The sequence below is a fragment of the Runella sp. CRIBMP genome, from assembly GCF_009905605.1.
In the GTDB taxonomy this organism is placed as follows: Bacteria; Bacteroidota; Bacteroidia; order Cytophagales; family Spirosomataceae; genus Runella.
This window is the reverse complement of the sequence record NZ_JAAAKZ010000010.1, coordinates 1-57,671: the sequence shown is the minus strand read 5'-3', so window position 1 is coordinate 57,671 and position 57,671 is coordinate 1. Positions and strand designations below refer to the sequence as shown.

Genomic DNA, 57,671 nt, shown 5'->3' with positions numbered 1-57,671 from the left:
ACAACTACCAGCCGAACAGGCGCAACGTGGTAAACTGCTCCAAATCAACCTCTATGGCTCATTGAGTGCCACGGGCAAAGGCCACGGTACCGACCGCGCCATTGTGGGGGGGCTATTGGGCTGGCAACCCCATACTTGCGACCCGAAAGAGCTGACGGGGCTCATGAAAAAGAAAGAAGACACTTACGAAATTCAGTTTCAGGGAATGAAGGTGCCTGTTTCGGAAAGCAGTATTGTTTATCACAAAGGAAAAACTTCATTTCCACACCCCAATACCATGATTTTGAGACTCTTGGATGAAGATGGGCAAACGGTCGTCGAAGGAGAGTTTTATTCCGTAGGTGGAGGGTTTATTCAACAAAAGGGCCATGAACCCGAAGGAACAACGCATCGTTTGCCAGCGTATCCTTATTCAACGATGGAGGAATTGCAGGCGCATTTAGGCGCGGGCAACCTCACCCTATCGCAGCTCATGATTGAAAATGAAAAGGCGTTGACGGGCCTTTCGGAAAAAGAAATTGTTCGGAAAATCGACCAAATTTTGGATTTTATGCACAAAGCCGTCAAGCGGGGAGTACGGGCCAAGGGTATTTTGCCTGGTTCGATTCGTCTTCAGCGAAAAGCGCCTTTGCTTTATGAGCGGGCGAAACAACACGCATCAACGACCGACAGTTTTTTGATTTTTCTGAATTCCTATTGTTTGGCAGCCTCCGAAGAAAATGCGGCGGGCAGTATTGTCGTCACGGCTCCTACTTCGGGGGCGTCGGGGGTTTTTCCGGGGCTTACTTACCTGATGAAATACCACTTTCACTACTCTCCCCAAAAAATGCGTGATGGAATGTTGGCGGCTGGAGCCATTGGATTTTTGGTAAAACACAACGCTAGTATTTCAGGGGCTGAAATGGGCTGTATGGGCGAAATCGGAACGGCCTCGGCCATGGGCGCAGCCATGCTCACGTACGCTGCTGGTGGGAGCATTGAGCAGGTAGAAGCGGCGGCTGAAATAGGCATCGAGCACCACCTCGGCATGACCTGCGACCCCATCGGTGGCTATGTGCAGATTCCGTGCATTGAGCGCAATGCCATGGGGGCGGCCAAGGCCTACAATGCCTACCTTTTGGCCATGACCATCGACCCTGGGATGCAAAAAATCTCTTTCGATAGCGTCATAAAAGTAATGCGAGCCACTGGCCGTGATATGTCCAAGAAATACAAAGAAACTTCAGAAGCGGGCTTGGCCTTGAGCGTGACCGAGTGCTGATTCAGGGGGCAGTTGCAGTCAATTAATGGGAAGCGATGTTAATCTACGGTTGAATAATCCTGAGTTGGAGAGAATTAATTTACTTTTTCTTACTGCCTACTGAACATTAAGTTGATAAATCCCCTTCCACTGGGTAGAATGGTATCGCTTGCCGAGTTCGGGAAGACGCTTAAAGAGGCGTGGCATTAGATTTTCTTTGTCGATGACGTAGGTTGGAGGGTCAGCGGTAAAATTGTCAAAGATACTGATAACACTTTCGTAGCTGTCCAAATTTTCAAAGTCATTGCGAGCCAATTCCCAATTAATATAGGCTGTAGCGGGGTAATTGTCGCGGTATTCTCCTTCGTCTTCCCCGATGACAAGCACTTTCTGCTGACGAATCGAGGCGGGCAACAGGGCACTTTTGATTTTCAGATTATCTAGGCGTGCCGAACTGGTCAGGGTAATGGGGTCGGTGAGGAAAGAGGCCTGATACCGAAAAAACAAAGTAGTCAGAAATACAACCATAAAAAGAACTTCGGCCAGCCAGCGGCGCTTCATCAGCATAAAAAAATTGACGGCAAAAAATGCCACGGGAGGGATGAAAATAATGAATTGCATGGGGGCAATAAACGGCATCAACCCGATAGAAAGTAAAGCGGTAATTACCCACAAACCCATTATTTGCTGGCATCGACCCTGATAATTGATAAAACGAGGATACCCAATGGTTTGAAAAAAGCCTAACCCACCTACCAAAAAAGCGCCCCCCATAGTGCCGATGACCCCCAAAAAATCCTGTAAATTATACCGTCGCGCCTCAAAGGCCGACGTGAGCAGGTTTTGACTTAAATCGTCGAGCGCACCACGAAAGAAGAAGAAAAGTGCCGAAAGTGCAATCGGGAAAATATACCCGAAAAGCGCCAAGGTATGTTGTCTGAAATTAGCCCCTGTGTACAGAAGCATTGAGAAAAAAGCCCACAGTAGAAATAGGCCCATGGGCAAATAAAACAGCGTAGCTACGCTCAGGTAAAAACCCAGTTCAAATACTTCGTCAGTGACTCCTTCACGTTGCATTTGACGGATAAGCGTGCCAAAGGCCAATAAAATAAACGTGGTGGCCATCAATACGGGCGACAATATACTGCAATCAAACGAGACGTTGATAAAAAGCAGGTACAGTACCCCAGGAACGTAATTGCGCTCCGTGAAAAGCTGACGTTGATTGGAGATATAATTGAAGTAAATGGCCTGCAAAAGAATCAGAATATTGGCAATGCTGCGGTGAGCAGCGGGAGAGCGACCAAAAAGCTCGTCGATGCCCCAATAGGCCGCCGCCGAGAGAGGACTGAGATTGTCCCATACGTCGCGGTAAAGCATAAATCCCTGCCCCATTTTTTCACCTACTAGCATCCATTGGAGTTCAGAAACCAACAGGTCAGGGGCATTGATATAAAACGGAAATTGAAACATCACCAAAACGATGATGAGGCTCAAAATCTGATAAGGAGCATTAACTCTGAAAAAACTTAGCATCGCAGTAGGCAGTTTACAGTCTACAGTAGGCAGTTTGCAGTCTACTATAATACACTCATACCTAAGTGCGTGTTTGCAGACTGCCTACTGTGAACTGCTTACTTTTTATTCCCATTCAATCGTAGCGGGAGGTTTTGACGAAATATCATACACCACGCGGTTAACACCTTTAACTCGGTTAATGATTTCGTTGGAAACATCTGCCAAAAAATCGTAAGGTAAGTGTGCCCAGTCGGCAGTCATCCCATCGATCGATGTCACGGCCCGTAGTGCCACTACGCGCTCATACGTGCGCTCATCACCCATTACTCCTACGCTTTGTATAGGAAGCAACATAGCGCCCGCCTGCCATACTTGATCGTATAAGCCGCGGGTTTTGAGACCGTTGATAAATATAGCGTCAACTTCCTGTAAAATGGCCACTTTTTCGGCGGTAATATCACCCAAAATCCGAATAGCAAGCCCCGGACCTGGAAAAGGATGGCGTTTCAAAATGGTTTCTGGAAGCTCTAAAGTACGTCCTACGGCCCTTACTTCGTCTTTAAAAAGCGTATTGAGTGGCTCCACGATTTTTAGCTTCATATAATCGGGCAAACCTCCTACATTGTGGTGTGATTTGATGGTTGCCGAAGGCCCTTTGACCGAAACCGACTCAATCACATCGGGGTAAATGGTGCCTTGACCGAGCCATTTTACATCTTCAATCAAATGGGCTTCTTGGTCAAAAATATCAATGAAGGCCTTACCTATGGCCTTGCGCTTGGCTTCGGGGTCGGTGAGGCCCGCTAGTACGCCATAAAAATGCGCTTTGGCATCTACCCCTTTGATATTCAGCCCCATATCTAAGTAGGAGTGCAGTACGCTTTCGTATTCGTCTTTGCGTAACAGACCGTTATCTACAAAAATACAGTACAGATTTTTGCCAATCGCGTGGTGGACCAACGATGCCGCCACCGTCGAGTCAACACCGCCTGAGAGGGCCATCACCACTTTGTCATTGCCAAGCCGGGCTTTGAGGTCGGCGATGGTACTTTCCACAAACGAGGCCGCTGTCCAATCTTGCGCACAGCCGCAAATGTCTACCACAAAGTTTTTGAGAATATTTTTTCCTTCTACTGAGTGTGTCACTTCGGGGTGGAACTGAATTCCGTAGGTTTGCTCGCCCTCGATATGAAAAGCTGCCACCTTGACGGAGTCGGTTTCGCCGATGATTTTGAACGATTCAGGAACCGAAACGATGGTATCACCATGTGACATCCACACTTGGGTAATCGGGGAGACCGTATCCAACAGCGCTGAATGTGAATGGTGCGTGAGCATGGCCCGGCCATACTCGCGGTGTTTTGAGGCTTTGACTTCGCCGCCCAGCGTGTGGGCGAGCAGTTGCGCTCCGTAGCACACCCCCAATAAGGGTACTTTGCCCCTGAATAAGCTCATATCTACCCGTGGCGAGCCTTCGTCTCGCACAGAATAGGGGCTTCCCGAAAGGATAACTCCCTTAATATCAGGCGTAATTTCGGGGATTTTATTGAAGGGATGGATTTCGCAGTAAATATTAAGTTCGCGGACGCGTCGAGCGATGAGTTGGGTAAATTGCGAACCGAAATCAAGAATCAGAATTTGTTCGGACATAGACGTGTTTCTAAGGTGCAAAGGTAAAAAAAAGGATGTACAATGCCTTATGGGTTGAAATTTCTTTGTCTTTTCGCTTAAAATAGATCCGTTATAGTGCCTGCAATCTCATCTTTTTTTACCGCTGATGAATACCTCGCCTTCGAACGAGCAAGTCAGCATCGGCATGAATTTATTTACAATACCCTCATTGAAAGGGCTGGAGCTACCAAAATTCACAATTACATTACTATAGCGTTATTCGGTTTACTTTATAATCTACTGAGAGGAACTGATTTTGAAGTCTTAGGCAGTGATATGCGCGTTTTTAATCCTCAGAACGGTAGCTATTTTTACCCAGATATTATGATAAGCGACGGCGAAGCAAAAACAATAGAAAATGATAATCTGATTAATCCGGTTTTGGTGATTGAAGTGGCTTCGCCTTCCACGGCGGTGTTTGACAAAACCGATAAATTCATTGCGTATCGCAGCATTGAAACACTGAAAGAATATGTACTGATCTCTACAGAACTGCCTCAAATGGAAGTGTTTCGCAAAAATGACAAAGGGGAATGGAGCGTAGAAACCGTGCATGGATTAGACAAAACGGCCCAATTTCAGTCGGTTGATGTATCAGTTTTACTGAAAGATGTTTTTGAAAAAGTATTTTAAACTCCGCCCCTGCCCGGCACATTAAACTGCTCCACCAGCCAATCGCGCTTTTGCTTCGTAACGGGCACCTGAGCCCCGTCAGACATCAACAGATAGCCGCCTTCCTGTTTCACGATTTTTCGTAAAAAATGCGGATTGATGAGGTGTGAATGATGCACCCGCACAAACCCGTTGGGCTCCAATGCCTGTTCGATTTCTTTGAGCGTACGACAAATAACGAGTTTTCGACCGTCGGTCAGGTGAAAGTGCGTGTAGCTTGTGTCGGCCATGCAGCGTACAATCTGACTTATTTCGATGATTTCGTGGCCTTCGTTGGTCGGAAGCGCCATGCGCTGTGGCGGTGTCTTGGGGGCTAAATGTTCGTGAAAGGTTTGTATTTGAGGGATTTGTAACTGCTTGATTTTCTTCTGTTGCCAGCTGACAAGCGCATCTTTCAGTTCACTTTCTTCGATGGGTTTGAGCAGATAATTCAACGCGCTGACTCGAAATGCCCGCAGGGCGTATTGGTCGTAAGCCGTGGTGAAAATAACGTCAAAGTGAAATTCATCAAACTGTTGTAACAAATCAAAGCCATTGAGGCGTGGCATTTCAATGTCCAAAAACAAAATGTCAAATGACGTAACGCGCATAAACTCCACTGCCGCTTCGGGTTGGTTAAACTTCGCCAAAATCTGTACGCCCATATTGAGGCGTTTGAGTTTCATTTCCAGCACTTCGGTGGCGGGTTTTTCGTCGTCAATTAAAATGGCGCGTATCATGGCTTAGGTTTCATTAGTAGGTTCATCCAATAAATTGTATACAATTCGAACCAACGTTCCCGTTTCTTTTTCGCGCTGTAAATCATTGATTTCGATGGAAAGTTGATTCGGATAATTTCGGTTAAAGAGCGCAATGCGCTGCTGCGTAATGTCCATACCGTACGATTTTCGTTTTACTGAGGAGCGGCTCCGCATCTCCGCCGATTTTTTTCGGCCAATTCCGTTGTCTTCGATTTCAAACTCAACCCGATGCCCATCGACCAGTCGAACGCGTATTTGTAAATTTTTAGTGGGTTTATCAGAAGGCATTAGGCCGTGCCAGATGGCATTCTCGACAAACGGTTGCAATAACAACGGCGGTATGATGAGGCGTTGGGTATCAACGGTTTCGGCTACTTCGATGGAATACGTAAAGCCCTCGCCCAAGCGCGTAGCTTCAATGTCTAGATAATACCGCAGTGCGGTCAGTTCTTCTTCCAATAAAATAGATTCTTCACGCGAGTGGTTGAGAATCATCCGCAATAATTTGGAAAATTTGGCCAAGTAGCTCGTCGCTTTATGTTCGTCGTTGGATAAAATCAAATATTCCAAGGAATTGAGGCTATTGAACAAAAAATGCGGATTCATTTGGCTGCGCAAGGCCAGCATTTCGGTTTCGGCCATGCGCTTTTCATAAAATGATTTATGCTGAAGTTCTTCATAATAAGCTAGTTGGCTTTCGGTTTTTTCTTTTTCCAACAAACGGTAACGGTGAGCAAGGGCCAACGAAAGTACGATGATTTCGGCCACCACGGCAAACGACAGCGTTAATAAATCATCCACATTAGCGGGAAGTTTGACGCCTTTCAGAATCACTTCTCCTGCCCTTAGCCATGCTAATACTCCAAACAATCCCAACATAGAGTTGGCCCAAATCACGTACGGAACCATCGGCGAGCGCACACTTCGACTCATCCAAATCAGCGTAAAGATATAAATCGGTAAAGCAATGAACCGACCACCCCAAAACGAAAATTGCTGGAAGCCACCGTCGTTTGTCAATAACATAACTGTGATGTAGACAAACCCATAGCCCGTCAGCAAAAGCGCCAAGCGGCGAAACCACCGCTGCATGAGTGGATGGGTTTTGGCGAGGTCGAGTAGTTCGGTCATAAATAACAAATACGCCCCGATGCCCCACCATAGAAGCGATTCCATCAGATGACTTTTGAGCAGGGGCCATTGGCCAAGGCTGTGACCAATTGGCGTATAGGCGCGGGTTTTGAGCAACGAAAACAAAAAACCGCACAAGATATAGGCCCAATAATAGGCGTAAATTCGTTGGCGATATTTGAGATACAACAATCCTACAAACAACACAGCAAGCGCCAACGCGCCCTGAATCCAGCTTCGGTATTGAAATTCGGGCATATTGCGGCGGTATTCATGTAGGGTCTTTTTCAGGTAAAAGGACTCTTTTTCGAGCTGTAAGCGAAACGAAGGCTTCTGGGATTGGGTGCCCGTCCAAAAAGGCAAAATACCAGTATAGTTAGAAAGTTGAGCCAGTAGGTCAAAGGTCGCGCCCTTGGGGAAAATCACGGGAATGTAGCGGTCGTCTTCGGGAAGCGCCCATTGGGAGGAAGGCGTCATGTAGCCACTCCTATGCGCGCTTATTTGGCCATTGTAGGCTACGTAAAAAACAACGATTTGGTTGGCTGAATGTACATTGATATAGATGGTTTGGGCAGTATCGGTATCGTTATGGACCCGAAAATGCAGCCAATGGATTTGGTCGGTGTAGGTGGGGGATTGGGGCGTGAGGCGTTGCCAGTTGGAAAACTGATTGGTAAAAAATTGCGATGAAATTTGTCGTTTTTCGTGCAGGGGAGTAGTGGTAAACACGGCCTTTTCAAAGAGCATTCGATGCTCTTTGAATTCACTCAAACGTAGGGTGTCGGGTTGGGCTTTGGCATAAAACGCAATCAAAATGCCAACCAGAAATAAAAGGCGGCCAACCATTAGCAGGCGGTGTTTTAGTTTTTTTCAAAGAAAACAAATTTTTTGTCAATTCTGGCGCTTCATCTGACGGCTTGGGCATTTGAGTGTATCAAAAACGAATCTGACTTTATAGGCTTGTCTTTGCGGTTTCAGCGGTAGGTTATTGACTCAAATCACCGCTTCATTGACCCAAATCCCGCATGGGTGAAATGAAGCGCCCATGTTTTGGTTAAAAGTGGCAAGTTTGGACGTTTAAATTAAGTCATTTTTACTTATTCAACGGTCAAAATAAAGATGATTACTAACGCACTCCACCACTTCTATTTTAAGTGTATCTGCTTCACCATCATGGTTGCGATTTTCTTTGATGCTTCTGCTTTTGCCCAAATACGGGTCGAAAACCCCAAACGCACCACCGAACGCAGCGTTGAAGGCCGCGTCAATAGCCGCATTGACCAAGGTATCAACAAAGGATTGGATAAGGTGGAAGAAGGAATCGGCAATATTTTTAAAAAGAAAGACAAGAAACAGAAATCAGAATCTGGAAATGAGGAGCGGGAGAACAGCGAAAACCAGCAGGAGGCGTCGGAGGGAAATCAAACTTCAACAAACAGCTCAAAATCGAATATACCCCTTTCAAAGACAACCGAACCCAAAAACCTAAAAGCCTATTCTAAATTTGATTTTGTAGCGGGCGAAAAAGTCGTCGCCATCGAAGATTTTAGTCAGGATGCCGTGGGTGATTTTCCCGCCAAGTGGAATACCAACGCCAGCGGTGAAGTGGTAACGCTTGACGGTCAAAGCGCCAAATTTTTACAATTTGCCAATAATGGTATTTTCTATCCCGAATTCGTCAAAGAGCTTCCCGAAAACTTCACAATAGAGTTTGATATGGTGGTATCAGAAGATATGAGCACCAACATGACGGGGCTGAAAGTGGTTTTTCCCGAAATAAAAGAACGCAAGTTGACCTTCGACCAGGATTTTGGTACCGTACCTCAGGCAGGCGTTGATATTCATCCTACTTCAACGCAGGAAGGAGGCAGCACCAGCGTATGGGTGTTTGACAAAACCAACGAGAAAATTTTAGAAAATACCAATCCACTTGCGTGGAAAGCCAATGAAGTCAACCGAGTTTCAATTTGGAAACAAAAGACGCGCTTGCGGATTTACGTCAACGAAAACAAGATTTGGGATATTCCGAAAGCATTTGATAATACGCTCAAATACTCAATGCTTTTTGCTACCCATATTTTTGAAGGTACGGCCTACTTAGCCAACCTCCGCGTGGCCGTCGGTACGCCCGACACCCGCTCCAAGCTCATCACCGAAGGCAAATTCAGTACCACGGGTATTTTGTTTGATATCAATTCCGACAAAATAAAGCCTGAATCGTACGGCGTTTTGAAGGAACTGGGCACGGTATTGAAAGAAAACGCGACGGTGAAAGTGCGTATCATCGGTCATACCGATTCCGACGGTGAGGAGGCCAAAAACCTCGATTTGTCGAAACGCCGTGCGGCCTCTGTTAAAAATGCACTTCAATCAGAATTTGGCATTGAAGCTACCCGTATGGAAACCGACGGCAAGGGCGAAAGCCAGCCAGCCGCGCCCAACACAACATCAGAAGGAAAAGCCAATAACCGTCGCGTAGAATTTATTAAACTTTAAACAATGAGTGTTATGAAAAAAATAATCGTTTTCGTTTGCCTTTTGGCCACGCTCTCGTGCCGAAAAAGCAACGTATTGGACCCCGCCCAGAATTGCGGCAAAGAATTGGAGCAATACACAACAGCCCTTGAAGAATTTTCAAAAGACCCCACCAACAAAGCCAAGTGCGAAGCGGTAAAAAAATCGCTGACTGGTATCATTAACTCTTGCAGTATTTATACGGCTGCCCAACGAAAAATTTACGAAGATCAGCTCAAAGACACTACCTGCGATTAATGCTTTTCAAGAATAATGATGAAAAACCAAGAGACTGTTTTTAAACCAAAAATGATGCTTGTGCTGTTTTTTGCCTTTTTTTCGAAGGTGTGCATCGCCCAAGTGACGTTGGCCTATTGTACGCTCAACGGAGGCTGTAAGTTTTATCAGACGCCGTTGAGTTATAAGCAAGTAGATCTCATGATGAACTATCTCGGGGTCTTTGAAGAAAAAAAAGGAATCGTTGTGTTTTTTAAAAATAAATCGGGTGAAAATATATACTACGCTGATAATAAACGCTCCGTGAGGGAGTTGCACACTTATTTTGGCGGGAAAGGAGAGCCATTCATTGCGAAAGGCGCGGTCTCGTCTCCGTTTGGAGATGCAACCATTCAACCCAACGACGGCGATTGGAAGGTGAGTGCCAAGCCCCCTGTTGTGAAGAATTGCCCTGCAGGCCTAGACGAACAAGCGAGCAAGTTAAACCTTGTCAAAAGCGGCAAAAAAGTGTTCAAAAGGCCTTTTCAAATGCAAGAATTGCTTCCGCCGGGCTCGGTTGGACTAAATACGGAGCCAAATGCGTACCGTGGATTGATTCTTGTAGAAAACCAGCCGACTTTTAAAACCATTTATGAGGTTAAAGTCAAAAATCCGAACTTCATGGAAGGGGAATTAAATTATTCGATTGCTATCCCTAGCCAGCCTACATGTATTGTTAAAATAGACTTTACTTATACCCGGCAATAGGTTGATATTGATAGGGTTGAAGAGGTAAAAATTGTTATTGTAAATCAAAAAAAAATGAGATTTTACTCAATTATCAGCTTATTGATGTTTTTTTCTGCCCATATACAAGCTCAAAACTGCTTGTTGACCCATCAAGACAAATACGACCAATTGCTGCCTTTGGCCACGATTCAAAAGCACTACAAAGGCGATATGAGCAAAGCCAAAAAAGAATACAGGGTCAATAAAACCCCAAAATACCGCAACCACGACACCTATGCGTACAGCTGGTCCAGCGACCGCACCCGCACCATGAAACTCATGGGAAAAGACATGACCGTGCCCGTCAGCAACCGCATCGGCCTGACGTGGGTGGGTGATGATATGTTTAAGATTGCAAAAAAGAAATCTGAACTCGAAAGTTTTCGCCATTTCTACCGCAATCTTACCCAAAAGGAACTCGACGAGGCATTTGGCCAAGCGGAAAAACAGGTGCAAAACAAAACCAACGCCACTAAAGAACAAAAAGCCGCCGGTATGGGCATAGCCAAAGACATGGCCGCCGCCACCAAGTTTGAAAACGTAGCGGGCGTGGGAGAGGCAGCCGTTTGGGAATTGGGCGACAATGAGTTGATTGTACTTTTCAAAGGTTACACGTTTCAAGTCATTGCAGATGTGAGCAAAGACAAAGACACCAACCTTGAACTAGCCAAAAAATTGGCCGCCGAAGTATTGGCAAAATGCAAGTGAATTTCCTTAAAACGTTATCCAAAACCCATACATAATGAAAACGAATCCCAAATTTATTCTTTTGCTGTTGGCAATTGTATCCTTGTTTAGTGCTTGTAAATCAGACTCTTCAAGTGAAGATGAGCCGACGCCGTCAGGTACGAATTCTTTTACGGCGACCGTCGATGGTAAAAGTTGGAAAGCGACAAAAGCAAGCGGAGGCGTGGCTGTGGTTGGGGGCTTGCTGACCATCGTTGGAAAAATAGACGATGCTACCGAAATTTCCATTCAGATGATTGGAAAAGATATTCAGACAGGTGTGGATTATCGGTTTGAGATTCCGGCCAATGAAACAAATAAAAATGCCAATTTGATTTATAAACGGCAGAATAGCCCGCTGTTAGCCAAAAGTGGAAAAATACGTTTTACGACCTTTACGAATAAGAAAATTGAAGGACAATTTGAGGCCCAAGTAAGCGATTTTATTAATGCAACCGCAGAAATACAATCGGGGATGTTCACTGTCAATTTGTAGCTTAAGTCCATGAAAAAGTGTCCATGCTGCTGATAATGATTACTTTTTTCCTGTTTAAAGTACGTATTTATCATGTTTTATACCTTCTATCTCTGTAAAACCTGTTAATTTTGGGGTTTTAAGGACTTTAAATCATGAAAAAAGATATTTCTTTTACGCCCGTAACGGGTATTTATGTAACCATTGCTCGCCGCATCAATGAGCTTAATCAGCCAGAGTGGAATGTGTACCTCATCAACCGGAATCCAACGCTGATAACCAACGTGTTTGTCACTTCTCGGGGCTATTCTGGAGATGATGTAAAAAAGAAAGAAGAGCAGCAGAAGACCTCCACCCTAAGGCATTATTTTACCGAAATTGAAGCGGGTCAATCCGTGGTCGTTGAGCCGATTATGCCCGATGTGTTTCACCTCAACAATGAGTACTGGGTGAGTTATTACGTTGATAATCAGATTTTTGATAAAAAATTTATTTTCGTTCCTGAGAGCATTGTGGAAGAAAATTTAGTACCCATTGAAGAGTTAGGTTTAGACGGAGTATTGCACGAGTAATAAAATATTTTCTGCCGCCCCGACATCCTGTCGGCGGCGGCATTGTCAAACTAACCATTGCCCAACCAAGGCGCTGAGTCTTTCAATTTCAGATAAAACGTGCTCCCCGCACCGAGGGACGATTGAACGCTGATGGTTCCCCCCAATTCTTCAGCGATGCGTTTCACAATACTCAATCCTAAGCCGTTTGAGGTTTCTACGCCCGTTGGTTTTGTGCTTAATTCGTTATAACGTTCAAATAATCTGCTTTGGTCATGTTCAGAAATTCCAACCCCAAAATCTTTGACTTCAAAGATCATTTCTTGGTGGTGTTGGTAGGTGCTGATGTAGACCTCAGAATCAGCGTGTGAGAATTTAATGGCATTTGATACGAGATTTTGTAAAGCTCTTTCTAGCAGATTTTTGTCCGATAAAATTGTCTCTTTTTCTTGTAAAGCTCTGATTTTTAGGGTAATGTTTTTTTGTTCTGCTTCGGCCTTAAATCGTTCGTGAAGGTTTTTTAGGAGGTCGGCGATGTCAACATCCTGAAGATTTAAAACGTCGATTTCCCCTTTGTCGATGGTTAGAATCTTTTGAATCGTGCTTAGACCAAACGTTGATATTTTCAGAATCATTTCTTTGACTTCGGTCAAATCTGTATTTTTAGAGTTTTCGTTGAGGGTGTTTGCCCACATCCTGATGGCAGTAAAAGGGCTGCTCAAATCGTGCGAAACGATGGCCATCAACTGATTTTTTTTGGTATTCAGCTCGTTAAGTTTTTGATTCTGAGCAATAATCAGTTTGTTTTTGCGGAGATTTTTTAGGTAAGCAGTCAGTGATACTCCGGCTACAATCAATAAGGCGGCCAAGCCGATTCCGTACGCAGCTTGTTTATTTTTCTGGGCTTCCAATTGTGAATTGAGTAGCTGATTTTGTCTTTCTCTTTCTTCGGCATTATGTTGTTCTTGCAGTTCAGCTATTTTTTCATTGGTCTGTTTATTAATCAGTTGGGCTTTCAGGTCGTTGCTTTTGCGGAGGTACTCATAGGCTTTTACAAATTGTTTTTGATTGGCATACGTACCTGAAATCTGCTCGATGGTTTGTTGTTCAAAAGTTTCTGATTTTAAGCTTTGGGCCAGTGCCAATGCCTCATTCAAATAAAAAATACATTCATCGTAGCGTTTCAGCCCGTCGAGGGAGCCAGCCTTATTCACCAAATTGTACCACAAATCTGTTTTATTTTCTTTCTTTTGGAGGTATTGCAGGTTTTGTTCAGTCAGCTTCAGAGCTTCGGTGTATTTTTGTTGATTGACCAGCAACGAACTCAGGTTGATTCTCAAATTTATCAGTCCTTTTTCGTCTTTGAGTTTTTCTTTGATGGTGAGCGATGCCTGATACGCCAAAATAGCACTGTCTTTTTTATCTTCTTTTCGGTAGATAATCCCTAAATTATTATAGAAAGAGCTCAGTTTTTTTTGGTCGAGCGCGCTTTTGTCAGCCAGAGTCGTAAAACTCAGTAGCAATGGTTTGGCTTTGTCCAATTGATTGGTAAGCATATAAATATAGACCAGATCAGACGTCGCCGACATTTGATCCGAAACGTTTTCATACACTTTTGTTTTTTTTAAAAATTCAAAATAGTACTTGATGGCTTCGCTAGGGTTGTTGTCATAATCATGGTACAAGCCTTTGAATCTTAGGGCATAAGCTTCGGCTCTTGGATAGTTAAGTGTCTTTGAGGCTTCCAGAAGTTGATTGGACCATACCAACATGGAGTCTTTTTTCTCAGCATCCGTGTAGGGCCAGCTCAGAATCCACTCATCTACTCGCGACGTGGTCAATTGAGCCGAAGCCTCAAAATAAATTAGTCCTAAAAAAATGATAATGAGGTAGTTATATTTCATTCAATAGTCCGTTTTGAATTGCAAATTTTACCAAACCTACGGTATTATTGACGCCCAGCTTGACGAGGATATTTCGGCGATGCGTATCGACGGTGCCGGTACTGAGAAACAGTTTTTCGCCGATTTCGGCGCTGCTGTATTCTTGGCATATCAAGGTTAAAATTTCAATTTCTCGTTTGCTCAATAGCTCAACTACCCGGACGGAAGGCTGCGTAACGGTGTTTTTATCTTCGTCTTTTGGGAGACTTTCTTCCAAGAAATACGTGTCGCCCGCCGCCACGCACTGGATGGCAGTGAGCAACTGCGCCACCGAGGCATCTTTGAGGATATAACCACTGGCCCCTAATTTTTCAATACGGCGCATGATGCGGCTCCCACGCATCATGGTCAGATACAATACGGGTACTTTTGGGTATATTTTTTTGATTTGAGCCAGCAGTTCTTCAGCAGTAATGTCGGGTACTTGGAGGTCGAGCAGCAGTACATCGGCTTGTAATTGTGGTAGCGTTTCTATCAGCATTTTGCCCGTTGAAAACGAGGCTTCTAACCGCAGAATAGGCTGTTGACCGAGGAGCTTTTCTAAGCCTTTCAGAAATATCTCGTGGTCGTCGAGCAATACAACGCGGATAGGTTGTGCCTGAATGTCCATCAAGTTTTCTTGTTTAAATGCGATTTTAGGCTAAACATAGGCAAAAAATACTCATTTACAGTATGTTTTAGCAAAAAAAAGCAGCGGAACTTTGCCTCCATAAAACCCTTGGTCTATAACCTCTCAAAACCCTAAAAAAGGCATTTTTAAGGTGTCATGATTGCTTTAGTGATGGCCAAGCTACCCAATGCCCGCTGATTTGACTGTATAAAAACAAGTGTAGGCAAGGCGTTAGAGCACTTTAGGGCCCAGCCATCAAAATAAAAATATTAGTAAACCTAAAATAAGCAATCTATGAAAACAATAGCTCAATTTTGGTTGATTCCCTTGGTATTTGGAATGATGCACATTGCAAATGCCCAATCCATCACCCTCGACCCAACCAGTACGAGCACGGTGAAATCTACGAGAAATAGCAACTATTTTGATATTGACAAAACGGGTAGTAATAGCCTGTCGGGTTTGCGGTTTTCTCAAAATCAAATGCAGCAAGGTGGACTGTTTTTTAGCGATGATTATAACGTGTTCAATCTTTCAAACAATAGCAACATAGCAGGGATTATTTGGAACCGAACAAGCAGTAGGGCGGGTATTGGTACTTTTAGCCCAGATGGAAAACTTCACGTCTTAACCAACAGCACCGCTGAAATACCGCACCTCACACTGCAAGAGAATAGCAATACCGACGGGGCAAGAATACAATTTGCCAATTTTGGTCTTACTGCCCGCTGGACTTTGTACGGCTCTAATGCCAACACGCCTACTTTCAACATCTTTCATTCTGATTTTGGTAACGTGGCAGAATTTAAAAATAATGGCAATACCGAACTCAATGGATTCACAAAATTGGGTATTGAGGCCCCAAAAATCAAGATGAAAAAGTTTACGGGTACGACCCCCGACGCCAACACGCACACAATTGCTTTGGACGGCATAGACTTCAGCAAAATCCTTTCGTATGAAGTACTGGTAGAAGCCGACGATTTGGCAGGAACTATCCCACTTAAATTTAAGTACAAACCCAGCAATGACCACCCCGCAGGCTACAATTATCGAGCGGTTTTAAGATTGACTAACCTTGGCACTAATCCAACGCCTTTTATCTTTTTCTCAGATTTAGGGGGGCAAATTAAGCAAAAGCCGTTTAGCATCTTGGTTACTTTTGAAGAATAATCATTTACTTTTTAACATCTTATAAACATGATAAATCGCACAAACAATTGCCGAATCCAACTATTGATGTTTGCTATCCTCGCGTTGCTGTCGGTGGCTTGTCAAAAAAATGAACCTGAGCCACCTTTAGCAGATCAGATACTGGGGAGTTATACCGTAACTTCGTATAAATCAGGAAATGCATCTGTTAATTTACCTGCTACCACTACCACAGGTATCACGGTTACGGCCAAAATAACCAGCACCAAAGTAAGTGATGATGTGGCTTCCTTTACGTTTATTTTTACCCAAACCAAATCGGGCATAGCGTCGAGCTCAAATAGCAAACTCAATGATGTTTCTCTGAAAAAAGGCAGCAACGGAGCCATTGAAGGGAGTATTGGCATGGATGGTATTTCTTGGCAAAACAACCAACTGACGCTCACCTTTGGCGATGCTGACCCTGCCGAGGTACTGACCATTTACGGAAAGAAAGACTAAACTTGGGTGGTAGAATACTTTTTGTTGGTAACCAAAAATCACTTTTTTAATTGATTAAAGGCATGAAAACACTATACAAAATTCTGCTATTGAGCGTATTGTCGGTGAGCTCCTTTGCCCAATCGGTGATTCAAAACAATACCACAAGCATCTCAATCACTCCTGATGGGGTACGCACCAACCACCCGCCCAGCAATGACCCCACCAATACAGCATTGGGGTTAGATGCGCTCAAGCTAAACGTGAGCAAGTCAAACAATACGGCGTTTGGCGCGAATACGCTAAAAAACAATTCGGTAGGGTCTGATCAATCTTTTTATAGTGTTGGCAATTCGGCTTTCGGAACTGACGCTTTAATGAATAATACTACCGGATTTCAGAATTCCGCATTTGGCAGTTTTACTATGAGAAATAATATTTCAGGAGGGTATAATTCTGCTTTTGGCACCGGTAGTTTGTTCGCTAATACCGGTGGATCTAATAATACAGCCATGGGTTGGGAAGCATTGAGTGGCAACAGTAATGGTTCTGCGAATACAGCTATTGGTTTTGCCGCTTTAAATTCTAATTCTACAGGCCAATCTAATGTTGCCGTAGGAAACGAAGCCATGAGAAACCATTTTTTGGGAAATGATAACGTAGCTATTGGCGATAAAGCCCTGTACCACAACAGAGCAGGTTCAAGATCTACGGCGGTGGGTTCGGGAGCACTTTACTTTGCCCACAATAACGTTCTGCCGGCTGATAATGACAATGTGGCCGTGGGATACAGAGCCATGTATGGCAGCAATGCTCCCGTCAATAATACGGGTAAATTCAACACGGCGATTGGCGACTTAACTTTAGAAGATTTTACATCTGGGTCGAACAATGCTGCATTGGGATACAATGCCCTGACCAATACTACGGCAGGCAATTTTAATTCGGCCCTCGGCAACAATACCTTATTGAATAACGTCGCCAACAGTCGCAGCACAGCCGTAGGCTATGGAGCTATGGAACGGGCTGACAACCGTAGCACGGGCCGCGATACCTACAATACCGCCGTGGGCGTGTTTGCACTGCGCGGAAGCGGCACCACTGCCAACAACACGGGTATCAACAACACCGCCGTAGGGGATTTGGCCTTATCTGACAATACGAGTGGCTCTGGCAATGTGGTCGTAGGGAAAGATGCATTGAAAAATAATACAGGAGGAAGTAATAATACCATCATCGGCTTCGAAGCGGGGTTGACCAATACATCGGGCAATAACAATATATACATTGGCTACCGGGCAAATTCTACCAATAGTAGTAATAAGCTTGTCATCGAAAACTCTAATTCTGATCAACCCCTCATAATAGGAGATTTTACCAATGATAAATTAGGTATCAATCGTACTTATTCGGACTTGATCGGTCGAGGGGAAGTCTTTCAGGTAACCGGCGAAGCCTTCAAAACGTTGGGAACGGGCAACTGGATTATCCCTTCCGACAGACGACTTAAAGAGAATATTAGTTATCTTGACAGTCAGGAAATATTGGATAAAGTGTTGAAAATGAAAGGTGTTACTTTTTATTGGAAAGATAAAAGCAAAGGAAAAGAAGAGGTGTACGGTTTTATTGCGCAAGAACTTCAAACGGTCTTTCCGAGCAATGTAAAAACCGACAACGCTGGTTATTTGTCGGCGTCGTATGGTAGTTATGACCCTATGTTGGTAGAATCTATTAAAGCTCTAAAACAACTCATTGATGTGCAAAAAGAACTAGCAGAACAGCAAAGCCAACAGATACGGCGATTGGAGCAGGAGCTTAGTTCTCTCAAAAAAAACATAGAAATAGTCACTGCTGACGAAAAAAGTCGAAAATAATCAGCTTGAAACGGTTGTGTCTAGCATGGCCTAATTTCGCGCAATTTTCTCAAATTCTTTCGACAAATTGGTGGCTACTATCTCTATATCGTATAAAGTTTCCACCATTTTTCGGGCATTTTGGCGGAGCGTATCTGCGTATTGGGGCTGTTGCAGCAATTTTATTAACCCTTCAAAAACGCCCTCAACGGTCAGCGGCACTTCGTGGGCGGCTTGGTACTGCACCACGGTGCCGTCAAAACCAATCCGGTCAGAAACTAAGGCTGGAACCCCCGCCGTCATGGCTTCTAAAGCGGCAATCGAAAAGCCCTCAGAATAAGAAGGAAGCGCAAAAATGGTGGCATCGGCCAAAGCCGCTTTTTTAGTTTCTCCCGTCAGCATTCCCACCATGACCATTTTGTTTTGCAGTTGATGTGTCTCAATGAACCGCTCGGTTTCAGCTTGGTAGCCATCGTCTGGACCAGCTAAAATGAGCAGCGTATCGTCGTGGTGTTGGGTGTATTTTTGGAAGGCAGGGAGCAATAAATCCAGGCCTTTTTTGATGTTGAGCCGCCCCATAAACAATACAAGCTTCTTATCGACAGGCAGGTTGTATTTTGCCCGAAATGTGCCTTTAGAGGGTAAATCAGCCAGTTCTGCCAACTGCATCCCGTTGGGAATGATGGCCACGTTGGGATGTTGAAATCCCAAATATTGTTTGAGGTCGTTGAGTTCGTCGTGGTTGTTGATTTGAATGAGGTTGGCCCTTTTCAGAAAGCGTTTTTGGAACAAGACGGAGAAAATTTTCTTTTTCCAAAAACCGTGATTGAGCGCCCATTTGTCGAGCAAACCATGAATCGTAATGGCTTTAGGGGTGTTGTTTTTAAACAGAAAAGGTGCTACACTGCCAAAATGCCAAATTCCGTGGCAATGCACCACGTCGTACTCATGGATGTGTGCTTTGAGAAAATCCCACAGCTCCAACGAAAATTCAGGAAAAAAACGACTGATGGGCGGTGTGCGCTTACAAACAATGACCCGGGCGCCTTCGGGAGCGGGGTAAATTTTGTCGCCTGGTGAGGCTGGACTCAGAATATCTACTTGGTGCCCCTGCTTCAAAACGACGGAGGTATGGTCATAAATAATGCGGGCCGGACCGCCGATTGCCCAAGTGTAAGCGCAAATATTTAAAATTCTCATGGCGCAAAGATACAAAACCAATGATTTTATGGCATAGTCTTTGAACAAGCAATTAGCGAACCCGCATTTATATCTGATTTCCTGCAATGAGACATATTCTTTTGTTTTTCACGGCTTTGCTTACGTTTTCTTGTATTGCCCAAAACGTAACGCTTTATGGCGTAGCCCCGAGCTACTCTCAAATGGGCAAAATTTCAGGTAAATGGAGCTATAATTTGAATGCAACGTCGGCAGTCAATATGATGAGTCAGACCGTTGAAAACAAGCATTTCCCCGCGGGGCACACTCACTTTATCCTTCAAGCCACGTCGGTTTATCAACTTAACAAAAAATGGTCGTTGGGAGGAGGATATGCGTTTGGACGTCATAATATTTTTGGGTTACGGGAAAATGAAAATCGGCTCATTGCTCAGATTTCCTACCAACATAAACTAGGTAATTTTATTATTACCCATCGTGGGCGTTATGAGTGGAGGCAACCCATTAATTTACAGACACATATTAGGTCTCAGGCGGATATTGGACGCTACCAATTTTGGGTAACTTATCCACTTTATGATGCTAGCAAAACCAAAAAAGGCTTTTATTTAACGGCCTCCAATGAAGCCTTTTTATACTTTAAAGGAGCGACCAATGGGCCTGTGAGTTCGCGTAACGGTTCGTTGCTTTCTGAAAACTGGATGCATCTGGGGGGTGGGTATAATGCTGGCAAAACCCGCGCAGAATTAGGATATTGTTTTCAGGCGCTGGTTCGTAACAAAGTACAGGACTATCGACTCTTTAATTTATTGCAAATCAATATCTACCATACCATCAATTGGGACGACGTGCAGTATTGGTGGTATCTGTAAGTTTTTTGTTCTCATTTTGAGAACTGTATTTCGCAAAATGAGGATTTTCGGTACGAAACTTATCCTATATTTCGTATATTTTTTTACATTTGCAGTATCTTTGGATACAATATAATTTTTCTGATTGAAAAAACTAACCGCCATCGGCTTACTTTTACTGCTGCTCTACAATATGTTTGGGCTGACGGTTGCGGTATTGTTTTTTGAGGACGACTACCAGACGGCGTCGCCAGTGATGAAAAATGACCAATGGCAAACGGTTAAAATGCATTTGCCAACCCTTCCTTATAATAATTCGTGGGAGAACGCTGAAGGTCAGGAAGGCTTGATTCGTAAAGGGGATGATTTTTATAACGTAACCCACCAGCGCCACGAAAACGATACGCTGTACGTAACCCTAAAATCAAACCAACACGCCCGTGACCGCTTTTTTGAACTAGCGGAGATGATTCAGGAAATTACGGACCAAACTACCGAATCGCCCGAAAGCCCGCTGAGCAAAGCTGTTAAATTATTGAGTGATTTAGTAAAAGTATATCTTCCTAATACATCCATGCAATGGCCAGACGCGCTGATGGCAAATTTGTCAATGCGTTCTTCGTTTGCCACTCCCAACCAAGCACTTCTGCAATCAGTTCAATTGCTCCATTCACCACCACCCGAGCGAGGTTAGTTTTCATGTCGGTATTTTGTGGGTCAATCCTTCGGAGAAACTGCATCCTGCCAAAGAATGAATTACTAATCCAATGGAGAGAAACCAATGAAAATGGTGTTGTTTGCGGTGTTGTTATCAACCACCGCGATGTTTACCTGCAGTGATACCTCTGCTCAATCAGAAAGACCTGCCGCACTTTGTTGTTCCAACGAATGTCGCATGTCAGAAACTGTGAATTGTGCCAAACGTCCAACCGAGGTGTCGGTCAACGACCTTCCTTCGGTAGGCTGTGCCATTCCGCTTGGGCAATTGGAAAAACTGATTGAAGCTGACCAAACGGCAGCGAAGTAAACAAATAGATTGCATTTTTGTAATCATACAACCACCAGTCATCGCTTCTCGAAATGGGTTAACTACGGAATCTCTCCGTAGATAAATGAATCTATTTATAACCTATTATCGCATTTAGAATATGAAACGTATATTATACACGTTAGCTTCTTTGTTGTTTGTTACCGAAAGTTTTTCTCAAGGCTGTGTCGCTGTTCGGCACATGAGCTGTACCGCTGCCAACTCACTGTCGTCGGCTGAATATTTCAAACAAAAAAACGGCCAATGGCAAATCAGCACGGGCTACCGCTATTTTCGTTCATTCCGTCACTATAAAGGAGACGTTGAGCAACATGAGCGTTTGGAACAAAATACCGAAGTAATCAACCTGTCGCACGCCCTCGATTTGGGGATTAGTTATCAACCCAACGCGCGGCTGTCATTTGCGGTAAATTTACCCATTCAATACAACGACCGCTCGTCTTTGTACGAGCATTATGGCAATTCCGTTAGTGCCAATCCTGACCAAAAACGCTTTCATACCTATTCAAAAGGTATTGGAGACATGCGCATATCGGCTACGTATTGGATGAGAAACCCGTATAAATTACCCAAATTCAATTTTGCATTAGGCGCGGGAGTTAAACTTCCAACGGGTAATTCGGGCGTAACGGGTGATTTTCATAAGCTTAACAAAGAAAAGCAGGATTATGTAATCAATAAACCTGTCGACCAGTCGATTCAGTTGGGAGATGGCGGTGTGGGCTACAGTCTTGAATTACAGGGTTATGGCCAGATTACTAAATCACTGACGGCGTATTTTAATGGTTATTATCTGTTCAATCCCAAAGAAACCAACAACGTACTGCGCAGCCCAGAGGCAACCACCATTGATTTAGTAACGGGGTATTTTTCCGTTGCTGACCAGTTTGCGGGACGTATCGGCCTGAGCCAAAGCCTCGGAAGAGGGCTTTCGGTGATGCTCGGCGGGCGCGTAGAAGGGGTGCCTTCGTCGGATGTGTTTGGAGGGAGTAAAGGCTTCCGTCGCCCTGGGTATATTGTTTCCGTCGAGCCGGGTGTAGCGTACATGAAAGGCAAGTTTTCGGCGGCGGTGACCGTCCCTTACGCTCTTTATCGTAATCGTATCAAAAGCTATTCCGACAAACTTGACCCGCTGGGTGTACGTCATGGTGATGCCGCCTTCGCAGATTATTCGGTATCAGTGAACATAAGCCGTTGGTTTTAAATAAATAATCTATCGACGGGTCGCTCGTTAAGGGCGGGATTTTAATAAAACTAACTTGTAACACAAGATGAAAAAAAGAACTTTACTTAACGTTCTTTTGGCCGCAACTCTCACTGCTCTGTGGAGCGGAGAGTTGCGCGCTCAAATGCCGAACGATGCCATTTATATGCCGAAAGGAACTGCCTGCATCGGGACAATGTATACCCACACCAGTTGGAACCAATACTGGGAAAATACCCTCAAACGTGAAAACCTCAACATCGGTACGCACACCACCCAGAGCGTAATGGTAATGCCGGCCATTGGCATCACCGACCGCTTTAATGTTATTTTGAGCCTGCCTTACGTATGGACCAAAACGAGCGCGGGCAACTTGATGGGGCAGAAAGGGATTCAAGATTTGGGCGCATGGCTGAAAGTGAAAGCAGTGGATGTAAAAGGTTTCTCTATCAATGGATTAGCGGGTCTGATGATTCCTTTAGGTAACTATGTTCCTGACTTTCTGCCGATGTCGATTGGCTTGCAATGCCGGGTGGTATCGGGCCGAATTTTGGCTAATTATACCCATCCTAAAACGGGGATTTACGTTACTGCCCACGGAACTTACATGTGGCGTAGCAATATCAACGTAGACCGCGATGCCTATCAGGCCGACGACCGGGTGTATAATACCAACGAAGTAAAAGTGCCCAACGCATACGACATGGGCGCGAGGATTGGGATATTAAAACAAAAATGGCAGACAGAAATCTGGGCTGAGCGAAATTCTTGCGTCAACGGCGATAATATCCGTCGTAACGACATGCCTTTCCCGACCAATAACATGCAGGCAACGATGGTGGGGTGGTACGGTAAATTTCAACCGAAAGCGCTGGGAGTTAATGCCCGCGTAGGGTACGTAACCAATGGCCTCAATATGGGTCAAAGCACAAGCTACATGGTAGGAGTACTTTATCAGTTTGGGGTAAAGAAATCATAATTGAATTTAATCAAGAGAATGAAAAAGTTTTCAAATATTCTAAAATACAGCGGTTTAGCTTTTGCCATGGTCGTAGGAATGGTCGCGTGTGATAAAACACTTGAAGAGCCGCAACGCGTAGGGTATTTGCCCGCAAACGTGGATGATAAAGCGGGTACGTGGAAAACATACCTCCTTACTTCAGCCGAAGAAATCAATGTACCAGCTCCTACTTCCGTTACCTCTCCAGAGTACGTAGCAGAATTGGCAGCGTTGAAAGGACTATCGAACACCCTCACCAAAGAGCAACAGGAAGCCGTGGTCTATTGGGGGGCAGGTGCGGTGTATCGTTGGAACGAAATTGCGCGGGAATTGGCCGCGCGCTACAACATTCCACCGGCTTCCAACGCCGATGGAAAATATCCCGTTCCTGACGCGGCCAACCCCTTGGCGGATCCTAAATTTCCGTTTGCCAATCCCCCTTATACGGCGCGGGCGTTGGCTTATCTGTCGGTGGCTCAATACGATGCGCTGGTTTCGGCTTGGAATTACAAATACAAGTACAAACGGGCGGCACCGTCAAAAGTAGATGCTACGCTTCGGGTGGCGTTGCCAGTTTCGGCGTTGCCTTCGTATCCATCCGAAGATGCGGTGGTTGCAGCAGCTTCGGTGACGATACTGAAAGCGATGTTTCCGGGTGAAGTGCCTTATTTGGAAGCAAAAATGAAAGAGCATTTGGAAGCCCGCCAATGGGCGGGAATGAATGTACAAAGTGACCTGACAGCAGGTACTGCTTTGGGTGGTGCCGTGGCCGCAAAGGTAATGGGCCGCGCCCGAACCGACGGAATGAGTGCCGCCAACAACCAAGCGCTCACGGCAGGAATGATTGAGGCCGCCAAAAGTCGCGGTATCAAAGAAACGTGGCTGAGCCAAGAAGTTCCGATTCGTCCGCCGATGTTGCCCAACTACGGAGCCGTACAAACCTGGAATTTTGACAAAGCAACGTTAGCTCAAATTCGCCCCGCCATTCCTTACGTAGTGGGTTCGGCCGAGTGGCAGAAAGATTTCGATGAATTGAGCAAAATCAACAAAACCCAAACCCGCGAGCAGGCCCGCATTGCTAACTACTGGGCCGACGGGGCGGGAAGCTATACGCCTCCGGGCCACTGGCACCGCGCTGCGGCCAATGCCGCGCACGAAGCACGCTTCAGTGAAGTGCGGATGGCACGTACGCTGGCGCTGTTGGGAACCGCCGAAATGGACGCTGGAATTGCTTGTTGGGAGGCGAAATTTTACTACTATACTCCTCGCCCTCAGCAGTTTGGTTTGAAGACTTCGGTCGGATTGCCCAATTTCCCATCGTATACCTCTGGTCACTCTACGTTTTCGGCGGCGGCCGCTACGGTTTTGGGGTATATCTTTCCCGAACAGGCTGAGAAATTCAAAGCGCAGGCCGACGAAGCCTCTGTGTCGCGGATTTATGGCTTGATTCACTTCCGAGTAGACTGTGAAATGGGCTTAAAACATGGCAATACCATTGGAAATTACGCCATCGCGCGCGGCAAGGCCGATGGGTCGGGATTGTGATATATACAACAGAAGGCTCATTTCTGAGCACCTGACGGGTCTGAAAACGACTTTGAAAGACCCGTCAGGTTAAAAATTAATTCATTTGAAAAGACTCGTTTCCATACTGCTCGTCAGCCTTTTGGTCTACAACATGGTCGGCTATTCTGTCGTCTATTGGTTGGGGGGCAATGTGGCATTGGATGCACCCCAGAATGAGTCAGAAATGCCATTACTCCAGGAGTACATTACCGTACAAGTGCCCGTTTCGTTGCCGTATCAAACCAGCTGGACGGCTCCGCAGCCAGTACAAGGAAAATTGCAGGTAGGCAATGAGTTTTATGAAATGGTCGAGCAAATTATGCTCAACGATACCCTCTATATCACCTGCAAACCCGACCGCGATGCCCGCGCCAATTTTTTCGCGCTGGCCGAACACATCAACAAACACATCCACGACCATGCGACCAACGGTCCACAACCTTCCAAAAGCATGGCAAATCAGCTGTTGAAAGAGTATATTTCGTTTCAACATCTGCACGTCTATTATGTAGTAGAATGGCTATCCGATGCCGCACCATTGCAGAAAAATACCTTATCCCTTCTTTTTCGGGCCCATTGCGTGGTTTCACCGCCTCCCGAATTAGCTTGATTTTTTACGGTTAAAAAACAATGATTTATTCCTGTTTAACGGTGGGAGTGTAAATCGTGTATTTTTTATTGTCTTAAAAATCAATGCTTTAATTATGCCACATATTCCACTTCCCGAGCATTTGCCTGGTATTACTGGCTTGCTCGAATACCGCCTAGACACGGCGTTGCCGATTCGTGATTTGACGCAGATTTTATTGCGTGGCGAATCTACGCTGACCCAGGGAGAACGCGAACTGATTGCGACGATTGTGTCTTCACGCAACTGTACCAATTTTTGCGAAGCAGCCCACACCAAAGCTGCCGATATGCTTTTGGGTGAGACAGAAACGGCCCGATTGGTCAAATTGAATTTTGAAACAGCCCCCGTTAGTGACAAAATGAAGGCGTTGCTCAACATTGCCGCGCTTACCCAAAAAAGTGGTAAATCCGTTACACCTGAGGCCATCGAACGCGCTCACCATGCGGGAGCCACTGACCTTGAAATCCATGATACGGTGTTGATTGCGGCTTTGTTTTGCCTGTACAACAAGTACGTGGATGGACTCGCTACGGTAGCCCCGACCGACCCCGCTTATTATGAAACTTTGGGCGAACGAATCGTTGGGCGAGGATATATGCGTCCTCCAGGCGGGCATCAGCCCCCTAAATCCACTAATGAGGTGTAGGAAAAGAGCCAGCCAATACAATTTCCAAGATTACTCGTATTAAATTTTATACAACCAGTTTGTGTATAAGGAAACGCCCTGTACATGAACGAATTAACCCCTTTTTGGTAAAAGGGCACCCATTCCTGAAATGAAAAAACAACTCTACCTTTTTATATTCTTTACCTATATTTTAGCCGTGAATTCTCCCGTTCAGGCGCAGCAAACGCGCTTGACGGGAACCATTACTGACCCCGAGACCCACCAACCTTTGGTGGGTGCTTCGGTGGCGGTGAAAGGGAAAATTACGGGTACGGTAACCAATGGAAACGGGAAATTTGAGCTTAACACAAGCGTTCCGTCCACGTTGGTGATTTCAATGATTGGCTACGAACGCCAAGAAATAAACGTGCAGTCTGCGGAACCGCTCACTATTGGGTTGAAAGAAAGTACGGCTGACCTAAATCAGGTAGTGGTTTCGGCCTCGCGGATTGAAGAGAGTAGCTTGCGTACCCCCGTTACCATTGAAAAAATGGATGCCCGCGCCATTCAACAAGCTCCCGCGGCAACCATGTTTGAATCACTCAATAGCCTCAAAGGAGTAGACATGGTAACGAGTGGACTGACGCTACGACAAGTAAATACGCGCGGATTTAACAGCATTGGCAACAGTCGTTTTTTGCAACTGACGGATGGTGTCGATAACCAATCGGCGGGATTGGGGTTTCCAGCGGGTAGCTTTTTCGGCGTGTCAGATTTGGATGTGGAGTCTATTGAATTGATTCCGGGGGCGGCATCTGCGTTGTACGGCCCCGCCGCTTTTAATGGGTTGCTCATGACCAAAACCAAAAGCCCGTTTGATTATCAGGGATTGATTGTACAACAAAAAGTAGGTATTAATCACGTCAATGATCCTAATGGTGGCGGAGCTAAGCCCTTTTCTGAAACCGCCGTTCGTTACGCAAAAGCCTTCAATAATCGTTTTGCGTTTAAACTAAACGCATCCTATATCAAAGGAACGGATTGGTACGCCACGGATTATACTGACATTGACCCCAATACTCCTTCTGAAAAACGAGGAGCAGCCAACCCGGGTAAAAATAGCCTGAATATCTATGGCGACGAGGTAGCTTCCACGTTGCCAGGCATTGGCCGGGTATCGCGTACGGGTTATTACGAAAAAGACGTAACCACTTATGATGTATACAGTTTTAAGGCCAATGCAGCGGCACATTACCGCATTTCTGACAAATTGGAGGCTATTTATCAAATCAATTTTAATCAGGGAACAGCCAACTATACCAGCAGCAGCCGCAACATGTTGCGGGATTTTCGGTTTACGCAGCAGCGTGTGGAACTGAAAGGAGCTAACTTTTTTGTACGGGCCTACGCGGTCGCTGAAAATTCGCAAAATGCCTATAATACGCGCTCTTTGGGACAATTCATTAATCGTACTTGGGTGAAGGATTTGAGCGGGAATGTGGTGCCTATCGGTAAAGCAGATGCCACTTGGTTTGAGCGCTACGGTGCGGCTTACAACGGAAAAATAAACGGAATAGCGCCTCAAAACCATGACGTAGCGCGGACGTTTGCCGACGATGGTAGGGTGTTGCCAGGTACAGCTGCTTTTGAAGCCGCCAAAGACAAATACAGTCATTTGTACGGCCTCGAAGGGGCTGGTGTGTTGAGTTTGTGCAAAATGTACCACGTCGAAGGTCTCTACGATTTTACGCCTCATTTATCGTGGTTAAGCGTGCAGGCGGGCGGCAATATTCGCTATTATGATATGAATACAAACGGTACTTTGTTTGACGACAAAATCAATAAAGTACGGGTTAAAGAATACGGTGCTTTTGTGCAGGCCTCCAAAACGTTGTTTGAGGAGAAATTGAAACTGATGGTATCGGGTCGTTTTGACAAAAACCAAAATTTTACGGGCAATTTCACCCCCCGGGCCTCAGCGGTTTATTCCCCGACCAACAATCACCACATTCGGGTAAGCTACCAAACGGGTTTTCGCAATCCGACCGTGGTGGATCAATACATTAAGTTGAATGTTGGGCCGTTGATTTTATTGGGCGGTGCACCTTCTAATTCCGTAGGGCTCAACGCCTACGAAAATTCGTTCACGGCGGCTTCCGTAGGCGCATTCGGCGCGGCGTTTGGTCAGGAGACTGCCGCTGGAACGCCTTTCCCTCAGGCGGTTGCGAAGCACAAAGACAAGTTAGTCAAATCAAATGTGCCTTACATTCGCCCGGAGCAATTGCAGGCGTTCGAAATTGGGTATAAAGGCGTGTTGAACAACAAATTGTTGTTTGATATAAGTTATTACCACGGCAAATACACCAACTTTTTAATCAATCAAGTGGTGATTCGTCCCAATACCGCCAACGTCCTTTTGGCTGATGGTACGGTCAATCCTGCGGCTGCGCAGGACATTTTGAGCACCACAACGCGCCAAACATTCCAGCTTTATACCAACGCCGCCGACAAGGTTTCGACCAACGGAGCAAGTGGTGGCATAACGGCTTTGTTGGCCAAAGGCTACCGTCTGGGGGCCAACGCTACGTGGGCGCAGTTCAATATTTTGGACGCCAATCCCAACAATGTACCTGCGTTCAACACACCGAAATGGAAAACCAACGTGACATTTAGCAACGCCCGTTTGACCGATAAAGTGGGTTTCAGCATCGCGTGGCATTGGCAGGACGCCTTTCAGTGGTACGGAACATTTACCGAAAACCGCCCAGGGTTGGTGCCTGCTTATAGTTTGATTGATGCTCAGGTGTCTTACAAGCTCCCCAAACTGAAATCGATCGTGAAAGTAGGAGCGTCGAATCTGGGCAACAACTACGTAGTACAGGCCTTTGGCTCGCCAGCGGTGGGCGGATTATATTATGTGAGTTTGACTTTTGACGAGTTGCTGAGATGATGAAAGTCGATAAAATAAATCCGTTGGCCGGGCAACTAACAGCTGGGCCTTCGGTTTCGCAAAATTTAGCGTTTGCGTTGTGCATGATTAGCTATTTATTTGGCGGAACGGTGGCAACACTCATGTCGGTGTACTTGCCCGTGGCCGTGCCTGAATTGCTCGGCGGTACTGTATCTGAAGCGCATTTGGGCGAAGTGGGTGCTTACATTGGCGCGGCCTTTCTGTACGGTTGGGGCGTTGGCGGGCTTACCTTTGGAGTAGTCAGTGACCGCATTGGGCGCGTAAAATCATTGGCGCTCGTTACTGGATTGTACGGAATAGCTACACTGCTGACGGTGTTTGTCCCCAATTGGTATGCGCTCATTGCCTGCCGATTTGCCGCTGGGATGGGCATTGGTGGGGTATTGCTGATTTCGACGGTGTATTTGTCCGAAATCTGGCCCGTCCGTACACGTCCTATTGCGCTGGGGATTTTGGCTGTTGCATTTCCAATCGGTATCGTGACCACAGGCGGATTAAATGTTTTTTTTGCGAATTGGAGAGACGCTTTTTGGTTGGGAATAATACCCATTGGCACCGCTTTGGCCATGATACGATGCCTCCCTGAGTCTGCCGCGTGGGCGAGTAGTCGCCAAACCTATCGTAAACAAACCTCCGAATTGTGGGACGCTGACAATCGGCCCAATCTCATCATCGGTACCCTCATATTTGGCTCGGTACTTATTGGGTTGTGGGGTATTTTTTCGTGGATACCTACGTGGGTTCAATCACTCCTTCCGGTGGGTCAAAACGGCCAACAAGAACGTGGTATTACGATGATGCTCCTTGGTTCGGGTGGGATTGTGGGTGGCGTACTTTCGGGTTTTTTGATAAAGAGTCTTGGTGTTCGCAAAACGCTCATTGTCACGTTTTTGGGTTGCGCGTCGGTTTCGTTCATATTGTTTTTGACCAACAGAAGTTTCAGCCCGATTGTCTACATCGAAATGGCGTGCCTGTCGTTGTTTTTTGGCATTAGTCAAGGGGCACTTTCTGGCTACATTCCCCAATTGTTTCCGACCGTCATTCGGGCAACGGCCGCAGGTTTCTGCTTCAACATCGGGCGTTTTTTTACGGCTACTTCGGTGTTTTTTGTGGGGGCTATGGTGGCTTTTTTCGGCGGACTCAGCAACGCGCTACTGACTTTTTCAGTCGCTTTTTTGGTGTCGTTGGCGGGGGCTTTTTTCAGTAGAGAGACAAAAATCAATGAATAAGCGATGCATTCGAAATGTACCGTGAAAGTAGGAAGTGATTGGGGAGTGTCGTTGTTTGTTGGTTATAAATTGTTGATAATAAGAGTATTCATAAATAATAGGTTAATAATTGTACAAACAGGCTTGTTGCTTAATGGGCCTGTTTTTCTTCCACCTAATCTACAAAACTTGTATAATCATGCCACATATTTCATTACCTGAAGGTTTTCCGGGCATCCGCAGTTTGGCGGTCTATCGCCCCGATACTGGCGCGGCGCTGTACGCATTGGCCGAGGCACTTTTGCGTGGCGATTCGTCACTGAGTCAAGCGGATGCCGAACTAATTGCGGCCTTTACATCTTCGCAAAATGACTGTACTTTTTGTACATGTAGCCACGCGGCGGCGGCCCGTTATTTGTTTGGTACCGATAAAGAAATCGTGGATGCGGTCATTGCAGACTATCAAACGGCTCCCATTTCTGAAAAAATGAAGACGCTCTTGGCCATTGCCCAGTGTGTACAGCAGGATGCACGAACGGTTTCGGATGAAATTGTAGCCAATGCCCGTTTGGCAGGAGCAACCGACCGCGAAATTCACGATACGGTGCTGATTGCGGCTACTTTTTGCATGTTCAATCGCTACGTGGATGGTTTGGCCACACTGACACCCACCAACCCAGGCGCGTATGAACCCATGGGCGAGCGCATGGCTACGTTGGGTTATGTTCCTCCCAAATATCCCTAGCCCTTTAACCAAAACGATAACCATAAATCAATTATGCCACATATTCAAGTACCCGAAAATGCGCCGGGAATCCTCGGCCCGATGAAATTCAGCCCCCAGACGGCGGAGCCTATGAATGCACTGGCTAATGCCCTTTTGCAAACCGACGAGGGCCTGAGTCGGGGGGAGCGCGAACTGATTGCGACTTATGTATCGTCGCAAAATGAATGTGTATTTTGTCAAACAATACACGGTGCGGTGGCGAGTGCTTACCTCGGTGATGAAGATTGGTCGTTTGTAAACGCCGTAAAGGAGGATTATGAACAAACGCCCTTGACCAATAAAATGAAGGCGCTTTTGGCCATTGCGGGGAGTGTGCAGAAAGGCGGTAAAAATGTAACAAGTGAGCAGGTAGAAGCAGCCCGTCATGAGGGTGCTACCGATAAAGATATTCATGATACGGTGCTGATTGCGGCGGCTTTTTGCATGTTCAATCGCTACGTGGATGGTTTGGCGACGGTTGCCCCGTCTGACCCCAACATTTACCGCTACCGTGCCGCAAGAATTACGCAAAAAGGATACTCGGCAGAAGGGGAGTATACCCCCCAAGCCACTTAGTAAGCATAGGTTGAAGTGAACATGAATCCTCCGACAATTTTGTCGGAGGATTTTACAAAAACTATGGCATAACAATTTGTTAATGAGTTGATTATTTATAAAATGTATTTTGTCAAACACATGAAAAATTTATTTTATATCGGCATAGCCGGTCTCCTTTTGTTTGAAATCGCCAACGTGTATTTCATCATGCCTATGCCGGGGAGTCAACGTTTGAACAGCATTGAGGTGGCCTATTTTTTGCATTCGTGGAAGTGGGTTTTTCGTAGTTTATTAGGGTGCTTGATACTCCTTGGGGGGCTGCCAGCCTTTCGGGCGGGGCGATGGGGCGCGTTTTGGGCGGGCTTGGCCTTATTGGCTGTCTCAGTCGTGGCCTACGCTGCCAATTTTGAAATGGCCGCCGATTCCATGTTTTATCAACCGTCCGTTTTGACTTTTAAAAATGCCGCTGCAAATAAGGTCGATAAGGAACGTATAGTAATTGGCGTTGAAATCAACGGTCAGGCGCGGGCCTATCCGATTCAGTTTATTGGTTACCATCATCAGGTACGGGATACTTTGGGCGGGAAGTCCATCATTGTTACTTATTGCACGGTTTGTCGCACGGGGCGGGTTTTTGAGCCTGTGATAAATGGCCAGCCCGAAACCTTTCGACTTGTAGGAATGGATCATTTTAATGCCATGTTTGAGGATAAAACCACTGGGAGTTGGTGGCGGCAAGCCAACGGCGAAGCCATTGCGGGGAAATTGAAAGGCCAAACGCTGCCAGAATTGGAGATTACGCAAATTTCGCTTGCCAAATGGCTGGCATTGTACCCCAACAGTTTGGTCATGCAGCCAGATACGAAGTTTCGGGAAGAATATGATTCATTGAGCAATTATGAATCGGGCAAGCGGAAAGGAAAACTTACGAAGCGAGATTCGGCTTCTTGGCAGGAAAAATCGTGGGTGGTGGGCGTTGAGGTGAGCAGCGGGGTAAAAGCCTACGATTGGAATCAGTTGCTAAAGAAACGAATCATCAACGACATGGTCGGTTATTTGCCCATCACCGTTGTGTTGGCCTCTGATAATAAGAGCTTTACGGCTTTACGCCGCGCTACCCCTGGACAAGTACTGTCGGTCAAAAATGATTCTTTGTTTGATAATGGAGGCAGTGCATACAACTTGCTCGGCAAATCATACATCCCCGACAGACCTGATTTATTAAAAGTCAACGCATATCAAGAATATTGGCACAGTTGGCAGACTTTTCATCCTGATACCAAGCAGTTTAAATAAGCTAATGCAGTAAGTTAGTTTATGCCATAACACACTATTTATTAATCTGTTATTGAAATTTTAATCATGAGAAAAATTTATTTTTTTCCTCTTTTTAATGTTATCCAGTGAGCTATTAATTGCCCCAAATTAAAATCTGACACAAAGCAATATTCGAATGAAATGGGTTAGTCAAAATGGGATATAATTTATGTGCCATTGGCTGAACTCGACCCTGCTTTACAGCTACCTAAGTAGAAGATTTGCCGATGCCTTCAACACCGTGAATGCCACGGCCAACGGTACCAAGTTACCGTTTGGTTGACCTGAATAAGACTTTTTATTTGATAAATAAATATACTTTTCGGCTGTTGGACAATAACTTAATAAACAAAAGCCGTTTTGCGAAATGCCCTACATTTTACCTTGGCCTGTGGATTGGGCCACTGGATGGAAGGAGTATTGTTGCAACGGTTGGGGTAAATATTTGAAAAGACAAGAACTGCTGGAATATGACTAAAAACGCTTGTTATTATGGTATATAAAATAAGCTAAGGATATATTTTGGCATAGTAATTGAAGTGTATACGTTAAATGGGCATTGTGTGCTTGCTCAAACAGTCATTTAAGTCTAACTCTTATGAAGAAGCTTTTTTACTTTATTGTCAGCCTTGTTTTTTTTGCGGGGTGTACGGGTACGGAAATAGAGCCGTCTAAACCCAATAATGTGTCCAATTATTCGGCAGATTTTCTGCGCGAGTGGTTTAAGTTAGAATGCCGAATCGTGAAAGAAACGCCTGGGTTTTTACCTCCGCAAGCCTCACGAGCTTTTGGCTACGTGGGCATTACGGCCTACGAAGCGGCGTACAGTGGCATCCCGAATGCCAAGCCATTGGCGGGTCAACTCAACCGGTTGATTCCAGCAGATATGCCCGTAGCGATACCGCTCAATGTGCGCTACCACTGGGGAATTGTGGTCAATTCCGCCGTGGCCGACATGATGCGGTTTATGTTTGACAAAAACATAAGCCCCGCCAATCTCGCCAAAATCAATGAGTTGGAAGGGCAATACTTGTCGATTTTTGCCGAAACCACTTCTGAAATATTGCGAGAGGAATCGGTGAAACATGGGAAAGCCGTGGCTAAGGCCATTTATGAATATTCCAAATCGGATGGTGGCCATGATTCGTATCTCAATCCTTTTTCGAGGCCTTTTACTCCCGTGAGGGGCATTGATAAGTGGGAACCAACCGATGCCAAAAACCTCACCCCGTTGAGTCCTTATTGGTACAAATGCCGCCCCGTTTTGGCTTCAAATATGACGTATGGCACTCCGCCCAAGCCGATTCCATTTTCATTTGATACCCAATCGGATTTTTTCAAACAGGCATTTCACGTTTATACGCAGGTGAACAAAAATACGCCCGATCAAATCGAAATCGCCAAATTTTGGGCCGATGATCCATTTGCCACCTGTACCCCTACTGGGCACACGTTCAATATCATGACACAGCTATTGGAAGAAACCAACTCAACCCTTGAACGGGCCGTTGTGGGCTATGCCATGCTGGGCATTGGTGAAATTGATGCTTTTATTGCCTGTTGGAAAGCCAAATACGACTATTCACTGATACGTCCAGTTACGTATATTCAGCGGTATATTGACCCCAATTTCAAAACCGTGATCGGAACACCCCCTTTTCCTGCTTATACCTCTGGGCACGCCACCGAAATCGGTGTGGGAGAGCGCATTTTTACGAAACTTTTTACCAGCGGCGATGGGACATACGCGCTGACAGACCGCTCACAAGTACAGCACGGTTTTGCACCCCGGAAATTCTCAAACTTTGCCGAAATGGCCGAAGAATGTGCTAATTCGCGCCTTTATGGAGGTATCCACTATGATATGGACAACATAAACGGCTTGAAAATGGGCCGGGGAATTGGGGATAATGTCGTTAAATCCATCCAATGGCCTTCCGTAATTAAGTAACGCTCAATACTACCTGTCACTATGAAATTTAAACTTTTTTATTGGGTAATAATCGGTTGTATAGGCCTATTGAGTTGTGAAAAAAATGATGATGCTCAATTTGAAAAGGACGTACAATTAATGGCGAATTTGGAGTGTGAAGCTCGCCAATTGAAGGAAGAACGCTTCAACGCCGCCAACGATATTCGGTTCATGGAAGATTCATTGGCCAAGCATCACTTGCCGCTTTCGCCCGCACAAAGCCAGCACATTGATTCGGTCAAGACGGTCTACACACTGCGGACGGGTCAATTGGCCGAAAAAATTACCAAAACCATGGATAGCCTCTTTGCCGTAAGTTATAAAACAACTGAGCAGCGGCAGGCGTTTGACGTAGCCACCGAAAAAAAGCTCCAAGAAGTGTGCAAATAGGTTGCGTGAGAAGGAAACAACGGACAGGAAACTTGTTGTCGATAGCAATTTTGTGCCAAGTAACGCGTTAATAGGTCATTTTTAGAATGATTTTATGAACAAGTTACAGATGAAAAAAATTAGTCTTTTTATCCTCGGAATTGCGTTGACGGGGCTTTTTCAACAATGCGCCGTTAGTCGACAAATATCGGAAGCAAAAACCCTGGGCGATTGTAAATACGCCATTGCTTCGGCCGACAACATCACGTTGGCGGGCATCGATGTTCGTCAATTCAGAAATATGCAGGATTTTGATTTGGCCAAGTCGCCAAGGCTGGCCTTAGCGTTGTTGAGTCAGGATGTGCCGCTTAATCTTCGGTTGAATTTGGATGTGACCAATCCGACCAAACAGCAGGCAGGAATCAATCAATTTGAATACAAAGTGTTTCTTTCTGAAAATGAGGTGTTTACTGGTTTCTGGGACCAGCGAATTGATGTTCAGCCCAACGGCGGCACCACCCGTGTGCCCATGCAGCTCAGCACCAACGCCTACCGCCTCTTGACCGACTCCAAAGCGCGGGATGCGTTTGTGAACATGGTCGAAAATTTATCAGGCAAGGCGGGTTCACAGCCTTCAAAGCTGACCATCAAGCTCCGGCCAACGCTTGGCATCGGTAATTCACAAATTAACTATCCTGGCTACATTACGATTGAAAAAGAAGTAACGGCCAAAATGCTCGCGGGAGAGTAACTGCCAATATTAAATCATGTAAAGGCGCAAAGAAAGTAAGCTTTTTCTTTGCGCCTTTGCTGTTTTACGCCAACAACTCATGTTTCGTGCACCATTTTTGAATCAGTCCGATAAAACGTTTGAAATAATCTTCACTGATAAACAAGTTGCCCCAATCATCAAAGCGTTTACACTGAACGCCTAAATAGAAAAACCAGAGGCTCACCGCCAAGTAGGGAATCAGACGTTTTTCTTCGTCAGAAATCTTCACAATGGTTTCGTAGCCTTCCAAAAACCGTTGGAGTTTGCGTTGGTATTCGTCGGCATCAAATTCAGTATTGAACAATTGCACATTAAAATACGCTAAATCAAGGGTTTGCCAACCGTTTCCGCAAAAATCAAAGTCAAAAAAGGTAACCTCGCCGTTGGGCGTAACGTGCATATTGTCAAACCAAATGTCCAGATGAACCGTGCCTGTTCTGACTTCCTTCATATTAATTTCCTTTAATTTTTCCACCAATTGATGGGTGGATGTTTTCAAAAAAGTCATGGTTTCAGAACCAGCAGCAAAAAAAGTTTGGGCACGTTGGAGGGGCGAAATGAGTAGGGTTTCGACGTTGTATGTGACTCGCTCCAAAGCTAAATTGTGCGTAACTTGGTGAAAGCGAGCCATAGCAATTCCGATGTTAAAATGCATATCGTCTGTAAAGCTTCGTATTTTTTCGCCTTCGGCAAACGAGAACAAGACCCCAAACCGCAGACCTTCGGGAGCCATTATTTCCTGAATAAAACTGCCCGTTGCATCGGCAATGGGGTAGGAGATAGGCACGCTGTTTTCGTTCAACAGTTTGAGCAGACGGATTTCTTCTTCAATTTCGGTTTTTGTGCGCCAATTGTAGCTGTAAAGCCTGAAAACCAGCTTTTTATCTCCGTCATTCAAAAGATAGGAATGATTGATACCCGTTTTCAGAATACGGCATTGAAGGGGGGCGTTAAGTGAGTAGCGTGACTGCAAAAAAGTGCCTAAGTGCGAAGCCGACAGCCTCGAATCATACACGGGAAAAGGGTTCATGAAGTTGGGATAAAGAGTAACCGAAAAATGGAAAACCGCAAGGGCGGCTCCGCGCAAAACCGCAAAATTACTAATGCAAAATGTAAAAGTTTTGCATGACTGGGCAAACCGCCAAAACGGGGTGCAAAGATGCACTTTTTACGTGTATTCTGAATCAATAAATAAAACAAGGGATAAGTATTGGTTTATACCCAAATGACATTTCCGACAATGGCTGATTTCGTGTTTCTTTGCAACTGAAAAACAATCCATTACAGCTATGTTACAAAATGACTTAAATCAGTTCGGAGAAATCCTTCAAAAAATTCTTGAACAAGGCGTTGATTTTTTACAAACAATTGACCAACGCCCCACTTCTGCGCCCCACACTGTGCCGTTGGTAGCCGCCCTGGAAGTAGACGGAAAGGGAACGTCGGCGGTTTTGGCCGAATTTAACCAACGTTTTGACCCGCTCATCGTGGCTTCTTCGGGACCGCGCTCGTGGGGATTTGTGACGGGTGGCGCTACGCCCGCCGCCGTGGCGGGCGACTGGTTGGCGGGCGTATACGACCAAAATCCGCAGGCTATTCAAGGGCAAGGTGACTTGTCGGCGCTGATTGAGGTGGAAACCATTCAGTTGCTACTGTCGCTATTTAACTTACCAGAAACTTTCACTGGCGGTTTTGTGACGGGGGCGACGATGTCCAATTTTACCGCATTGGCCGTGGCGCGTCAGTGGGGAGGCAAGCAGCAGGGGCGCGATATTGCCAAAGAAGGCGTCGGAAAAGGCGTAAAAATACTGAGCGCTACGCCGCATTCTTCGGCCGTGAAGTCGCTGGCGATGTTAGGGGTAGGAAGTCAGAATTTTATCAAAGTCAATACATTGCCTGGCAATCGGGAAGCGATGGATGTTGCGGATTTGGAAACAAAAATAGAAGCGCTTTCAGGCGAGCCTTTTATTCTGATTTCGAGTGGCGGCACGGTCAATACCGTTGATTTTGACGATTTTGAAGCCCTTGCTCGATTAAAAGAAAAACATAATTTTTGGTGGCATATCGACGCGGCCTTTGGCGGTTTTGCAGCTTGTTCGCCCAAATACAAGCATTTACTGAATGGCTGGGAAGGTGCCGATAGCATTACTGTTGACTGCCACAAGTGGCTGAATGTACCTTACGAAAGTGCCTTTTTTTTGGTGAAAAAAGAACACAGTATTTTGCAGGTAGAAACTTTCCAAAACTCCAATGCACCTTACCTCGGCAACCCGCTCGAAAATTTCAGTTTTCTTAATTTTTTGCCAGAAAACTCGCGCCGACTGCGCGCGTTGCCCGCGTGGTTTACGCTAAAGGCGTACGGTAAAAAAGGTTATCAGGAAATTGTGGAAAACAGCATCCAGATGGCGCAGTTGTTGGATAATTTTATTCAGCAAAGCATTGATTTTGAATTGCTTGCGCCAACTCGCCTAAACAATGTGTGTTTTACCCTAAAGGGTGAAGAAAATCAGGATAAAGTCCCTTTGTTTCTGACCCAACTAAACCAACGCGGAAAAGTATTCATGACCCCAACGGTGTATAACGGCAAAAAAGGCATTCGGGCGGCGTTTGTCAACTGGCGTACCACCGAAAAAGATGTAGAAATTGCAATTGCCGAAATGAAAGCGGTCTTGGCTCCTTCGGCGTAGATTAGTAATTCGCCAGATTGCTCACACTTGAAGCATGAAAAAAAATGGTTCGGGTTGCTCCCAACCCGAACCACATTGGCATTTACTTTTTCGGTTTTGTACTTTTCGGTTTTACATTTTTCGGTTTTGCCTTTTTAAGCTCTTCATCATCTTCGGCCCGGCGTTTTTGCATGGTTTCGGTGCGGTCCAATTCTTCTGATTGGGCAAAGGCTTTCCAGTCAAATTTTTCATCAAATGGGTCAAGCGCTTTTTGCGGGTCAAACAGGCGTTTATCAATCGCCACGGCATTGTAAGGCGTGTAATCGGGAGTATTGGTAAACAGGTCGATGAGGTTCGTCGCACTTGCGTCGTACTGGTTGAGGTAGGGTATTTTGAGGATATTCCAGAAAGTTTTGAACACGCTGCCAAAGCTATAGTGCTCATGTCCAACGTAGTTTTTCTTGACCCAAGGCGAAATCGTCAGCAACAAACTGCGGTGGGCATCGATGTGGTCAACGCCGCCCTGCGGGTCATCTTCCAGTACCACGATGAGCATTTTTTTCCAATAAGGCGTTTTGCTTAAAAACTCTACCACGCGTCCGAGGGCCAAGTCGTTGTCGGCCATGTAGCTTTGCGTAAACGGGAATCCCGCTTTGGCGCGTTCGCGGGTGCCATGGTCGTTGGGCAGCATCAGCGTTAACATAGATGGTAATTTTCCATTCGGTCCCCCCCATTTTTCGTTAAATTCCTTCATAAACACATCGGCCCTGAATTGGTCTGGAATAGCCATGTTGTAAGTAGGGAAGGTCTTGGACGAACGGTCATAGAGCGGGGAAGGTAACGGATAATTGATGGTATACAGCTCGCCGATGTACTTCATGGTACTGTCAGAATAAGCGGCGGCCATTTCGACCCCGAAACCGAAGTTAAAAAACTCCTTTTTGTTGCGTTCGAGGTGGTCCCAAATTGAGCCAGCCTCGGTATAATCTTCAGGATAAATGCTGCCTGCCGAGCCGTAAAAAGACCAATTTCCCGGTGCCTTGGAGGTATCAATCAAGTCGCGTTTTCCGCCGTAAGCGGCGGCGGTGCCCGTTTCGACCCATTCGTTGGGATATACGCCCACCATCCAGCGGTGGCCGTCGGCTGACACGTCGGCATCGCAGTAAAAATTGTCAGACATGGCAAAACGCTTCGCCAATGCCGTGTGGTTGGGCATCACGTCTACATTTTCCAACGTTTGGGTTTTGTTGCGGTTGGAAAACGTCGCTTTCAGGCCATAACGCGCCAATGAAGCCTCTCCTTTACCGTTGGTGTTTTGTCCAAATACTTCGTCGTAGGTGCGGTTTTCCTTGGAAATAAACACGATATGCTCAATGTTGGAAAGCGCATTTTTGGTAACGGATTTTTGTTCAAACTTAAAATTATTTGAAATCACTTTTTGGGTCAGCGCGGCGAGTTGTCCATCTGCGGGAATATCAATGACCGATACTGTTCCTTTCATTAAGCTACCCACGTAGCTACCTTCTGGGCCAGGTTTAAAATTTGGTCCGCCGTTGGGGCCGCTCCCAAATCCTTTGGCATTGGTGACAATCAACTGTCGCCCGTCGGGCGATACTTTCAGCTTGGACGGAAACCAACCCGTGGGGATATGACCCAATACTTTCAGGCTTGGAATGTCAATCACGGCCACGGCGTTGATGCCCGCTTCTGCCACGTAGAGGCGCTTTTGGTCGGGCGAGGTAGCCACGCCAAACGGAATCAATCCGCGCAGCTTGCCCAAACGTGGGTCGGGCTGCAACGGAATGGTATACACCACGGTATCTTTCTGAATATCAATCACCGATACGCAGTCGTTGTTACCATTGCTGACAAACACATATTTGTCCGTAGCGGCCACCGAGTTGGGGCTACTGCCGCCCACAGCGGGAAAATCCTCAATCATCTGACCCACCAGAAAGCCCGTTTTGGTCTTGTTTTTTACCTTCCAGCTCGTGCCGTTGGGCGAATAACTCCACACTGAAAAAGCCTCTGGTGCGTTTGGACTCCCCAGCGCGGGGATGCCTTTGGCGGCGTTGCCTTCTTCCATTTCCTTGCTGCCATATTTGGTAGCGGGCCACGGATGGGCGGTTTTTTTGAGGTTTTTGGGGTCTAAATCGGTAAAAGGTTTGTATTCAAAAACGCCCACGTTGGCCACGTAGATGCGTTGCTCATCGGGCGAAAAACTGATGCCGAAGGGATAGCGACCCGTGGGAATATTGTCGGCTACGCGCTGGGTTTCGGTGTTAACGACCACCATTCTAAACCCGATTTGGTCAACCACATAGAGACGTTTGCCGTCGTTGGAAAGAACGAGGTCGCCGAGGTAGCCATGCTCGTAGTTTTTGGCAGCGCAGTTGATAAAACCCTTGCCTTTGCCCGTATTTAGGTCAAACAAAAAGATTTTGTTGGTTTGTCCGCCCGCTACGTAGAGCGTTTGGTTATCGGGGCTGATGGCCAAACCCATGAAGCAGGCTTCCAAAATACCGTCGTCCGTTTTGAACCCTTCGGGTACTTGTAAAACGGTCGGATTGGCGCTGCGTACGTTTTTGATGATTGAAACGGAAAAAGGGTTAGTACCCGAGTTGGCGGTGACGGCGATGTTTCCATCCTTGCTCAACACCAATCCATAGGGGTGCGGGGCGGTCATGATTTGTTTGCCCAAGGGCGTAATGAGGCGTCCATTGGGCAACACACTCACGCCGTTTTTGTCAACTTTGGCGTATTCACTGCCCGCAGGAGCAGAAATTTGCCAAGCCTGTGACCAACTGAGTTGGCTGACGGAAAGGCACAAAAAGGAAAGGAAGAAAATGCGTAGCATAAGAAATTGATTTTTAAATTGCCATTAAATTACCATGGCAAGGAATAAAGAATAAAGTTTTGAGGTCTTTAGCCCTTTGAGATTACCATTTAAACTCAGCCGTTAGCCACAGGCTGCGCCCGTAGCCGTTGATGCCTGAGCCGTGGGTGCGGTAATCTGAGTCAAAAAGGTTCTGAACGGCGGCGGTAAAGCTGATTTTTTTCAGCGTATAGCCCGCATTCAGATTCAATACATTCCAAGCGGGTGTACCACCTTTTGCAATTCGGTTGTCGTCTTTGTCGCCTTGGGCTAAGCGCTCTTGCGCGCCCGCAAACCAAAATTCGGGACGAACCCAAGCGTTGTTTTTTGAGAAATTTAGTCCTACTCGGCCATTGACGGGCGGAATACGACGCATGGGCTCATTTTTGGTTTCACTTTGTCCGAAGCAATAAGAAACGTTGCCGTACAGTTGTAGCGACGTAAGCAAATTCGCCTGCATTTTAGCGTCGAAACCGTTGATGTAGGCTTTTTCTACGTTTTCTTTACGGTAGACATTGATGCCGTTGACCTGCTCATTGGGTACCCTTACCCGCGTGATGAGGTTTTGGAGTTGGGTAGAATAATAGCCCATTTGGAGGCCAATGGTTTTGGTCGCTATTTTTACGCCTAGCTCGTAAGTTGTTGATTTTTCTGGTTTTAAGTTGTTTGTGGGAACTTCGTAGCGAAAATCTACGATGCCCAACGTGCCCAAATCGTCGATGTTGGGGGCGCGGAAACCCGTGCTGATGTTGAAGTAAGGTGCAATGGATTTTCCGATGTTGTAAGATAGGTTGTAATTGTACACAAACGCGGCGGGCGTTAAGCGGCTGTCGCCGATGGTAGCGTCGGGAATGTCAATCACAAATCCGTTGTAGCGAATGCCAAACGTCGAATTGAGCCGTGCTAAGTTTGTGCTTACAATTGAATAAGCGGCATAATTCAGAAAGGACGAATTGTCGGGGTACAAACCGCGGCTGTAGGTGCGTTGAAAGGTGGTGTTATTTTCGTCATAACGCTCGCTGTTGACCTTGTCGCGGTAGAGCTCTACGCCCGAATTAAGGGTTAACATTCCCCTCAAAAAACGCGACTGATTGTTGTACGTCAAGCCCCAAGTTTGTACTTTATCAGATTCAGAGCGGAGCGCGGTGGTTCCGTTTTTTTGACTCAGGCGGCCTTCCTGAGTTGCCTGCCGCGAAACCGTAAATGTCTGATGGTTAAACCAGTTGGATTCACTTTGGTTCTCCAATTTGATATACGTCAATTGCCGGCGCTGTGGGTCAAATTGGTTAATTTTGAAATTTTCCAATTGATACCGAAAAAATACCTCTACGTTGCGTTGACTGACCGACTGATGCGCCAATGTGGCCATCCAGCCGTGGCCTAAGTTCAACTTTGCTTTCAGGTCAAAATCCTGCTCTTTGTAACCCGAAGGTGATTGGAAACCCGTGTTTTTGCCCCCCAACACATCCCCGAAACGACGATGGGTAAAACCCGCCTGAAACGCCGCGTTGGCTCCACCGTAGCGCGCCTCTACCCGTCCGCTTTGCTCCATGCCCGCGCTTACCAAGCGGCCCAATACCCGGCCACTGAATCCCGTGTTAAATTCAGGGGCGGTGGTAAAAAGTTGAATCGTGCCCCCCAACGCATCGGAGCCGTATTGCACGGAGCCACTTCCTAAAAGTACTTCTGCCCGACCTAAAGTAAAGGCGTCGATGGTGTTGAGGTATTGATTGGGGCCGTAGCGGAAAGTGCTGTTGTTGAGGCGAATATCGTCAATGAGTAGCAAGGTTTGATTTCCAGTCAGGCCGCGCACAAAGGGCGAACCCGCACCGTGGGTGGTTTTTTGGACGAACACGCCCATTTGATTCATCAAAAGCTCTGGGGTGCTGCGCGACTGCGACGTCTTGATTTCTTCCTGACCGATGGCATAAATCAGGGCGGGAGTTTGAAATACGGTTTTTTCGCCCCGGGTGGAGGTGACGACAACTTCATTTAATTGCTTGGTTTTGAGTGAGTCGGGAGACTGGGCGAATGACGAGCGCAAGCCAAACACGATGAAAAAAGAAAAAGCGGAAAAGGAGAGTTTAAACATATTTTGATAAAGAAACGGTATGGTGACAAAATTACTGACTTTTACTTCTTGATGAATTACGCGAAAGTTATGTTTCGGACTAGCCACTGAATTTGCTCAGAACAAACGCATTGGCGCTTCGATTTCAACAATTCACTGCTAAATGTAAGAAATATTTATAAACATTTGTGTAGTAATTGTTAACAATCTGCTTTTGTAGCTTAATAATTCCTTTACTCACTTTACTGTGAAATGCTCCAATCAATTGACACTTTTGTAAAAATTCAGATCAGATGAAACCTTCCACCAAATCCAGCCTTTTTCTATGCCTCGTCGGGGTGTTTCTTTTTCTCGAAAATTCCTGTCAGCGGCAAAGTCGCGCCACTTCCGAAAGCGCTCAGTTTTACCAAATGCTGACCTCCAAACGGATTAAATTGCCCAACGGATGGTCGTTGACCCCAGCTGGTAATAAAAGCCTCTCCTTGAATGATTTACCGCTAAACTTGGTGGTTTCTTCGTCGGGAAAATACACGGCCGTAACCAACAACGGACAAAAAACGCATAGCATTACTCTCATTGATGCTGCCACGCAGCAGATTTTGGATGATGTTGTCGTGCCCAAAGCGTATTACGGACTCACCTTCAGTGCCGACGAAAAAACGTTGTACGCTTCGGGCGGCAACGACAACAAAATTCTGATTTTTCAACTTCAGAATAACAAACTCAAAGCCGACGGCGAAATCGTGTTGGGCAAACCTTGGCCCGAGAAAATCGGCCCCGTCGGGCTTTGCATCGACGAAGCACAACAGAAATTGTTTGTCGTAACCAAAGAAAATAACTCCCTGTACGTATGCGATTTGAAAACCCGTAAAGTATTGAAAAACATTAGCTTGGGTTTCAAAGGCTACGCGTGTCAGTTGTCGCAAGACAAAAAACAATTGTTTATAAGCCTTTGGGAAGGAAGCGGGGTGAGGATTTTGAATGCCGAAACATTGCAAACGGTTGTGGATGTTCCGACGGCCAAAAACCCCAATGATTTGCTCCAAACCCGCGATGGCAAATTTCTGTACGTGGCCTGTGGCAACGACAACACAGTGATGATGATTGACTTGGCTAAGCAACAAGTGGTTGAAACCCTCAACGCATCGTTGTATCCCAACGCGCCCGTGGGAAGTACCCCCAACGCCTTGGCACTCACGCCCGACGAATCTAAGCTGTTGATTGCCAACGCTGACAATAACTGCATTGCGGTCTTTAACGTGGCTGAAAAAGGCAAAAGCCGTTCGTTGGGCTTTGTGCCGACGGGCTGGTATCCGACGTCGTTGAAGGTCATTAATAACCAAATTTGGGTAACCAACGGCAAAGGCTATTCGTCGGCGGCCAACCCCAAAGGGCCGAATCCAAATCGTTCCAAATCTCCTCAGTACAAAGGAGCAAATGCGGAGGCTAATCGCGATGAAACGCAGTACATTGGTGGGTTATTTAAAGGAACGTTATCGATTATTGATTTTCCTGACGAAGATATTTTGGGCGTTTATTCCAAGCTTGTTTACGAAAACACCCCTTATACCAAAAACAAAGAAACACTGGCCGAGGGCGAAGCGGGCAATCCGATCCCGATGCAAGTGGTCGGACCGTCGCACGGGGGGGCGTCGCCTATCAAATACGTTTTTTATATCATCAAAGAAAACCGTACCTACGACCAGATATTGGGCGATATGAAAGAAGGCAACGGCGACGCGGCCCTGTGTTTGTTTCCCGAAAAAGTAACACCCAATCAGCACGCCTTGGCGCGCGAGTTTGTGCTGTTGGATAATTTTTATGTCGATGCCGAAGTAAGCGCCGACGGGCACAATTGGTCATCGGCGGCGTATGCGAATGATTACGTTGAAAAGAACTGGGTGACGAGTTACGGCGGTCGTGGCGGTACCTACGATTATGAAGGACAAAAAGAAATTGCTTACCCCCGCGACGGATTTATTTGGGACCACTGCAAACGTGCCAACGTCAGCTACCGCAGTTACGGTTGGTTTGTGGATGACAAGCCCACCATTCCCGTTCTTGAAGGTCATTTTGCCCCCAATTTCAAAGGTTATAATTTGGGTTACATGGACATTGACCGTGAAAAAGCCTGGGAAAAAGATTTTGATGAATTGGTGAAAAATAACGCTGTGCCACGCCTCAGTACCGTTCGGATGGGCAATGACCACACGTCGGGCGCTCGGGTGGGCTATCCTACCCCCGATGCCGCCGTGGCCGACAATGATTTGGCCGTGGGGCGCTTTGTGGAGCACCTTTCCAAAAGCCCGATTTGGAAAGAGTCCGTCGTTTTTATTTTGGAGGATGATGCCCAAAATGGCCCTGACCACGTGGATGCGCACCGTTCGATTGCCTTTGTAGCGGGTGGCTACGTAAAGCGCGGTTTTGTAGACCATACCATGTATTCTACTTCTGGAATGTTGCGTACCATAGAATTGATTTTGGGACTCAAACCCATGAGTCAGTACGATGCCGCAGCGGTGCCGATGTGGCGCTGTTTCCAAAAAACGCCCAATACTGCACCTTTTCAGGCCAAAGAACCGGGCGTTGATTTGAACGAAAAAAACGTAGCGGCCAACTACAATCACCGCCGCACGCTCCAGTTTGATTTGTCAAAACCCGACGCCATTGACGACCTGATTTTCAGCGAAATTGTGTGGCAAACGGTGAGAGGAGAAAAGTCAAAAATGCCCGCGCCGGTACGGGGAGCGTTTGTCAAATTAAAAGAAAAAGAGGAAGAAGAAGAGGGGGATGATGATTAAAAATCACGGGGTTTCTCAGCGGCCGTTCAACCGCTTTTCTCAAAAATAGTACGACATTTGCGGCGTTATTATTTTCTCCAACATCACACGTTTAACGCATCAATTATGTTTACCGCTGAGCAACTCAAAACCTTTACGCAACATATATTTCAGAGCATCGGCTTCTCGGAGGCCGATGCGCATTTGGCGGCTAAAACCCTCATCTCAGCCGATTTGCGCGGGGTAGATTCGCACGGAATTGCCCGTTTGGCGGGCTATGTCCGCCTATTCGACCACGGTCGCCTGAATCCCAAGCCCAATATTCGTATCGTACACGAAACCCCCAGTACGGGTGTGGTAGACGGAGACGCTGGCGTGGGGTTGGTCGTAGGGCCAAAAACGATGGAGATTGTCATCGAAAAAGCCAAAAATGTAGGTTCGGGTTGGATTTCGGTGCAAAACTCCAATCACTTTGGCATTGCGGGCTATCATGCCATGATGGCCTTAGAGCACGACATGATTGGGATGGCCATGACCAATGCTGCGCCGCTGGTAGCGCCCACTTTTTCGTTGGAAAAAATGCTCGGTACCAACCCCATTGCGGTGGCGGTCCCTGCCCATGAAGAACCCGCTTTTGTGGCGGATTTTGCCAGTACGGCGGCGGCTTACGGCAAATTTGAGATTCTTCAACGCAAAAACCTGCCGGCGCCGCTCGGCTGGGCGCAGGATGCCAACGGAGAAATTACGACCGATGCCAATCCCATCAAAAATGGCGGGGCATTATTACCCCTCGGCTCCGACCGCGAACACGGCAGCCACAAAGGATATGGTTTAGGGGCGATTGTGGATATTTTTTCGGGCGTTTTATCGGGAGCCAATTACGGCCCGTGGGTGCCGCCTTTTGCCACGGCGGGTTTTATGGCTGCTGCCGAAGGCGTAGGCAGAGGAACGGGACATTTCTTCGGGGCGATGCGTATTGATGGCTTCCGGCCTGCCGATGAATTTAAGGGGCACATGGACAACTGGATTCGTCGTTTTCGTAGTGCGCAGGCCGTGGAAGGTAAACAGGTATTGGTGCCGGGCGACCCTGAGCGTGAAATCGAGGCCGAGCGCTTGCGCGACGGGCTTGATTTGCTCGACCCCGTGGTTCAGTCGTTGGAAGAACTAGGAAAAAGATTTGGGATTACGTTATAAAATTCTAAATTGCTGTATAAACAGCTCGTTGACCATTGCTGACATTAATCATGGTTTCTTTATGAGCAGATGCATAAACTTGCTGTTTGAATTTAATGGCGGCAGATGCCGTCTTTCAACCTGAAAAAACGCAAGTCATGACAAAAAGTACCTACAACGAACTCATTAACGATTCCCTCGTTCACCAGTCAGTTACCGAACGCCTCGAAGATTTTGGTGGCAAAAACCGCATTGAGTTAGACAATGAATTGATCAGTCTGATTCTGGATTTGTACAACGACGATCAGGATTTTCCCTACCAGAAAATTAGAAAGTTTTCAATGGGGGATATTTTGGCGTATTTACAGGCAACACACCGCTACTATCTGACCAAAAAATTACCCGAAATCGAGCAATCGCTTTTGCATATATTCAGCAAATACGGCCAAACGCATGAGTTGTTGGCAGAACTTTGCCTGTTTTTTAACGAATACAAAAACGACCTCGTTGAGCACGTTAAGATGGAAGAGCGCGAGTTTTTTCCGTACATCAAAAAGTTGATGAAGGCATCGGCGGGTGAATATACCAAAGCTGAAATTACGGATTTATTGAATTCGGCTTCCATCAGTCAATTCACGGAGCACCACGATTCCATTGAAGATGAATTGAAAGAAGTAAGCCAAATTATTCACCGTTATTCGCCCGTTGAGCGCCCTCCTATGCCGTACCGGGTGTTTCTGAATCAGGTGGAATTTTTTGAATTAGAGCTTCGCAAACACGCCATCATCGAAGACCACGTATTGGTGCCTATGGCGGTGGAGTTGGAAGCACAACTGAGGGCATCGCTTTAATTTTAATAGCCTATCAATTATACCCGTCCGACGGTTTTGTTACTTCGCTAACCAACCGTCCGACGGGTTGTTTTTTATTGCGCTACAAAAGCAAGTTTTTGGGTTTTGCGGTCAATGGCCAAACGCGTGATTTGTTTGATGCCCAAGCTGCTCCAATCGGCAACTTCCTGCCACTGTTTGTCGTACTGAGGGTTCCATTTGTACAGCTTCGAGCCCTGCGCCATCAACAGCGTTCCATCCGCCGCCCAGGCACAATCTTCACTGCCAGCGGGTGTTTGAATAAGTGTTTTTGTTTGTAATGTATTCATATCTAATTGCTCCACTTGCCATTCCGTAGCTGATATTTTGTGCACAAAACTGACCACCTTTTGCGAAGGAACGCGCAGTAAAGAGCGCCCGACGTTGGTTGTAATCGTTTGGCCTTTATCGGTCGAGACCTGCGCCAATTGAAGCATATTGGGCTGGCCCAACACAAACAACACCAACGAATCGGAGCCAAACCAGCAATGATAGCCAACGGGCTTAATACTCGGTAAAATCACCTTCGGGTTTTTGCCCGTTGCCAATTCAAACTGCCAAAGCCGCTGCGTTTGGTCGGGTTCCACGCGAATCACCGAAAAATGCTTGCCGTCGGGCATGACCGTAGCCGAATATTCACTTTCGGGAGTTTGGGTTACGGCACTGTGGTTTTTCTTGGTCAAATCATAGGTCCAAATGTCCGTTTGGCCGTTGGCTTGTCGGGTATAAAGTAGCTTTTTCCCATCGGGCGTAAAGGAAGGTTGGTTGTCGTAACCCGCTCGTTTGGTGATGTTTACGGGAGGTCTAACCCTCACTTTTTCCGCCGAAACTTTCAGATCCGTTAGATATATTTCGGTATCGGGCACGGTAGGCGTAAAGGCTTCCAGCACCCGTTTGACGATGTCATCTAAAGCGTTGTTTTCAATCCAACGTACTACCATCACCAGTTCATGGTCGGGGTCTACATAGACGATGTTGGTGCCGTTGCCTACATGATAAAAGACGTTTGCGGGCGCGTTCGGTAGCGGTTTTTGCCCTGTGTTCAGAAACCAGTTCATGTACCCATAAGTAGGCTGGGCCGGAGTGGGAGTGGTGGCCTGTTTTACCCATTGTTCAGATAGCAATTGTTTACCGTTCCAGTTGCCTCGGTTGAGCGTCAGCAATCCGAAACGAGCCATGTCAAAGGCATTGATAAACATGCCACCGCCCCAGTGGCCGCCACCGCTGACCGATTGTACGGGCTGACCGTCTAAGACAATCCAAGCGTTGCGGTAGCCCGTCCAGCGCCATGTATTAGACGCACCGATGGGGTCCATGAGATTTTCTTTCAGCACCTGCGGCAACGGCCTGCGCCACACACTCGTGGCGGCGAGCGCCAGCGCATTGACGCGCACGTCGTTGTACTCATACACGCTTCCAGGGGCGTTGCGCGGCCGGGTGAGCCAAGTGGCGGCATCCTTGTCGGGGCGGTCGGCCCACTCGGGTTTGCCCCAGAGCGTGCCTTCCCAATCGGAGGTTTGGCGCAGGAGGTGGTCCCACGTGATGCGGCGATTGTGGGGGGTATCAAAAAGCCGCAGCAATTCGGATTTGCCAAACTCGTCGGCGGGGCGTTGAACGGGTTGGCCATAAAGTTCGATTGGCGGCACATAAGGCGCTACGGTATCATTTACACTCCGAATCAGTCCTTTGTCGACCGCTATACCCACGACGCTCGAAAGAAAACTTTTGGTGACGCTGTGCGTAATGTCGCAGCGCGACGGGTCGCCCCATTGAGCTATGATGTAGCCTTTATAGACGATGATGCCCGTTTGGTCGCCCCGGTCGGCAAAGGGGCCGATGGCAAAACCGTAGGGTTCTTTTCCAAAACTCTGATAATGAGATTGCTCCATGCTGCGCGGATTTTTGGACTCGCTGGCTTGGGCAAACGCAATCGCTTCTTGAATTTTGACGGGATTCAAGCCCATCTCAGCGGGCGTTTTTTTTGCCCATTTGTGAGCGGGGGGGAAATAAGGGATGGGTTTTTGTTGAGCAAATGTTTTTTTATAACCAAAAACAGACGCCAGAAGAATAAAGATAAATGTCGTTGTCAAGGGTCGGAAACGGAAGAGATTCGTCATAAAAAGAAAAAGGACGGTGGATGGTTTTTAGGGTGTTTTGAAGTCGGTTTGAGCAAAGATAGGGACTTGGTTATGAAAAATTCAATTAATGACCTCGAATCGTCAAATCGCACTTTGCTTTGAGGCAAGGGTTCGGAGATGCAGAAAAAAACGCCAGCGATTTGGTGAAGATGGATAAGAAACTCAGCAGCGGCGACCGTGACCAGCAACAAAGCGGTAATCGTAACAGAAATAAAAAGAAAAAAGGCGGAGGAAGGGGGAACGCACGTGGAAATAATCCTGCCAATAACACTAAACCGAATAATAACCCACCAAAATGGGCGGCGAAAAGAAGTAAGTCAATTTGGTCAAAATTCATTAAAAAAAGGATAGCCTCAGTAGGTTATCCCTTTTTTAATTTGTTGCTAATCAGGGCCTTACTCCCCCCCCCCGTCTGTTCATTTATTTCCCCATTTGAAGAATTGGTTTTAGAAAGCTTCTTTATGGTATTTTCCAATACCTGGATGGTTTCTTCCCGTTTGGCGTCGCGTTGGCGTAAATCCTCATTTTCGGTCTTTAGGCGTTGTAGCTCCGTTTCGGTGGCTGCGTTGTGCCCATTAATTCTTTGCAAAATCACTTCTTCTTTTACCCTGAAAAGATCGGCCAATGGCCGAATGTAGGCAATCTTGGGCAAGTGTTTATCACTTTCCCAGTCGCAGTAGGTGCTTTGTGCCACGTTGACGGCAGCAGCCACGTCTTTCTGCGATAATCTGTGTTCATGGCGTAGGTTCAGTAAAAATGTCCCAAAGGTCATATAATATATTGATAAATTGTGAATGGGTGTGCTCTGTCGAGAGTACTCGATAACGCTCACATAAGTATCAAAGTAGGGACGGCTATAGCTGTGTAACGACGCAAGATAGAAAAATTGTATAGATGGTGCCTCTCATTTGCTCGAAAAGTTATCAAACGGTCTTTAAGCGAAAAATATCGGAAAACCGATTGAAATTATCGGAAAACCGATACTGTTTCTTGAAAAAAGTATAGTCTTTTGTGGCATACGTTCCTAAGCCCTGAAAACGATTGCATGAAACCCCGCTTACTCATTCTTCCCGCTGCCATCCGAAGCCATGTACTGCCCTCGCTGTACTTGGCGGATTTGTTGGCGGATGAATATGAAGTGTATTATGCGGTAACAAGCCAAGTATTGGCCGAAATCGTGGTCAAGAATGGCTACCAAGCCGTAATGAATTCAGGGCATAGGGTCGGCTACCATATGGAAGCCTCTTTTTTGGCTTCCCAGAAACAAAAGCCCACTTATTGGCGGCTTCTAAAAGCCTACCGTAACGACGAACTGTATTGGGAGCGTAAGCGTGAATTAGACGCGCTTATTGATGAGATTCGCCCATCAGCTATTTTGATTGATTTGTTTGTCTGCACCGATTTCTGGGTACTGAACCCCCGCCGAAGTGAGTTTAAGTTGCTGTTCTTCAATCCCATGCCTTCTACCTATCGGGTGCAGGATTGGCCGAGCGTATCGGAGAGTTACCTCATTCCGCGCGGCGTAACGTCCCGACCTGAAACAAGAAAGAAAAAAAGCCCCTCTCCAACATGGAGAGGGGTTGGGGTGAGGTCTTGGTTTATGCAATGGACTGTTACCCGCCACCGGCAGCGACTACAGCAGCTGGCGGAAGCGCTGCCTGATTTTCCTTTGGCCCAAGATGTGACCGTGACGCAGGTGATCGCCAACGTGCCTGAGTTGATATTGGGGCCGTTGGAGTTTGAATTTGCCACCGAAATACGTAAGCCCAATCAGCATTATTTGGGATTGTGTATGCGGGAGCATCGGCAAGATACTGAGCTTGATCCCGTATTTGAACAGGCATGGGAAGCGATTTTGACTCAAAAACAGCACGGAGAAAAGCTGATCTATTGCAGTTTCGGTACCTTTCACGAAGGCGCCGACGCCACCCTGTTACGCTTCGTGACCAACTTATTGGAGGTAATCCGTGAATTGCCGAATGTACATTTGGTATGCTCGGTAAATAAATACGTGATAGAAACCCTCCGCGCCCGAAAACTGCTTACCGACCGTACGCACATTTTTAGCCGAGTGCCGCAGTTAGAGGTATTGGCCTCAGCCGATGTTTTTATTACTCACGCCGGGTTTGGATCGATCAAGGAAGCTATTTATTACGGTGTACCGATGCTGGCCTACCCCCTCGATCCGCACTACGACCAAAACGGTAACGCCCTCAAACTTGAATACCACGGCTTGGGCCTGCGTGGTGCTTTTGCCCACGAACGCCTTGCGGATTTGAAAAAGAAACTTGAAAGGTTGCTGGGAGAAAATTCATTTCGGGAAAAAGTGAGGCAGTTTAGGGAGGTGATTTTTGACGAATACAAGGAAGGGAAAATAAAAGGGACAATGCAGAGTCTTCTTGTGGATAAGCATTCAGTCGTATTGGCCTAAGATAGTTTAGACCATTACAGGGTGACAAAAATAAAAAATCTTATGAAACTAAACCCCTCCGAAAAAAATGCCCTTGAAGCTACCAATATGCTTCTGTACCTGAGTAAGGTACGCGTTACTGCGCGTAGTTTGCGCAATGCGATGTGGCAACATCCTGATTTCCCAAGCCTAAGTGCGCTGAGTGATGTATTGACCGATTTCAACGTGCCCAACATGGCCACGCGCCTTACACCCGACCGTTTGCCTGAAATACCGCTTCCAGCTATGGCGCATTTGCAGGTTGATGGTGGAGTGTTTGTGCCTGTGCGAAAAATTGGCAGCACCGTAGAGTGGCTGCATACTCAACGCGGCTGGCAGAGCGACAGTTATAATGATTTTGTCCATAAATGGACGGGTGTTGCTCTATTGATAGAACCCACTGAGACTTCGGGTGAGCGTGAATATGCCCAAAACCGCCGTCGGGAATGGATTGATTCTTTGCGTATTCCATTCATTGTGAGTGCCATACTGCTATGTTTAGGCGTAGTTCTGTGGAGTTTGCTTCAAAAAAAAACTTTTGCTTCCAATCTCTCCTATTATGGCCTTTTAGCGACCAAATTAGTGGGAGCCATTGTGAGCGGAATGTTGGTTTGGTACGGTATTGACTCCCAAAATTCCTTTTTACAGAAAGTATGCCAAATCAACCGTCGCAGCAATTGCCAAACCATCCTTCAATCACCCGTTGCGAAAGTAACCGAGTGGCTAAGTTGGAGTGAAGTAGGTCTATTTTATTTTGCAGGCAGCCTGCTAGCTTTGGCATTAAGTATGTGGACAGGCAATAATACACAGCTTACTACTTTGCACACTTCGCTTTTCACTTTGACCTTTCTTTCTTTGCCTTATACCTTTTGGTCGGTTTATTACCAATGGCGAGTAGCACGGGAGTGGTGCGTGTTGTGTTTGACAGTGCAGGTACTGCTTTGGGTAGAATTGGGAATAGGAATTACAGCCTTTAGTATCAACGACTTCTCCGATGAAGGAAGACCGTTGCTGACGTACGATTTTTCGCCGGATTCTCTGCTCTATTTAGGAGGCACTTTTGCTATTGTACCTATGCTTTGGACGTTGGTTAAAGGACATTTACAGAAATCCATCCGCTATGATTCCTTATTTCGGGAATTTCAAAAACTAAAATTTGACCCGGATTATTTGCAAGGGTTAATGAGCAAGCAGCAGATATTACCCCCGATTTTTGAAGGGATGAAAGTAATTAGGTTGGGAAATCCGAATGCTGAAAATTCATTGATCATGGTAATCAGCCCTACTTGTGCGACTTGTCGTCACAATCATTTGGAAATCAAAAAATTACTTGAGACTAACGAAGCCTTACAAGTACAAATCATTTTAGCCGCAGGGTTTTCTGACGAAGATATTGCGAGTAAAGTAGCTAGGCAAGTTCTGAGTTTACCCACTGATCAGATGGGAGCGGCACTTCACCGTTGGTTTGAAACCAATGGAAAGCATTACAACGAATGGAGTAGCAAAGTACGGGGTGATTACCGTAGCGATAGCGGTAAAAATCAACTGCATCTTCATGTTCGTTGGCTTGAGTTAGCAGGAGTTATGACTGCACCTACTACTTTTCTAAATGCAGTAGAGCTGCCTAAATTTTACCAAGTACGAGAGCTGCCCAAACTCTGTACTTATTATTCTACCATAGGAATTGGCCAATTCAAATAAATCAATTTTTAAACATTCTAAACTATTAAACAATGAACAGATTATCAAATTTCGGAGATTTTGCCTTGACAAGAGCTGAAATGAAAAAGGTAGCAGGAGGTTCTGGTACATGCAGATACTGGTACGAACAAAATGGAGAGCGACAATACAGCACTTATACCATGAGTATGGACAATGCCAAAAAAGGCGCAAATAACATTCATGTGTCTAATGGAGGTGCCGGTGAAAGAACTGGGTATTGTTGTGATAGTTGCCCTAAAAATCTATAATGTAAAATAGAACTTTGGGAAGTAAAGCAATTAATTGCCGCTTCCCAAGGTTTGAAAAATTAATCTTACTTAAATAAATGTTATGCGACAGATAATTAATTTTTTCATAGTTATTGTTTTTTCATGTAATAGCCATTCGCAAAGCGAAAGTTTTTTAAGAAATGAAATTGCTTTTGAAGCTCTTCAGACGATAACAATAATAAATGAGGTACATAAGAATGAAACTATTTCTTGGCAAATTTTTGATGAATATGGCGATACTGCACCGCCTTTTGAGTATAATGGGCAAAAGTCTAACCTTATACTTAAAATAGAAACTCCTCACCCTGTTAGAGCACTGACTGCAGATATTAATACTAATAAGCCACTTTTAGAAATGGAATCTTGGACTAGTTTTTTAATTTACCCTGGTGATTCATTAATAGCCTATAAAGATGCAAATGGATATACACGATTACGGTCTCTTAAAGACAATGTACGAACAAACGAGTTGGATTTTTTAGTTGATTTAAAACAAAGGGTAGGAGAGATTGAAGGACCGAGAGCAATGTTTCCTATAAAATTTCCTGTAGATAAACAAGTTAAATTGTCTAAAGAAAGAAATGAGAGGATATTAGAATATTTGAATATTTTTGAAAAAAAGAAAACAGTCAGTTCCCGTTTTAAAAGTTATATTATGGCTCTTTGTAAATTTGATGAGATTTATTATTTAGAGAGAGATTATTTTTCTCCTTTTATTTTAGAACAGTATAAGAAAAAATTTCCTATTGGCTTAGTCTCTACTTATGATAATTTAAGTAAAGACTTTGAATGTGACGAATGTATATATGTTAATAATTATAAAAATTCGTCATTATTTTATGTTTATTTTTTGTGTCAAAAAATGGGATTAAAAAGCGACATTTCTAATTTATATGCAATGGCTAATAAAAATTTTAAAGGGAAAATAAAAGACTACCTGTTATTTAAAATAATTAAAATGAAAATTGAAAAAAATGCTCAAGAAGATGGGGTTGAGCCACTATTAAAAAGATTTTATTTAGATTGTAAAAATGACGATTATGTCAAATATATTAAAAATAACGTTTTATTGTCAGATGGAAAAGAGCCTTTGCAAAAAGATTTCATGTCTTCTGTTTTGTTCAAAAGTAACTCGAAAAAATACTCATTAAATTACTTATTACAATCCTCAAAAGAAAAAGTTTTATACATAGATTTTTGGGCATCTTGGTGTTCGCCCTGTATTGCCGAAATGCCAGCCTCCCATCAACTTCAGCAACTGTATATGGGCAAAGAAATAAATTTTGCCTTTATCAGTTTAGATAAGAACCGTATGGCTTGGGAGAAATCAATGACTCGCATAGGTATCAATCCTGAAAATGACAGCTATATATTAGCTAATAATTTTGAATCGACTTTTGCGAAACACTTCAAAATATCTTCTATTCCACGTTATATTCTCATCGGTAAAGATGGTAAAGTTATTAGCGCAGATGCCCCGCGCCCAAGTGATCCAAAACTTAGACAAATCTTTGATGAGTTATTGAAAAAATAGTTTTGTGATTATGAAATCGTTTCTCAAAACCTTTCACCAAATCTGGTTAGGCAATAAACCTATTCCAAGGTCATTGCTTGGTTATTCGCAAACATGGCGATTGAAACATCCTGAATGGTCTTTTGAACTGTGGGATGATGCAAAGAGCAATGCACTGGTGCGAGAGCGGTACTCGCATTTATGGCCTTTGTACGCGTCGCTTCCGTATCTTACGCAGCGAGTAGATGTCATTAAGTATTTGGTGCTGTATGCGTTTGGCGGGGTGTACATAGATTTTGATTGTGAGTGCCTCAAACCTATAGATAGCTTGCTTACGCACCCCGTTTGTATAGGTTTAGAGCCCAGAGATGAGGGTTTACATCGCGAGTTTCCGGTGTTTTTGGGGAGTGCGTATATGTCTGCCGCTCCTGAGCATGAATTTTTTAAAGTGACTATCGCGCGTTGTGAGGAGCAGCTACGCTTGCTTACGCCTCGGTGGCAGGAGTTGGGTAAGTATTACTACGTCATGGAAACCACGGGGCCCACGTTGATCAATCGGGTGTATCATGATTTTGAAGACAAAGAAAGTGTTAGGCTTCTGCCGCCAGAACTCATTGGGCCGTTTAGAGGCAGAGAGGCTACGCTGTACCGGGAGAATAAAAAAATGGGTTACGGCGCTGCTAAACTTTCGGAAGCCTTCGCCATTCATCATTTTGTGGGTTCTTGGTTGTAAGCAATTACGTTAAAATAGTGTGTGCGGAGTCAATCAAATAGGAAAGCTTATTAAAAACAACACTCGAATTTGAAGCCTTTGTGCAATTGGTTTTGGCAGAAAGAACGGCCGCA

General features: G+C 45.8%; 48 protein-coding genes (1 of these 48 running past the window's edge). 36 read left to right on the top strand and 12 right to left on the bottom strand.

Translation table 11 applies throughout. The features are described 5' to 3' along the window. Positions 1-1,261 carry the 3' portion of an L-serine ammonia-lyase gene (locus tag GVN20_RS20520; protein WP_166560150.1) on the top strand. It extends 122 nt beyond the left edge of the window, so the window shows 1,261 of its 1,383 coding nt (coding positions 123-1,383); its start codon lies beyond the left edge, outside the window; its stop codon occupies positions 1,259-1,261. 96 nt (positions 1,262-1,357) lie between these two features. Here GVN20_RS20520 and GVN20_RS20515 read toward each other — a convergent pair whose 3' ends face one another. Beyond that, positions 1,358-2,776, bottom strand: a complete 1,419-nt coding sequence (locus tag GVN20_RS20515) for a hypothetical protein (protein WP_166560149.1) — start codon at positions 2,774-2,776, stop codon at positions 1,358-1,360. Between the two features lie 105 nt (positions 2,777-2,881). Further along, the gene (gene guaA / locus GVN20_RS20510; protein ID WP_166560148.1) at positions 2,882-4,408 is read right to left on the bottom strand and encodes a glutamine-hydrolyzing GMP synthase; all 1,527 of its coding nucleotides are present in this window, start codon (positions 4,406-4,408) and stop codon (positions 2,882-2,884) included. Positions 4,409-4,504: 96 nt separating this feature from the next. On the opposite strand from guaA, the gene GVN20_RS20505 reads away from it, so the two are divergent. Continuing rightward, a complete protein-coding gene (locus GVN20_RS20505) occupies positions 4,505-5,062 on the top strand; it encodes a Uma2 family endonuclease (protein WP_166560147.1) in 558 nt (185 codons plus the stop codon). On the opposite strand, the gene GVN20_RS20500 is transcribed toward GVN20_RS20505, so the two are convergent. Both GVN20_RS20500 and GVN20_RS20495 read right to left on the bottom strand, forming a co-directional pair. Continuing rightward, positions 5,059-5,820, bottom strand: a complete 762-nt coding sequence (locus GVN20_RS20500; protein WP_166560146.1) for a LytTR family DNA-binding domain-containing protein — start codon at positions 5,818-5,820, stop codon at positions 5,059-5,061. The genes GVN20_RS20505 and GVN20_RS20500 overlap by 4 nt on opposite strands. 3 nt (positions 5,821-5,823) lie before the next feature. Further along, entirely contained in the window at positions 5,824-7,818 is a 1,995-nt protein-coding gene (locus GVN20_RS20495; protein WP_166560145.1) for a histidine kinase, read from the bottom strand. A gap of 273 nt (positions 7,819-8,091) precedes the next feature. On the opposite strand from GVN20_RS20495, the gene GVN20_RS20490 reads away from it, so the two are divergent. The 6 genes from GVN20_RS20490 to GVN20_RS20465 all read left to right on the top strand — a co-directional run bounded on the left by GVN20_RS20490 (position 8,092) and on the right by GVN20_RS20465 (position 12,264). Continuing rightward, entirely contained in the window at positions 8,092-9,468 is a 1,377-nt protein-coding gene (locus GVN20_RS20490; protein ID WP_166560144.1) for an OmpA family protein, read from the top strand. A gap of 12 nt (positions 9,469-9,480) precedes the next feature. Continuing rightward, on the top strand, positions 9,481-9,744 hold the full coding sequence (locus GVN20_RS20485; RefSeq protein WP_166560143.1) for a hypothetical protein: 264 nt from the start codon (positions 9,481-9,483) through the stop codon (positions 9,742-9,744). Between the two features lie 15 nt (positions 9,745-9,759). Next, positions 9,760-10,470, top strand: a complete 711-nt coding sequence (locus GVN20_RS20480) for a hypothetical protein (RefSeq protein WP_166560142.1) — start codon at positions 9,760-9,762, stop codon at positions 10,468-10,470. A gap of 54 nt (positions 10,471-10,524) precedes the next feature. Further along, positions 10,525-11,199: a hypothetical protein gene (locus GVN20_RS20475; RefSeq protein WP_147277063.1), complete on the top strand. Its 675-nt coding sequence runs from the start codon at positions 10,525-10,527 to the stop codon at positions 11,197-11,199. A 34-nt stretch (positions 11,200-11,233) separates the two neighbouring features. Continuing rightward, on the top strand, positions 11,234-11,713 hold the full coding sequence (locus tag GVN20_RS20470) for a hypothetical protein (RefSeq protein ID WP_166560141.1): 480 nt from the start codon (positions 11,234-11,236) through the stop codon (positions 11,711-11,713). A gap of 134 nt (positions 11,714-11,847) precedes the next feature. Next, a complete protein-coding gene (locus tag GVN20_RS20465) occupies positions 11,848-12,264 on the top strand; it encodes a hypothetical protein (RefSeq protein ID WP_166560140.1) in 417 nt (138 codons plus the stop codon). A gap of 50 nt (positions 12,265-12,314) precedes the next feature. Here the strand turns inward: GVN20_RS20465 and GVN20_RS20460 are convergent, their stop codons facing one another. Together GVN20_RS20460 and GVN20_RS20455 are read right to left on the bottom strand one after the other, a co-directional pair. Next, positions 12,315-14,147, bottom strand: a complete 1,833-nt coding sequence (locus GVN20_RS20460; RefSeq protein WP_166560139.1) for an ATP-binding protein — start codon at positions 14,145-14,147, stop codon at positions 12,315-12,317. Next, positions 14,137-14,796, bottom strand: coding sequence for a response regulator transcription factor (locus tag GVN20_RS20455; protein WP_166560138.1), 660 nt, complete (start codon positions 14,794-14,796; stop codon positions 14,137-14,139). Before GVN20_RS20455 ends, GVN20_RS20460 begins: the two co-directional genes overlap by 11 nt. A 294-nt stretch (positions 14,797-15,090) precedes the next feature. Between GVN20_RS20455 and GVN20_RS20450 the strand changes: the two genes are divergently transcribed. The 3 genes from GVN20_RS20450 (at position 15,091) to GVN20_RS20440 (ending at position 18,302) form a co-directional block, all read left to right on the top strand. Next, a complete protein-coding gene (locus tag GVN20_RS20450) occupies positions 15,091-15,969 on the top strand; it encodes a hypothetical protein (protein ID WP_114461321.1) in 879 nt (292 codons plus the stop codon). 27 nt (positions 15,970-15,996) lie between these two features. Then, on the top strand, positions 15,997-16,449 hold the full coding sequence (locus GVN20_RS20445) for a hypothetical protein (protein WP_114461322.1): 453 nt from the start codon (positions 15,997-15,999) through the stop codon (positions 16,447-16,449). A gap of 62 nt (positions 16,450-16,511) precedes the next feature. Beyond that, on the top strand, positions 16,512-18,302 hold the full coding sequence (locus GVN20_RS20440) for a tail fiber domain-containing protein (protein ID WP_166560137.1): 1,791 nt from the start codon (positions 16,512-16,514) through the stop codon (positions 18,300-18,302). Positions 18,303-18,332: 30 nt separating this feature from the next. Here the strand turns inward: GVN20_RS20440 and GVN20_RS20435 are convergent, their stop codons facing one another. After that, positions 18,333-19,481, bottom strand: a complete 1,149-nt coding sequence (locus GVN20_RS20435) for a glycosyltransferase (RefSeq protein WP_166560136.1) — start codon at positions 19,479-19,481, stop codon at positions 18,333-18,335. A gap of 86 nt (positions 19,482-19,567) precedes the next feature. Between GVN20_RS20435 and GVN20_RS20430 the strand changes: the two genes are divergently transcribed. The 16 genes from GVN20_RS20430 (at position 19,568) to GVN20_RS20355 (ending at position 36,279) form a co-directional block, all read left to right on the top strand. After that, a complete protein-coding gene (locus tag GVN20_RS20430) occupies positions 19,568-20,332 on the top strand; it encodes a DUF2490 domain-containing protein (RefSeq protein WP_166560135.1) in 765 nt (254 codons plus the stop codon). A 124-nt stretch (positions 20,333-20,456) separates the two neighbouring features. After that, on the top strand, positions 20,457-21,005 hold the full coding sequence (locus GVN20_RS20425) for a hypothetical protein (RefSeq protein ID WP_166560134.1): 549 nt from the start codon (positions 20,457-20,459) through the stop codon (positions 21,003-21,005). Between the two features lie 87 nt (positions 21,006-21,092). Next, a complete protein-coding gene (locus GVN20_RS20420) occupies positions 21,093-21,338 on the top strand; it encodes a hypothetical protein (RefSeq protein WP_166560133.1) in 246 nt (81 codons plus the stop codon). 121 nt (positions 21,339-21,459) lie between these two features. Then, positions 21,460-22,563, top strand: coding sequence for a hypothetical protein (locus GVN20_RS20415; RefSeq protein ID WP_166560132.1), 1,104 nt, complete (start codon positions 21,460-21,462; stop codon positions 22,561-22,563). A gap of 67 nt (positions 22,564-22,630) precedes the next feature. Then, positions 22,631-23,542, top strand: coding sequence for a hypothetical protein (locus GVN20_RS20410; protein WP_166560131.1), 912 nt, complete (start codon positions 22,631-22,633; stop codon positions 23,540-23,542). 18 nt (positions 23,543-23,560) lie between these two features. After that, positions 23,561-25,108: a phosphatase PAP2 family protein gene (locus GVN20_RS20405; protein WP_166560130.1), complete on the top strand. Its 1,548-nt coding sequence runs from the start codon at positions 23,561-23,563 to the stop codon at positions 25,106-25,108. Between the two features lie 85 nt (positions 25,109-25,193). After that, positions 25,194-25,739 (top strand): hypothetical protein, encoded by a 546-nt coding sequence (locus tag GVN20_RS20400; RefSeq protein ID WP_166560129.1) that lies wholly within the window; start codon positions 25,194-25,196, stop codon positions 25,737-25,739. Positions 25,740-25,833: 94 nt separating this feature from the next. Continuing rightward, positions 25,834-26,406, top strand: a complete 573-nt coding sequence (locus tag GVN20_RS20395; RefSeq protein ID WP_166560128.1) for a carboxymuconolactone decarboxylase family protein — start codon at positions 25,834-25,836, stop codon at positions 26,404-26,406. 130 nt (positions 26,407-26,536) lie between these two features. Then, a complete protein-coding gene (locus GVN20_RS20390) occupies positions 26,537-29,317 on the top strand; it encodes a TonB-dependent receptor (protein ID WP_166560127.1) in 2,781 nt (926 codons plus the stop codon). After that, positions 29,314-30,567: an MFS transporter gene (locus GVN20_RS20385; RefSeq protein WP_166560126.1), complete on the top strand. Its 1,254-nt coding sequence runs from the start codon at positions 29,314-29,316 to the stop codon at positions 30,565-30,567. The genes GVN20_RS20390 and GVN20_RS20385 overlap by 4 nt, the downstream gene beginning before the upstream one ends. 178 nt (positions 30,568-30,745) lie before the next feature. Then, positions 30,746-31,291, top strand: a complete 546-nt coding sequence (locus GVN20_RS20380; protein ID WP_166560125.1) for a carboxymuconolactone decarboxylase family protein — start codon at positions 30,746-30,748, stop codon at positions 31,289-31,291. Positions 31,292-31,324: 33 nt separating this feature from the next. Further along, positions 31,325-31,888: a carboxymuconolactone decarboxylase family protein gene (locus GVN20_RS20375; RefSeq protein ID WP_166560124.1), complete on the top strand. Its 564-nt coding sequence runs from the start codon at positions 31,325-31,327 to the stop codon at positions 31,886-31,888. Between the two features lie 120 nt (positions 31,889-32,008). Further along, entirely contained in the window at positions 32,009-33,166 is a 1,158-nt protein-coding gene (locus GVN20_RS20370) for a DUF3179 domain-containing (seleno)protein (RefSeq protein WP_166560123.1), read from the top strand. A gap of 619 nt (positions 33,167-33,785) precedes the next feature. Beyond that, on the top strand, positions 33,786-35,138 hold the full coding sequence (locus GVN20_RS20365; protein ID WP_166560122.1) for a vanadium-dependent haloperoxidase: 1,353 nt from the start codon (positions 33,786-33,788) through the stop codon (positions 35,136-35,138). Between the two features lie 21 nt (positions 35,139-35,159). After that, positions 35,160-35,549 carry a hypothetical protein gene (locus GVN20_RS20360; protein ID WP_166560121.1) on the top strand — a complete coding sequence of 130 codons (390 nt, stop codon included), beginning with the start codon at positions 35,160-35,162 and terminating at the stop codon, positions 35,547-35,549. A 109-nt stretch (positions 35,550-35,658) separates the two neighbouring features. After that, positions 35,659-36,279 (top strand): hypothetical protein, encoded by a 621-nt coding sequence (locus GVN20_RS20355; RefSeq protein WP_114069128.1) that lies wholly within the window; start codon positions 35,659-35,661, stop codon positions 36,277-36,279. Positions 36,280-36,343: 64 nt separating this feature from the next. Here GVN20_RS20355 and GVN20_RS20350 read toward each other — a convergent pair whose 3' ends face one another. Further along, positions 36,344-37,330, bottom strand: a complete 987-nt coding sequence (locus GVN20_RS20350; protein ID WP_166560120.1) for a phosphotransferase enzyme family protein — start codon at positions 37,328-37,330, stop codon at positions 36,344-36,346. 259 nt (positions 37,331-37,589) lie between these two features. Here GVN20_RS20350 and GVN20_RS20345 point away from each other — a divergent pair, with 259 nt between their 5' ends. Continuing rightward, the gene (locus tag GVN20_RS20345) at positions 37,590-38,987 is read left to right on the top strand and encodes a pyridoxal-dependent decarboxylase (RefSeq protein ID WP_206023335.1); all 1,398 of its coding nucleotides are present in this window, start codon (positions 37,590-37,592) and stop codon (positions 38,985-38,987) included. 82 nt (positions 38,988-39,069) lie between these two features. On the opposite strand, the gene GVN20_RS20340 is transcribed toward GVN20_RS20345, so the two are convergent. Together GVN20_RS20340 and GVN20_RS20335 are read right to left on the bottom strand one after the other, a co-directional pair. After that, positions 39,070-41,823, bottom strand: a complete 2,754-nt coding sequence (locus GVN20_RS20340) for a bifunctional YncE family protein/alkaline phosphatase family protein (RefSeq protein ID WP_166560119.1) — start codon at positions 41,821-41,823, stop codon at positions 39,070-39,072. A gap of 82 nt (positions 41,824-41,905) precedes the next feature. Further along, positions 41,906-43,933, bottom strand: coding sequence for a TonB-dependent siderophore receptor (locus GVN20_RS20335; protein WP_166560118.1), 2,028 nt, complete (start codon positions 43,931-43,933; stop codon positions 41,906-41,908). 272 nt (positions 43,934-44,205) lie between these two features. On the opposite strand from GVN20_RS20335, the gene GVN20_RS20330 reads away from it, so the two are divergent. The 3 genes from GVN20_RS20330 to GVN20_RS20320 all read left to right on the top strand — a co-directional run bounded on the left by GVN20_RS20330 (position 44,206) and on the right by GVN20_RS20320 (position 48,716). After that, on the top strand, positions 44,206-46,713 hold the full coding sequence (locus GVN20_RS20330; RefSeq protein ID WP_166560117.1) for an alkaline phosphatase family protein: 2,508 nt from the start codon (positions 44,206-44,208) through the stop codon (positions 46,711-46,713). Positions 46,714-46,818: 105 nt separating this feature from the next. Next, a complete protein-coding gene (locus GVN20_RS20325; RefSeq protein WP_166560116.1) occupies positions 46,819-47,886 on the top strand; it encodes an Ldh family oxidoreductase in 1,068 nt (355 codons plus the stop codon). A gap of 137 nt (positions 47,887-48,023) precedes the next feature. Beyond that, complete coding sequence (locus GVN20_RS20320; RefSeq protein WP_166560115.1) at positions 48,024-48,716, top strand: hemerythrin; 693 nt, start codon at positions 48,024-48,026, stop codon at positions 48,714-48,716. Positions 48,717-48,790: 74 nt separating this feature from the next. Here GVN20_RS20320 and GVN20_RS30035 read toward each other — a convergent pair whose 3' ends face one another. After that, positions 48,791-50,851: a serine hydrolase gene (locus GVN20_RS30035; protein WP_166560114.1), complete on the bottom strand. Its 2,061-nt coding sequence runs from the start codon at positions 50,849-50,851 to the stop codon at positions 48,791-48,793. A gap of 382 nt (positions 50,852-51,233) precedes the next feature. After that, the gene (locus GVN20_RS20310; protein WP_166560113.1) at positions 51,234-51,644 is read right to left on the bottom strand and encodes a helix-turn-helix transcriptional regulator; all 411 of its coding nucleotides are present in this window, start codon (positions 51,642-51,644) and stop codon (positions 51,234-51,236) included. Between the two features lie 273 nt (positions 51,645-51,917). Here GVN20_RS20310 and GVN20_RS20305 point away from each other — a divergent pair, with 273 nt between their 5' ends. From GVN20_RS20305 to GVN20_RS20285, 5 genes are all read left to right on the top strand, one after another. After that, a complete protein-coding gene (locus GVN20_RS20305) occupies positions 51,918-53,303 on the top strand; it encodes a glycosyltransferase (protein ID WP_166560112.1) in 1,386 nt (461 codons plus the stop codon). 42 nt (positions 53,304-53,345) lie between these two features. Beyond that, entirely contained in the window at positions 53,346-55,022 is a 1,677-nt protein-coding gene (locus tag GVN20_RS20300; protein ID WP_166560111.1) for a vitamin K epoxide reductase family protein, read from the top strand. A 32-nt stretch (positions 55,023-55,054) separates the two neighbouring features. Beyond that, complete coding sequence (locus tag GVN20_RS20295; RefSeq protein ID WP_166560110.1) at positions 55,055-55,291, top strand: hypothetical protein; 237 nt, start codon at positions 55,055-55,057, stop codon at positions 55,289-55,291. Positions 55,292-55,373: 82 nt separating this feature from the next. After that, positions 55,374-56,846 (top strand): TlpA disulfide reductase family protein, encoded by a 1,473-nt coding sequence (locus GVN20_RS20290; protein ID WP_166560109.1) that lies wholly within the window; start codon positions 55,374-55,376, stop codon positions 56,844-56,846. Positions 56,847-56,856: 10 nt separating this feature from the next. Further along, complete coding sequence (locus tag GVN20_RS20285) at positions 56,857-57,558, top strand: glycosyltransferase family 32 protein (RefSeq protein WP_166560108.1); 702 nt, start codon at positions 56,857-56,859, stop codon at positions 57,556-57,558. The last annotated feature ends 113 nt before the right edge of the window (positions 57,559-57,671 follow it).

What these genes read in the sequence shown, in the direction of transcription:
- GVN20_RS20515 (WP_166560149.1), bottom strand. Translation starts at nt 2,776, where the DNA reads ATGCTAAGTTTTTTCAGAGTTAATGCTCCTTATCAGATTTTGAGCCTC.
- guaA (WP_166560148.1), bottom strand. Translation starts at nt 4,408, where the DNA reads ATGTCCGAACAAATTCTGATTCTTGATTTCGGTTCGCAATTTACCCAA.
- GVN20_RS20500 (WP_166560146.1), bottom strand. Translation starts at nt 5,820, where the DNA reads ATGATACGCGCCATTTTAATTGACGACGAAAAACCCGCCACCGAAGTG.
- GVN20_RS20495 (WP_166560145.1), bottom strand. Translation starts at nt 7,818, where the DNA reads ATGGTTGGCCGCCTTTTATTTCTGGTTGGCATTTTGATTGCGTTTTAT.
- GVN20_RS20490 (WP_166560144.1), top strand. Translation starts at nt 8,092, where the DNA reads ATGATTACTAACGCACTCCACCACTTCTATTTTAAGTGTATCTGCTTC.
- GVN20_RS20485 (WP_166560143.1), top strand. Translation starts at nt 9,481, where the DNA reads ATGAAAAAAATAATCGTTTTCGTTTGCCTTTTGGCCACGCTCTCGTGC.
- GVN20_RS20480 (WP_166560142.1), top strand. Translation starts at nt 9,760, where the DNA reads ATGATGAAAAACCAAGAGACTGTTTTTAAACCAAAAATGATGCTTGTG.
- GVN20_RS20475 (WP_147277063.1), top strand. Translation starts at nt 10,525, where the DNA reads ATGAGATTTTACTCAATTATCAGCTTATTGATGTTTTTTTCTGCCCAT.
- GVN20_RS20470 (WP_166560141.1), top strand. Translation starts at nt 11,234, where the DNA reads ATGAAAACGAATCCCAAATTTATTCTTTTGCTGTTGGCAATTGTATCC.
- GVN20_RS20465 (WP_166560140.1), top strand. Translation starts at nt 11,848, where the DNA reads ATGAAAAAAGATATTTCTTTTACGCCCGTAACGGGTATTTATGTAACC.
- GVN20_RS20460 (WP_166560139.1), bottom strand. Translation starts at nt 14,147, where the DNA reads ATGAAATATAACTACCTCATTATCATTTTTTTAGGACTAATTTATTTT.
- GVN20_RS20455 (WP_166560138.1), bottom strand. Translation starts at nt 14,796, where the DNA reads ATGGACATTCAGGCACAACCTATCCGCGTTGTATTGCTCGACGACCAC.
- GVN20_RS20450 (WP_114461321.1), top strand. Translation starts at nt 15,091, where the DNA reads ATGAAAACAATAGCTCAATTTTGGTTGATTCCCTTGGTATTTGGAATG.
- GVN20_RS20445 (WP_114461322.1), top strand. Translation starts at nt 15,997, where the DNA reads ATGATAAATCGCACAAACAATTGCCGAATCCAACTATTGATGTTTGCT.
- GVN20_RS20440 (WP_166560137.1), top strand. Translation starts at nt 16,512, where the DNA reads ATGAAAACACTATACAAAATTCTGCTATTGAGCGTATTGTCGGTGAGC.
- GVN20_RS20435 (WP_166560136.1), bottom strand. Translation starts at nt 19,481, where the DNA reads ATGAGAATTTTAAATATTTGCGCTTACACTTGGGCAATCGGCGGTCCG.
- GVN20_RS20430 (WP_166560135.1), top strand. Translation starts at nt 19,568, where the DNA reads ATGAGACATATTCTTTTGTTTTTCACGGCTTTGCTTACGTTTTCTTGT.
- GVN20_RS20420 (WP_166560133.1), top strand. Translation starts at nt 21,093, where the DNA reads ATGAAAATGGTGTTGTTTGCGGTGTTGTTATCAACCACCGCGATGTTT.
- GVN20_RS20415 (WP_166560132.1), top strand. Translation starts at nt 21,460, where the DNA reads ATGAAACGTATATTATACACGTTAGCTTCTTTGTTGTTTGTTACCGAA.
- GVN20_RS20410 (WP_166560131.1), top strand. Translation starts at nt 22,631, where the DNA reads ATGAAAAAAAGAACTTTACTTAACGTTCTTTTGGCCGCAACTCTCACT.
- GVN20_RS20405 (WP_166560130.1), top strand. Translation starts at nt 23,561, where the DNA reads ATGAAAAAGTTTTCAAATATTCTAAAATACAGCGGTTTAGCTTTTGCC.
- GVN20_RS20395 (WP_166560128.1), top strand. Translation starts at nt 25,834, where the DNA reads ATGCCACATATTCCACTTCCCGAGCATTTGCCTGGTATTACTGGCTTG.
- GVN20_RS20390 (WP_166560127.1), top strand. Translation starts at nt 26,537, where the DNA reads ATGAAAAAACAACTCTACCTTTTTATATTCTTTACCTATATTTTAGCC.
- GVN20_RS20385 (WP_166560126.1), top strand. Translation starts at nt 29,314, where the DNA reads ATGATGAAAGTCGATAAAATAAATCCGTTGGCCGGGCAACTAACAGCT.
- GVN20_RS20380 (WP_166560125.1), top strand. Translation starts at nt 30,746, where the DNA reads ATGCCACATATTTCATTACCTGAAGGTTTTCCGGGCATCCGCAGTTTG.
- GVN20_RS20375 (WP_166560124.1), top strand. Translation starts at nt 31,325, where the DNA reads ATGCCACATATTCAAGTACCCGAAAATGCGCCGGGAATCCTCGGCCCG.
- GVN20_RS20370 (WP_166560123.1), top strand. Translation starts at nt 32,009, where the DNA reads ATGAAAAATTTATTTTATATCGGCATAGCCGGTCTCCTTTTGTTTGAA.
- GVN20_RS20365 (WP_166560122.1), top strand. Translation starts at nt 33,786, where the DNA reads ATGAAGAAGCTTTTTTACTTTATTGTCAGCCTTGTTTTTTTTGCGGGG.
- GVN20_RS20360 (WP_166560121.1), top strand. Translation starts at nt 35,160, where the DNA reads ATGAAATTTAAACTTTTTTATTGGGTAATAATCGGTTGTATAGGCCTA.
- GVN20_RS20355 (WP_114069128.1), top strand. Translation starts at nt 35,659, where the DNA reads ATGAAAAAAATTAGTCTTTTTATCCTCGGAATTGCGTTGACGGGGCTT.
- GVN20_RS20350 (WP_166560120.1), bottom strand. Translation starts at nt 37,330, where the DNA reads ATGAACCCTTTTCCCGTGTATGATTCGAGGCTGTCGGCTTCGCACTTA.
- GVN20_RS20345 (WP_206023335.1), top strand. Translation starts at nt 37,590, where the DNA reads ATGTTACAAAATGACTTAAATCAGTTCGGAGAAATCCTTCAAAAAATT.
- GVN20_RS20340 (WP_166560119.1), bottom strand. Translation starts at nt 41,823, where the DNA reads ATGCTACGCATTTTCTTCCTTTCCTTTTTGTGCCTTTCCGTCAGCCAA.
- GVN20_RS20335 (WP_166560118.1), bottom strand. Translation starts at nt 43,933, where the DNA reads ATGTTTAAACTCTCCTTTTCCGCTTTTTCTTTTTTCATCGTGTTTGGC.
- GVN20_RS20330 (WP_166560117.1), top strand. Translation starts at nt 44,206, where the DNA reads ATGAAACCTTCCACCAAATCCAGCCTTTTTCTATGCCTCGTCGGGGTG.
- GVN20_RS20325 (WP_166560116.1), top strand. Translation starts at nt 46,819, where the DNA reads ATGTTTACCGCTGAGCAACTCAAAACCTTTACGCAACATATATTTCAG.
- GVN20_RS20320 (WP_166560115.1), top strand. Translation starts at nt 48,024, where the DNA reads ATGACAAAAAGTACCTACAACGAACTCATTAACGATTCCCTCGTTCAC.
- GVN20_RS30035 (WP_166560114.1), bottom strand. Translation starts at nt 50,851, where the DNA reads ATGACGAATCTCTTCCGTTTCCGACCCTTGACAACGACATTTATCTTT.
- GVN20_RS20310 (WP_166560113.1), bottom strand. Translation starts at nt 51,644, where the DNA reads ATGACCTTTGGGACATTTTTACTGAACCTACGCCATGAACACAGATTA.
- GVN20_RS20305 (WP_166560112.1), top strand. Translation starts at nt 51,918, where the DNA reads ATGAAACCCCGCTTACTCATTCTTCCCGCTGCCATCCGAAGCCATGTA.
- GVN20_RS20300 (WP_166560111.1), top strand. Translation starts at nt 53,346, where the DNA reads ATGAAACTAAACCCCTCCGAAAAAAATGCCCTTGAAGCTACCAATATG.
- GVN20_RS20295 (WP_166560110.1), top strand. Translation starts at nt 55,055, where the DNA reads ATGAACAGATTATCAAATTTCGGAGATTTTGCCTTGACAAGAGCTGAA.
- GVN20_RS20290 (WP_166560109.1), top strand. Translation starts at nt 55,374, where the DNA reads ATGCGACAGATAATTAATTTTTTCATAGTTATTGTTTTTTCATGTAAT.
- GVN20_RS20285 (WP_166560108.1), top strand. Translation starts at nt 56,857, where the DNA reads ATGAAATCGTTTCTCAAAACCTTTCACCAAATCTGGTTAGGCAATAAA.